We start from the raw sequence: 57,671 nt of genomic DNA, 5'->3' as shown, positions 1-57,671 counted from the left end.
GCCAGTGCGTCGTAGACCTCGGCGAACGCGTCGCGGTCGCCGCCGGCCACGCGGGACATGGCCGCGGCCAGCGGGTCGCCGCTGCGTCCGGGTCCTGCGTCGACACCGGTCCCCCCCTCCTGGCTCACGGGTCCTCCTCCGTGCTCCTGGCAGCAGTTCGGTGCTGCACGCCCCGCGGATGGGGGCCGAACGGGTGGTGCTCCCCTGCGAGCACCCCGTGCCTCACGCCGACGACCGCGTCAGCCGGCGCGTCAGCGCTTGGAGGCCGTCGAGCGCGACGCCCCCCCGCGGGAGCCGCCGCGGGCACCGCCTCCGGAGGCCTTCGCACCCTTCGCTCCCCTGGCGCCCTTGGCGGGGCCCTTGGCCCGCTTCTCGGAGAGCAGCTCGGCGGCCCGCTCCAGGGTGATCGCCTCGACGGTGTCGGCGGTGCGCAGCGTGGCGTTGGTGGTGCCGTCGGTGACGTAGGGGCCGAAGCGGCCCTCCTTCACCACCACGGGCGCGCCGCTGGCCGGGTCGGCGCCCAGCTCGCGCAGCGGCGCGGCGGCGGCCCGGCCGCCCCGTCCGCGCTTCGGCTCCGCGTACAGCGCCAGGGCCTCCTCGAGGGTCACCTCGAAGAGCTGGTCCTCGCTGGTCAGCGACCGCGAGTCGGTGCCCTTCTTCAGGTAGGGCCCGTACCGGCCGTTCTGCGCGGTGATCTCCTCACCGGTGGCGGGGTCGGTGCCCACGAGGCGCGGCAGCGAGAGCAGCTTCAGGGCGTCGTCGAGCCCGACGGTCTGGAGCTGCATGCTCTTGAAGAGCGACGCGGTCCGGGGCTTGGCGCTCTTGGGCGCCCCCTCCTCCAGGACCTCGGTGACGTAGGGGCCGAACCTGCCGGCGCGGGCCACCACGGTGCGGCCCGTGGCCGGGTCGGTGCCCAGCTCGCGGTCGCCGTCGCCGGCGGTCTCCAGCAGCTCGCGGGCCTTGGCGGGGGTGAGCTCGTCGGGGGCGAGGTCGTCCGGGACCGAGGCGCGCTGGGGCTCGGCGCCCTCGGGGGCGCCCTCCGCCGGCGGGATCTCGAGGTAGGGGCCGTAGCGGCCCACGCGCAGGGTGATGCCCTCGCCGACGTCCAGGGAGTTCACGCCGCGCGCGTCGATGTCGCCCAGGTGCTCCACGAGCGGCTTGAGGCCGGTGCGCCCGGCCGGGGACGGCGCCCCGCCGCCCGCGCCGGCCGGCACCGCGCCGCCGTCGGTCCCGCCGTCGCCGCCGGGGCCGAAGTAGAACCGGCTCAGCCAGGCGCGGCGGTCCTCGGAGCCGCTCGCGATCCGGTCGAGGTCGTCCTCCATCTCAGCGGTGAAGTCGTAGTCGACGAGGTGGTCGAAGTGCTCCTCGAGCAGCCTCACCACCGCGAACGCCAGCCAACTGGGCACCAGAGCGGTGCCGCGGCGCCACACGTAGCCGCGGTCGGAGATGGTGGCGATGGTCGCGGCGTAGGTGGAGGGACGGCCGATGCCGCGCTCCTCCAGCGCCTTGACCAGGCTCGCCTCGGTGTAGCGCGGGGGCGGGGAGGTCTCGTGGCCGTCGGCGGAGGCGCCGAGCACGTCCACGCGCTGGCCCTCCTCCAGCTGCGGCAGGCGCCGCTCAGCCTCGCCCGAGCCGTGGCGCTCCTCGTCGCGGCCCTCCTCGTAGGCGGCGAGGAAGCCGCGGAAGGTGATGACGGTGCCGGACGCGGACAGCTCCACCTGGTGCGAGCCCGGCTGGAGGGTGCCGGTGGACGCCTCCTGGACACCGGCGGGCGGGCGCACGTCCACCGCGCCGCCCAGGCGCACCGTGGCGGTGGAGCCGCGCGCGTCGGCCATCTGGCTGGCGACGGTGCGCTGCCAGATCATCTCGTAGAGGCGGAACTCCTCGCCGCGCAGCTGGCCGGCCACCTGCGCCGGGGTGCGGAAGACGTCGCCCGCGGGACGGATGGCCTCGTGGGCCTCCTGCGCGTTCTTGGCCTTGGAGGCGTAGGTGCGGGGCTGGGCGGCCACGTACTCGGCGCCGTACAGCTCCGCGGCCTGCGACCGGGCGGCGCTCACCGCCTGCTGGGACAGGTTGGTGGAGTCGGTGCGCATGTAGGTGATCCAGCCGTTCTCGTACAGCGACTGGGCGGTGCGCATCGTCTGGCGGGCCGAGGAGCCGAGCTTGCGGCTGGCCTCCTGCTGCAGCGTGGAGGTGGTGAACGGCGCGGCGGGCTTGCGGGAGTACGGCTTGGTCTCCACGGAGGTGACCGACAGCCCGGCGGAGCCCGCGGCGTGCAGGCCCTCGGCGACGGCGGTGGCGGCGGCCTCGTCGAGGCGGACCAGCCCGGCGCCGAGCGCTGCGGCGCGCTCGGTGAGCCGGCCGGTGTCGGCGAAGTCGCGGCCGGTGGCGACGCGGGCGCCGTCCACGCCCACCAGGCGGGTGGTGAAGCGCTGGGCGCCCCCGGACCCGGCCGGCGAGGTGTCGGCCTGGACGTCCCAGTACGACGCCGAGCGGAACGCCATCCGCTCGCGCTCGCGCTCGACCACCATGCGGGTGGCCACGGACTGCACCCGGCCCGCCGACAGGCCGGCGCGGACCTTGCGCCACAGCACCGGGGAGACCTCGTAGCCGTACAGCCGGTCGAGGATGCGGCGGGTCTCCTGCGCGTCGACCATGTGCGCGTCGATGTCGCGGGTGGCCTCCAGCGCGCGCTGGATGGCCTCGCGGGTGATCTCGTGGAAGACCATCCGCTTGACCGGCACGGTGGGCTGCAGCGTCTGCAGCAGGTGCCACGCGATGGCCTCGCCCTCGCGGTCCTCGTCGGTGGCGAGGTAGAGCTCGTCGGCCTCCTTGAGGGCCCGCTTGAGCTCGGTGACCTTCTTCTTCTTGTCCGCGTCGACCACGTAGTAGGGCTCGAAGCCGTTGTCGACGTCCACGGCGAACTTGCCGAAGGGACCCTTCTTCATCTCCGCGGGCAGCTCGGAGGGCTGCGGCAGGTCGCGGATGTGGCCGACGCTGGCCTCGACCTCGTACCCGTCGCCGAGGTAGCCGGCGATGGTGCGCGCCTTGGCGGGCGACTCGACGATGACGAGCCGGCGCACGGGCGCTGCGGAGGTGGAGCTTCGGGCCACGGACGGGCCTGCCTTCCTGGCGGTCGGGCTGGCGCGCGGCCAGCGGGTGCGTGTCACGATCAGCGGGCCGTCGGCGGTGCGCCCTCCCCGGGGGCGTCCCCGCGGGGCGGCTCAGCCGGTGGACCCCGGCCTCGCCGACGGCTGCGGCGCGGTCACCGTACCTCCCGCCGCACCGCCCCCGCCCCCGGCGCGCGGCGCGGCGGTCCCCCCACCGCCCGGCGGAGCCACCCGAGCGGCTGCTCGGTCGGCAGCTCGGTCGGCTGCTCGGCCGGCTGCTCGGTCGGCTGCTCGGTCGGCGGAGCGCTGCAGGAGCAGGAGCGCGAGCAGCGCGGCGCAGGCCGCCCCGCCGACGCCGAGCGCCCCGCCCCCGCCGGCCACCAGCTGGCCCAGCCGCCCGGCCGGCTCCGGGGGCACCGACGCCCACGTCGTGGCCAGCGCGGCCGCCGCTGCGCCCAGGCCCACCACCGCTCCGGTCACCAGGACGACGACGGCGGCGGCCCTCCCCGCCGAACCGGCCCCCGCCGTCGGCCGGCCCCCCGCCAGCGGGGCGAGCAGGGCGCCCCAGGCGAGCACCACGAGCATGGCCGCCACGGCGTCGCTGGGCCGGTGCCAGCCGGCCGCGAGCGTCCCCACCCCGATGGCGGAGGTGTAGGCGGCCCCCAGGACGGCGACGAGCGGGCGCAGGCGCACCGGGGCCACGAGCAGGGCGGCTGCGGAGACGGCGCCGGCGAAGGTGGTGTGGCCGCTGGGCAGGGAGTTGGCGAGGACGTAGGTGACGTCGAGGTCCGGCCGGTGCAGCAGCAGGTGCTTGGCCACCTGCGTGGTCGCCAGCGACCCGCCCACCAGCGCCACCGCGGCCAGGGCCAGGCGCACGCGGCGCTGGGCCAGCGCGACCACCGCCACCGCGGCCAGCGCGGCGAGCACCGCCACCGCGGAGACGCTGTCCAGCACGAGGTTGGCGCTGTCCTCCAGGCGCCACAGGCGGGTGCGGGCGCCGACGAGCGCCGCCTCGTCCACGGCCTGCCCGTGGGCGGTGAGCACGAAGACCCGGTGCAGCGCCCAGACGCCCACCGCGGAGGCCGCCGCCAGCAGCACGCCGGCGGCCACCACCACGGGGCTGCGCGTGCCGGTGGCACCGGCGCGGCCCGCTCCCGCGCTGCCGCGCTCGAGCTCCCGCTCGGCGCTCACGGCGTCACGTCCACTCCAGCAGCCCGTCCTCGAGCAGACCGCGCACCTGCGGCAGCAGCTCCGCGCGCAGCGCCCCGGCGTCCACCTCGAGCAGCGCGGCGAGCGCCGCCACCACCTGGCCGACCTCGAGCTCGCCGTCGCAGGCCCCGACCAGCCCGGCCAGCGCCGTGCCGACGGACGCGACGCGCCCGAGCCCGCCACCGGCGCGCAGGAGCACCGCGCGCGGGCCGCCCTCACCGGGCCGGGCGTGCCGCTCCTCGGTGACGTCGTCGGCCACCCGCAGGCGGGAGGCCAGCAGCGCGTCGTCGCCGGTGGTCGCCAGCCGGTCGCGGGCGGCCAGCACGGCGGCCACGTGCTCGCCGAGCGGGCGCTCCAGCGGGGAGGTGACCTCCTCCACGCGCGACCACCGGGTCCGGCCGGCAGCGTCGGCGGGCGGCGCGTGCAGGACGACGAAGCCGAGGCCCACGGCCTCCACGCCGCGGGCCGCGAAGTCGTCCAGCCAGGCCTCCAGCAGCGCGTCGGCCTCCGGACCGGGTCGCTGGCCGCCGTCGCGGATCCACGTCTCGGCGTAGTGCGCCGGGTCCATCACCTCGCGCTGGACCACCCAGCCGTCCAGGCCCGAGGCGTCGAGCCACCCCTGCACGCGCGTCTGCCAGCCCTCGCCGGCGCGGTGCTCCCAGTTGCCGAGCAGCTGGGCGCTGCCGCCGGGGGCCAGCACGCCGCCGAGGCCCGTGACCAGCTGCTCCACCACGGCGTCACCGACCAGGCCGCCGTCGCGGTACTCCCAGCCGGGCACGCCCGCGGCGCGCGGGGTGACGACGAAGGGCGGGTTGGAGACCACCTGGTCGAAGCGCTCCCCGGCCACCGGCTCCAGGAGGCTCCCGCGCCGCAGGTCCAGCTGGACGCCGGCGAGGGCGGCGTTGAAGGCGGCGAAGCCGAGGGCCCGGGCCGAGGTGTCGGTGGCGGTCACGGACCGGGCGTGGCGGGAGGCGTGGAGCGCCTGCACCCCGCTGCCCGTCCCGATGTCGAGCACGCGGCCCACCGGAGTGCGCACCGCCAGCCGCGCCAGCGAGGCCGACGCCCCGCCGATGCCGAGGACGTGCTCCGGCGGCAGCGGCCGCCCGGCCCCCAGGGCGTGCTCGCCGAGGTCGGAGGCCACCCACCAGGCGACCTCCCCGAGGGCGTCGACGGCGGCGTGCGGGCGCAGGTCCACCACGGCGCGCACCGCGTCGTCCGGGGCGCTCCCGGCGGCCTCGACCAGGCCGTGGGCCACCGCCCCGGCGGTGCCCGTGCGGGGCAGCGCAGCGTCGAGCGCTGCCCGCGGCACCGGGTGCGCGAGCAGGAACAGCCGGGTCAGCACGCCCACCGGGTCGCCGTCGCCCGCGGCGCGCGCGGCCCGCGCGGCCGGCACCAGGGAGTCGCGGCGCAACGCGGCCTCCGCCACCGGCCCCAGCAGGCCCTCGACGCCCTCCACCGTCCACCCGGAGCGCTCGAGGTCGGAGCGCAGAGCGGCCGCCGAGGCCCCCTCGAGCTGAGGGGGCCTCGGCGGCCGGGCCGCGTCGGCCGGGGCTGGCTGGGCACTCAGTGGCACGCCCCGACGGTACGTCAGCGGGTGGGCTCTCCCGCCGGCTCGCGCTCGGCGCCCGCCGGGCGGTCCGCGGCGTGCGCCCCGTCGGCGGGCTCGTCGCGGTCGAGGTCGTGGGCGTCCTCGCCGCGCGGGCCGTCGGCGGCCGAGCCGTCGCCGTCGTCGTCGAGGTCGTCCTCGAGGTCCTCGTCCTCCTCGCCCGCGTCCAGCGCGCTGGTGCGCCGCGCCGAGAGGTACACGGCCACCACGAGCACCAGCAGCGCCGCGGCGGCGATGGCCAGGCGGATCGGGGTGCTGGCGCTCTCGCCGACCGTCAGGGCGACCACCGCCGGCACGATGAGGATCGCGACGAGGTTCATCACCTTGAGCAGCGGGTTGATGGCCGGGCCGGCGGTGTCCTTGAAGGGGTCGCCGACGGTGTCGCCGATGACCGTGGCCGCGTGGGCGTCGGAGCCCTTGCCGCCGTAGCGGCCGTCCTCCACGAGCTTCTTGGCGTTGTCCCAGGCGCCGCCGGAGTTGGCGAGGAACACCGCCATGAGGCACCCGGTGCCGATGGCGCCGGCCAGGAAGCCCGCCAGCGACGCCACGCCCAGGCCGAAGCCGACCACCACCGGCGCGAGCACCGCGAGCAGGCCGGGGGTCGCCAGCTCGCGCAGGGAGTCGCGGGTGCAGATGTCCACCACGCGGCCGTACTCCGGCTTCTCGGTGCCGTCCATGATCCCGGGCTTCTCCCGGAACTGGCGGCGCACCTCGAAGACGATGGCGCCGGCGGCGCGGGTCACCGCGTCGATGGCGAGGCCGGAGAAGAGGAAGACGACGGCGGCGCCGGCCAGCAGGCCCACGAGCACCGAGGGCACCGTGATCTGGCCGATCGCGATGACGAAGCCGCCCTGGTTGAGCTGCAGGCCCAGGGACTGCAGCACGAACTGGCTGGGCACCTGCTGCACGCTCGCGAACGCCGACTGGGCGGCGGTCAGGAAGGTGTCGGTGAGGGACCCGAACAGCGCCGTCGCCGCGAGCACGGCGGTGGCGATGGCGATGCCCTTGGTGATCGCCTTGGTAGTGTTGCCCACGGCGTCGAGGTCGGTGAGGGTGCGCGCGGCCTCCTCGTCGACGTCGCCGGACATCTCGGCGATGCCCTGGGCGTTGTCGCTGACCGGGCCGAAGGTGTCCATGGCCACGATGACGCCGACCGTGGTGAGCAGGCCGGTGCCCGCCAGGGCCACGAGGAACAGCGCGAGCGTGGTGTTGCCGGCGGCCAGCAGGAAGCACAGCAGCACCGCGCCGCTGATGATCAGCGTGGTGTAGACGGCCGAGGTCAGGCCCAGGCCGATGCCGGACAGGACCACGGTGGCCGGGCCCGTCAGCGACGTGCGCGCCACGCCCTGGGTGGGCTTGGACTCGGTGCCGGTGTAGTAGCCGGTGATCCACAGGATGACGACGGCCAGCAGGATGCCGACGATGACGGCGGCCGAGGCCAGGAAGCGCGGGTCGCTGTCGATCTGGGCGATCGCCGGGCTGGTCAAGCCCCCGAGGCCGCTGAAGCTGGAGGGCAGGTAGAGGAAGGCCACCGCGGTGCTGCCGACGGCGGAGACCACCGCCGAGAGGTAGAAGCCGCGCTGGATGGCGCCCAGGCCGCTCTCGGAGCCGCGGGTGCGGATGAGCATGATGCCGAGCACCGCGGTGATCGCGCCGACGGCGGGCACGAGCAGCGGGAAGACCAGCCCCTCGTCGCCGAAGGCGGCGCGCCCGAGGATCAGGGCCGCCACGAGGGTCACCGCGTAGGACTCGAAGAGGTCGGCGGCCATGCCGGCGCAGTCGCCCACGTTGTCGCCCACGTTGTCGGCGATGGTGGCGGCGTTGCGCGGGTCGTCCTCGGGGATGCCCTGCTCGACCTTGCCGACCAGGTCGGCGCCGACGTCGGCGGCCTTGGTGAAGATGCCGCCGCCGACGCGCATGAACATGGCGACCAGGGCGGCCCCGAAGCCGAAGCCCTCGAGCATCGTCGGGGCGTCGGACTTGAAGAAGAGCACCACCAGGGAGGAGCCGAGCAGGCCCAGGCCCACGGTGGCCATGCCGACCGTTCCGCCGGTGCGGATGGCCAGGCGGAAGCCCTCGGCGCGCCCCTCGGGCTCGCGCGAGGCCGCGGCCACGCGGACGTTGGCGCGCACCGCGAGCGACATGCCCAGGTAGCCGATCGCCGCAGAGAACAGCGCGCCCACGAGGAAGAGCACCGCCCGGCCGACCCTCACCTCCCAGTCGCCCGGGAGCACGAACAGCAGGGCCACCACCGGCAGCGCGAAGATGCCCAGCGTGCGCAGCTGGCGGCGCAGGTAGGCGCTCGCGCCCTCCTGCACGCCGGCGGCGATCTCCTGCATCCGCTCGGTGCCCTCGCCGGCGGCGAGCACCTGCCGGCGGAACACGAAGGCCATCACCAGGCCGAGCGCGGCGATGACCGCGACGGCGATGACGATGATCTGGTCTCGGCCGGTCACGGCCGTGCTGGCAGTCGTGGACGCACCAGCCGCGGTCTGCACCCCGGCCAGCACGGCAGAGCTCGTCAGCCCGAGCATCCGTCCTCCTCGACGAGGCTGGGCGAACCCCCCAGGTGGCCTCGCGGCACCCGACGGGGGGTGGAACAGGTCGTCGCGAGACTACAGACGCCCCGGCCCGGCGCACCGCAGCGGGGCCGCGGCGCTCAGGCGCCGGTCGTCGTCGTCCCCGCCGCCGTGGGAGCCGTCGCAGCCACCGGAGGGCGCCACGTGAGGCGGGTGGTGCCGCCGGGCCCCCCGGGGCCCGCCGTCACGGCGACCTCGTCGGCCAGGCCCTCCATGAGCAGCATGGCGACCTCCTCGGTCTCGACGCCGTCGTCACCGGCGTGGTCGACCACCTCGACCACCAGCTCCCCGCCGCGGCAGGTGGCGGTGAGCTCGACCAGCTCCGCCGCCCCCGCGGACTCGCTGCGCTGCACGGCCCTGCCGCACGCCTCCCCCACGGCCAGCCGCACGCCCTCGACGTCACCGCCGGCCAGGCCGGCCCGCCGGGCCAGCGAGGTGGCGACCAGGCGGGCGATGCGCACGTGCTCGGGGAGGGCGGAGAAGCGCAGCACGACGGGCCCCAGCGGCGCGGGAGCGCCGCTGGGGCCAGCACCGGGCACGGGCGCTGCCAACGGCCCGCCAGACCTCGTCGGTCGCCGGCTCAGGACGTGGCGTCTCCGCTGGACGCCGCGACCGCGTCGTCCACGGTGCTGTGGATGGGGAAGACCTTGGTCAGGCCGGTGATGCGGAAGACCTTGAGGATCTTCTCCTGGGTGCACACCAGGTGCAGCGAGCCGTCGTGGGAGCGGACCCGCTTCAGGCCGCCCACGAGGACTCCGAGACCGGTGGAGTCGAGGAAGTCGACCTTCTCCATGTCGACGACGAGGTGGTGGCGGCCCTCCCCGACCAGGTCGTTCAGGCGCTCGCGCAGCACGGGGGCGGTGTACACGTCGATCTCGCCGCCGACCTCGACGACGGTCCGGCCGCCCTGCTCGCGGCTCGTGACGGACAGGTCCACGGTGGCTCCTCGGGGTCGGTGCTGGTCACTCGCGGGTGACCCGGTGGGCGATCAGGCTCGGGTGGCAGTCAACCACCCGGTCCCCCGGTCGGCCACGCGCGGTTCCCCGACCGGCACCCGGTGCGACCATCGGAGGGTGCAGGACGAGGCGGGCGACGGCCCGGGGGGCGGCGCGCCCGCCGCCGCGCAGCACCTGCTGCGCGCTCCCGGCCGCCGCGAGCGCGTGCTGCACGAGCACACCGTCCCCGCCCGCCGCGGCACCACCGCCCCGTGGCCCGCCTGGGTGCACCCGGAGCTGCGCTCGGCCCTGGAGCGGTCCGGGGTGGCGTCGCTGTGGCTCCACCAGGTGCAGGCGGCCGAGGCCGCGCGCGCCGGGCGGCACGTGGTGGTGTCCACCGGCACCGCGTCGGGCAAGTCGCTGGCGTACCTGCTCCCGGCGCTGACCGCCGTCGCCGAGGGGGCCGCCGAGCCGGGCGGCCGCGGCGCCACCTCCCTGTACCTGTCCCCCACCAAGGCCCTCGCGGCGGACCAGCTGCAGGTGGTGCGGTCGCTGGCGGTGCCGGGCGTGCGCGCGGCCACCTACGACGGCGACGTGCCGCCGGAGGAGCGCCGGTGGGTGCGCGAGCACGCCAACCACGTGCTCACCAACCCGGACATGCTCCACCGGTCCCTGCTGCCCGGGCACGCCCGCTGGCACCGCTTCCTCCGGGCGCTGCGGGTGGTGGTGGTGGACGAGTGCCACCACTACCGGGGGCTGTTCGGGTCGCACGTCGCCGACGTGCTGCGGCGCCTGCGGCGCCTGGCGCGGGCCGCGGGAGCGGACCCCGTGTTCGTGCTGGCCTCGGCCACGGCGGCCGCGCCGGCCCTCACCGCCTCCCGCCTGGTGGGCGTCCCGGTGGAGGAGGTCGTGGCCGTCACGGACGACACCGCGCGCCGCGGCGCCACCCGGTTCTGGATGTGGGAGCCGCCGCTGCTGCCGGGCACCGGGAAGAACGGCGCCCCCACCCGCCGCTCGGCGACCTCGGAGGCGGCCGACCTGCTGACCGACCTCGTGTCCGGCGGGGTGCGCACGGTGGCCTTCGTGAGGTCCCGCCGCGGCGCCGAGGCGGTCGCCTCCGCCGCGCGGCGCTCCCTCGCCGAGGTCGACCCGGCGCTGCCCGGCCGGGTGGCCGCCTACCGGTCGGGCTTCCTGCCCGAGGAGCGGCGCGAGCTGGAGCGGCGCCTGCGGGACGGCGACCTGCTGGGCGTGGCGTCCACCAGCGCGCTGGAGCTGGGGGTGGACGTCTCCGGCCTGGACGCGGTGGTGGTGGCCGGGTGGCCCGGCACCCGCTCGGCGCTGTGGCAGCGCGCGGGGCGCGCGGGCCGGGCCGGCCAGGACGCCCTCGCCGTGCTGGTCGCCGAGGACGACCCCCTCGACACCTACGTGGTGCACCACCCGGAGGTGGTGCTCGGGGCCCCCGTGGAGAGCACGGTGCTGGACCCGGGCAACCCGTACGTCCTGGGGCCGCACCTGTGCGCCGCCGCCGCCGAGCGGCCGCTGACCCCCGAGGACCTCCCGCTGTTCGGCCCCTCCGCGGAGCCGGTGCTGCGCCACCTCGTCGCGGGCGGGCTGCTGCGGCGCCGGCCCGGGGGCTGGTTCTGGACCCGCCGCGAGCGCGCCACCGACCTGGCCGACCTGCGCGGCACGGGCGGCGAGCCGGTGCGGCTGGTGGAGGCCGCGACGGGGCGCGTGCTGGGCAGCGTGGACGCGGGCTCCGCGCACCACGCGGTGCACCCGGGCGCGGTGTACGTGCACCAGGGGGAGACGCACGTGGTGGAGGCGCTCGACGAGGAGGGCTCCGTGGCGCTGGTGCGCCGGGAGGACGTGGAGCACTCCACCTCGGCGCGGACCACCACCGACGTCCGCATCCTGTCCGAGGACCGGCGCCGCACCTGGGGGCCGGTGGCGGTCTGCACGGGTGCCGTCGAGGTGACCACGCAGGTGACGTCGTACCTGCGGCGGCGCGCGGTCACCGGGGAGGTGCTGGGCGAGGAGCCGCTCGACCTGCCCGCCCGCACCCTGCGCACCGCCGCGGTGTGGTGGACGGTGCCGCCGGACCTGCTCGAGGGGGCCGGCGTCGCCCCGGCGGACCTGCCGGGGGCGGCGCACGCCGCCGAGCACGCGGCGATCGGGCTGCTGCCGCTGGTGGCCACCTGCGACCGGTGGGACGTCGGCGGGGTCTCCACGGCGCTGCACCCCGACACGGGCCTGCCCACCGTGGTGGTGCACGACGCCGCCGCCGGGGGTGCGGGCTTCGCCGAGCGGGGGTTCACCGCCGCGGCGACCTGGCTGCGGGCCACCGCCGACCTGGTGGCGGAGTGCGAGTGCCCGGCGGGGTGCCCCTCGTGCGTGCAGTCCCCCAAGTGCGGCAACGGCAACTCCCCGCTCGACAAGGCGGGGGCGCTGCGCATGCTGCGCCTGGTGCTGGCCGGTGCGGACGAGGACGGCGGCCGCGACGTCGTCGACCTGCGCGACGCGCCGCGCGCTGCTCCGGACGCGCTGGGCCAGCGCGCCGGCGGCGCCCGGCGGGTCTAGCGTCCGGGAGACCTGGCCGGCGCAAGGGTGCCGGCCCGTCCAGCAGGGGGTCCCCCGTGATCGTCCTCGCCGTGCTGCTGCTCCTGGCCGTGGCCCTGGTGGTGCTCTTCGTGGTGGTCACGGGCATCACGCCGACCGTCCAGCTGGAGTGGTCTCAGATCAGCGCCTCCGTCACGCTGACGGCCCTGGCCGTGTTCCTCCTCGGTGCCGCGTGCCTGCTCGTGGCCGAGGCCGGCCTCGCGCTGCTCCTGCGCGGCAACCGGAAGAGCTGGGAGCGCCGCCGCGAGCTGAAGCGGCTGCGCCGCGTGGAGGCCGAGCGGGCCCGCCACGCCGGTCCGTCCGGCGCCCCGGCGGGCGCCCCCGCCGGCCGCGCCGACAGCCCCGCGGCGACGGGGACGACGACCGGAGCGGACGCCCCGGCGGCCGCGGCTCCGGGCTCGGGCTCCCCGGACGGGGCGCGCGGCGGCTCCTCGCGCAGCTGAGGCGCCCGGCCCGGCCCGTCGCTGACCCACCGGAGACGAGCACGGCCTGCGGGACGGGCGGGAGGAGCTCCCGGCGTCAGGGCGCCTGCCCGGCCCTGGCCCGAGAGGTGACCGGGCCCAGCGCGCCCGCGAGGCCGGGGGGCCGCACCGCCACCTCGACGTCGACCAGCGGGCCACCGCCCTGGCCCCCTGCCCCCGGCAGGGCCCCGGAGGCAGCGCCGGCCGACGGGCCGGTGACCTCAGCGCAGGCCACCAGCTCACCGCCCCCGGCGCGGGCCACCCGTCCCGCGCGCCCGCACCCGCTCTCCCCGACCGCGGACGCCGCGGCCGCGGCCAGGGCTGCGGCGTCGGCGACGGACCCCGCACGCGCCGCGGCCGCGCCCACCTGACCGGCGGCCGCCGCCGCGGCCGCGAGGACGAGCGCCCCCGCGGCCGCGGCGAGGACCAGCACCGACCCCGAGCCCCGGTCAGCGCCCTCGCGTCGCACCGGTGCGCCGCCGCGCCTCACGGGCCGTCCGCCTCGACCAGCTCGACGGGGGCCACGGCGCTGCCGGTGAGCGACCCGACGCGACCGACCACGGGCGCCTCCAGCGGCACGCGCACCTCGACGCGGACCACGTCACCGGTGCGGCGGACGCCCACCACCCCACCCGCGGTGGCGTCCGCGACGCGGCCGGCGACCTCAGCGACCGCCTCCCCGCGCGCCAGGGCTCGCGCCGCCGCCCCCGCCGCCAGCTCCACCCGCACCTGCGCCGCACCGGCCGCCGCCAGCCAGGCGGCCAGGAGCAGCACCACCGCCAGGGGGACGAGGCCGACAGCGAGCTCCGCCGTCACCGCGCCGTCCTGCCGGCCGCGGGTGCGCCGGCAGCGGGGGCAGGGGGTCACACCAGGCTCAGCGCGCGCTGCACCAGGGCGAGGAGCATGCCCCGCACCTCGCCGCTGGACAGGACCGCCAGCAGCAGCGCGGCGAAGCCGCAGGCGGCGAGCGTGGCGATGGCGTACTCCGCGGTCGCCATGCCCGCGTCGGCGCGGGGGCGGCGGGCGGAGCGGGCGGAGCGGGCGGAGCGGGCGCTGTCGGCCGCTCCGGGGGTCTCGGCGGTGCCGGCGGGGGCGGGGTGGGTCACGTCGTCCTCCTCGTGGTGGGTCCGGACCGGCGGACGCCGGCCCGGACCCACGCTGGCCGCCGTGGGGGCTCGTCCGCTGGCGTCAGCCCGGGCCTGTGGACGGGCCGGGCGCGCAGGACGCCTGTGGGCGCAGCACGCGCTCAGCAGGGGCACCACCGCCGCCCGGACGACCGTGGTCCGCTCAGCCGAGCAGGCCCCGACCCAGCGACAGCAGCACGGGCACCACGGCCAGGAGGCCGAAGGCCGGCAGCGTGCACAGCCCGAGCGGCGCCACGACCCGCACCCCGAGCCTGGCCGCCGCCAGCGCAGCGGCCCGGCGCCGCCGCCGGCGCAGCTCGGCGGCGGCGGAGCCCAGCAGGGCCGCCACCGGAGCCCCCGTCTGCTCGGCGATCCACAGGCAGCGCTGGAGCGCGGTCACCGCCTCGGCCAGCGCCGCACCCGTCCGCGTGTCGGGCGGGCCGCCGGGACCCCGGGCGGACGGGCCGCCACGGGCGGGCGCACCGCCGGCCACCGCCTCGAGCGCCGCCGCGACCGCAGCGGCCCCCGGGCCCCCGGCCTCTCGCAGGACCCCCGCCACGGACCTCACCGCCGCGGCCGGTGGCGCCCCCGCCGAGACGACGGCGGCGACGAGGTCGAGGACCAGCGGCGGGTCCACCTCGGCAGCGGCCCCGTGGCCGCTGGTCCGGCGCGGGCCGGCCCGCCCGGACGACCACGCCCGTGGGCGCCCGGGCAGGACTAGGACGGCCAGGCCCACCATGACGCCGGCGGCCCACGCGCAGGACGCGTCCGGCGCGAGGAGACCCGTCACCGGACCCGCGCCGCCGAGCGCACCAGCGCTGACGTCCACGCCCAGCCGGCCACGGCGAAGGCCCCGCCCAGCGCGGCGCACCAGCGGCCGGCGGGCGTGCCCACGAGCACGGCGAGCGGGTCGGCGCCCAGTGCGGTGGAGGCCGCCAGGCCCAGGGGCGGCAGGGCCAGCAGGAGTCGCGCGGTGGCCCGCGGCCCCGCGAGCGCGGCGTCGCGGACGTCGGTGGCGGCGGCCTCGTCCCGCAGGGCCGCGGCCAGGCCCTCGAGCACGGCCGCCGCCGGCGCGCCGGTGGTCTCACTGGTCCGCCAGGCCAGCGCCAGGGACTGCAGGGCCGGGCCGGCGGACCCGCCCGCCCCGGGGTGGTGGCGCAGCGCCGCGGCCGGGTCCTCCCCCGCAGCAGCGGCACGCGCGGCGGCGTCCAGGGCGGCGGCCACCCCGTCCGAAGCGTCCCCGACCGCGTCCGAGCGCGACCGCTGCGGCGCCCAGGCCGCGCCGGGGACGGCGCCGGCCCGCAGCAGCGCCGCCACCTCGGCGGCGGCGCGCGCCACCCCCACCGCGGGCGGATCCGCCGCGGGGCCGGGCAGCAGGCGCCCCAGCACCCGCCGTGCGCCCGCCGACGCGCCGCGGCGGCCGACCGGGCTGCCGACCGGGCTGCCGACCGGGCTGTCGGGGCGGGTGGCCCCCGCGGGGCCGGGCACGAGCATCCAGCCGGCAGCCCCGACGAGGAGCGCGGCGAGCAGGGCGGCCGCGGGTGCTGCGGCCGGGCTCACGACCGGCGCCGCGAGCCCTGCACCGGCACCGCCGCCACCCGCAGCAGCTCCGCCAGGCGCCCCCAGCCCTCCTCGCGGGTGCCGGGGTGGTCGGGCGCCGCCCCCGCCCGCAGCGCCGGCAGCACGACGAGCCCCGCCTGACCACCCCGGCCGGCGGCCCCGGCCGCGAGGGAGACCACGCCGACCTCGACGACGCGGCGCAGCCCGCCGTCGCGGCGCAGGTGCACCACCACCTGCAGCCCGGCGGCGGCCTGCGCGGCGAGCACCTCCGGGCCCATGCCCGCGAGGGCGGCCAGCGCGGTCAGCCGCGCCGGCACGGACGACGCCGAGTTGGCGTGCACGGTGCAGCTGCCGCCCTCGTGGCCCGAGTTCAGCGCCATGAGCAGGTCGGCCACCTCGGCCCCGCGCACCTCCCCCACCACGAGGCGGTCGGGGCGCATCCGCAGGGCCTGGCGGACCAGCTCCCGCTGCCCGACGGCGCCGGCGCCCTCGACGTTGCCGTGGCGGGCCTGCAGGCGGACCACGTGCGGGTGCGCCGGGGACAGCTCGCCGGAGTCCTCCACGAGCACCATCCGCTCGCGGGGATCCACCAGGCCGAGCAGGGCCCCGAGCAGGGTGGTCTTCCCGCTCCCGGTGCCTCCTGAGACCAGCGTGGAGCAGCGGTGCCGCACCACGGCGCGCAGCACGTCGGCCCACCCGGGCGGCAGCGAACCGGCGGCGTCCAGGTCGGCCAGGGACAGCGGCGCTCGGCGGGGCACCCGCAGCGACAGGAGGGTCCCGCTGCCGGAGACCGGCGGCAGCACCGCGTGCAGGCGGGTGCCGTCGGCCAGGACGGCGTCGACGCAGGGGCTCGCGTCGTCCAGGCGCCTCCCGGCCCCGGCGGCCAGGCGGACGGCGAGCGCCCGCACCTGCGGTTCGGGCCCGAGGTCGAGGTCGACCCGCACCAGGCCGTCACCGCGGTCGGCCCACACCGCACCGGGTCCGTTGACCAGGACGTCGGTGGTGCCGGGCAGGTCGAGGAGCTCCTGCAGGGGCCCGGCGCTCACGGCCTGCTGCCGGGACGGTCGTCGGGGGCGGCGAGGGCGTGCAGGACCTGCCGCGCGCACCGGGCGAGCGGGCCGCGGGGGCGCGGCAGCGGGTCTCCCCGGCCGAGCGCCGAGCGCACGTCGCGGTCGGGGGGCAGGCGCGCCAGCAGCGGGAGCGCGAGCGCGTCGGACACGTCAGCGGGGGCGAGCGCGGCGCCGGGCGGCGTCGACACCACCAGGCGCACGTCGCCGGCGTGGCCCAGCAGGACCGGCAGCTGCGCGCTGGCCGCGGCGACCGCGCGCTGGTGCGCCGGGACCAGGAGCACGAGCAGGTCGAGGCGCCACAGCAGCGAGGCGCCGCTGTGGCGGGGCAGGTCGACCACCACGAGGCCGCTGGCGCGCGCGGCGCTCTCGAGCACCGCCTCGACGGCCGCGGGAGGTGCCGTCCGGTGCTCCGGCCACGGCGACCAGGAGAGCACCGCGAGCCCGTCGCGCCCGCGGGGCAGCCCGTCCGCGAGGGCGGCGGAGCGCAGCGGCGCTGCGGCGTCGAGCACGTCGTGCCAGCGCAGGCCCGGCTCCTCGTGGGCGCCCACGACCGCGTCGAGGCCGCCGCCGAGGGGGTCGGCGTCCACGAGGAGCACCGGTCGGGCGCGGTCGGCGGCTGCGGCGGTGCGGGCGACCGCTGCTGCGAGCACGGAGGCACCGGCGCCGCCGCAGCCGCCGACCACGCCGACGACCAGCCCGCTGGCGCCCGGCCCCTCGGCGGCGCCGGCCAGCAGGGCGGCCACCGCCGGGGCGTCGTCCGGGAGCAGCGCGACGCCCTCGGCACCGACCTCCACGGCGCTGCGCCACAGGGGCGCGGCGTCCTGGCCCGGTGACGCCGGTGCCACGAGCAGCACCCCGGGCCGCCGCTGCGGCACGCCGAGGGCGGCGGCGTCGTCGCCCAGCAGCACGGCGGGGGCCGTGCGCCAGGCGGCCCCGGCCGCCGCGGCGTCCCCGACCACCCGCAGCGCGGCACCTCCCGCGGCGGCCAGGCGCCGCGCCTGCTCCACCACCACGGACCGCCCGGTCACCAGCAGCACCTCGTCCACAGCGCGACCCTGGCGGGAGCGGCGCGGGTCGCGCCCCTCCCGTCGAGCGACTGTGGACGGCGGGGTCCGCCAGAGCTCCCGCGGGGCCCCTGTGGGCTCACGACGCAGCGGCCGGTGCTGCCGCCGAGGGAGGCGGCGGGCCTCTCCTCGACCCGCCCACCACCGCCCTCCACCTCCGCTTGACGAACGTCCCCCGAGTGGGTCGGATGGTGCGCCTGGTCGGCGGCGACGGTGCCCCGACCCGCACCAGGAGGCGCTGTGAGCACCGAGCACAGGACCACCGGCCCCGGCGGCGCCGCCCGCACAGGGAGCACGACGAGCACGACGAGCACGACAGGCGGAGCGGGCGGACCGGCGGCCGCCCACCTCGAGGACGTGCGCCGCAGCGCCGAGTTCGAAGCGCTGCGGCGCTCGTTCCGGAGGGTGGTGTTCCCCACCACGGCGGCGTTCCTGGCCTGGTACGCCCTCTACGTGCTCCTCGCCGCGTACGCGCCGGAGTTCATGGGCACGCGGGTCGGGGGCAGCACCATCACCATCGGGCTGCTGCTCGGCCTGGGGCAGTTCGTGACCACCTTCGCCATCACCATGGCCTACCGCCGCTGGGCCGACCGCCGCTTCGACGCCCGCGCCGAGGCGCTGCGCGCGCAGATCACGGGGGGTGCCCGGTGAACCTCGGCAACCCGCTCGTCAACATCGCGATCTTCGGCGCCTTCGTGGCGGTGACCATGGTCATCGTCCTGAGGGCCTCGCGGAACAACAAGACCGCCGCGGACTACTACGCCGCCGGCCGCTCGTTCTCCGGCCCGCAGAACGGCACCGCCATCGCCGGCGACTACCTGTCCGCGGCCAGCTTCCTGGGCATCGCCGGCGCCATCGCCATCTACGGCTACGACGGCTTCCTCTACTCCATCGGCTTCCTGGTGGCGTGGCTCGTGGCGCTGCTGCTCGTGGCGGAGCTGCTGCGCAACACCGGCAAGTTCACGATGGCCGACGTCCTGAGCTTCCGGCTGCGCCAGCGCCCGGTGCGCATGGCCGCGGCGCTGGCCACCCTGGCGGTCTGCTTCTTCTACCTGCTGGCGCAGATGGCGGGGGCGGGCGGCCTGGTGGCGCTGCTGCTGGGCATCACGGCTCCCGCCGGGCAGTACGTGGTGGTCGCCGTCGTCGGCGTCCTGATGATCGTCTACGTGCTGGTGGGCGGCATGAAGGGCACCACCTGGGTGCAGATCGTCAAGGCCGTGCTGCTCATCGCCGGCGCCGCCTGCATGACGGTCTGGGTGCTCGCCACCTACGGCTTCAACGTCTCGTCGCTGATGCAGGCCGCGATCGACACGGCCGCGTCGCAGGGCGTGGAGGACCCGGAGGGCCTCATCGAGCCGATGAACCAGTACGGCGCCTCGGCCCTCACCAAGCTCAACTTCCTGTCGCTGGCGCTGGCGCTGGTGCTCGGCACCGCGGGCCTGCCCCACGTGCTCATGCGCTTCTACACGGTGCCGGACGCCAAGCAGGCCCGCCGCAGCGTGGTGTGGGCGATCTGGCTGATCGGCCTGTTCTACCTGTTCACGCTGGTGCTGGGGTACGGCGCCGGGGCCCTCGTCGGGCCGGAGGCGATCATGTCGGCGCCGGGCGGGGTCAACTCCGCCGCACCGCTGCTCGCCTACGAGCTGGGCGGCACCCTGCTGCTCGGGTTCATCGCGGCGGTCGCCTTCGCGACCATCCTCGCCGTGGTCGCGGGGCTCGCGATCACGGCCGCGGCATCCTTCGCGCACGACGTGTACGCCAGCGTGGTCAAGGACGGCAGGCCGGACCCGGGGGCCGAGGTGAGGATCGCCCGGCGCACCGTCATCGTCATCGGCGCGGTGGCCATCCTCGGCGGCATGTTCGCGGTCGGGCAGAACGTGGCCTTCCTCGTGGCGCTGGCGTTCGCCGTGGCCGCGAGCGCCAACCTGCCGACGCTCGTGTACTCGCTGTTCTGGCGCCGGTTCAACACCCGCGGGGCGCTGTGGTCGATCTACGGCGGGCTCATCAGCTGCCTGACCCTGATCGTCTTCTCCCCCGTGGTCTCGGGCAAGCCCAACCCCGCGGACCCCGAGAACAACCTCTCGCTGGTCAAGGACCCCTCGATCGACTTCTCGCTGTTCCCGCTGGAGAACCCCGGCATCGTCTCCATCCCGCTGGCCTTCCTCCTGGGGTGGCTGGGCACGGTGACGTCCAAGCCGGAGCCCGACCACGAGGCGAAGGCCACCGAGATGGAGGTGCGCGCCCTCACCGGCGCCGGCGCCGAGGGCGCCGTCGACCACTGACCGCGGCCACGACGACGACGGTCGCCGGCCGGTCGGGTCCCCGCTGCGCGCGGGTGCCCACCGGCCGGCGCCCGACCGGCCCCCACCACCCTCGGCGCCACCAGACCCGCTGGCTAGGGTCGGCCCTGGCCGCCCCCTGCCGACCTGAAGCACCACGACGCGTGCACGACCCGGAGGACGCGATGACGCAGACCGCCACCGACTCCCACCAGCAGCCCCAGACCTACCCGCCGCCGGCAGACCTCGCCGCGGGCGCGGTGGCCACCGCCGCGCTCTACGAGGAGGCCGCCGCCGACCGGCTCGCCTTCTGGGGCCGCCAGGCCAGCGAGCTGCTGACCTGGGACACCGCGCCGACGCAGGTGCTCGACTGGTCGGACGCGCCGTTCGCGAGGTGGTTCGCCGACGGGAGGCTCAACGCGGCCGCCAACTGCGTCGACCGGCACGTGGCGGCCGGGAACGGCGACCGGGTCGCCCTGCACTGGGTCGGCGAGCCCGGCGACACCCTCACCGTCACCTACGCCGACCTGCACGAGCAGGTGCAGCGCGCGGCGAACGCCCTCACCGACCTCGGGGTGCGCACCGGTGACCGGGTGGCGATCTACCTGCCGATGGTCCCCGAGGCCGTCGTGGCGATGCTGGCGTGCGCGCGCATCGGCGCTCCGCACAGCGTGGTCTTCTCCGGCTTCAGCGCGCAGGCGCTGCGCGACCGCACCGACGACGCCCAGGCCGTCGCCGTCATCACCGCGGACGGCGGGTACCGCCGCGGCGAGCCGGCCCCGCTGAAGCCCGCCGTCGATGCGGCCCTGGAGCCGAAGGACGGCGCGGAGAGCACGGTGAAGGCCGTCCTCGTCGTCCAGCGGACGAAGGGCGAGGTCGCCTGGGTGGAGGGGCGCGACCACTGGTGGCACGAAGCGCTGGCCGCCGCCGCCCCGGCGCACGAGCCCGTCAGCGTGGAGGCCGAGCACCCGCTGTTCGTGCTCTACACCTCCGGGTCCACGGGCAAGCCCAAGGGCATCCTGCACACCACCGGCGGCTACCTCACCCAGGCCGCCTACACCCACAGGAACGTCTTCGACCTGCACCCCGAGACCGACGTCTACTGGTGCGGCGCGGACATCGGCTGGGTGACCGGCCACACCTACATCGTCTACGGGCCGCTGCTCAACGGGGCGACGTCGGTCATGTACGAGGGCACCCCCAACACGCCCACCCAGGACCGCTGGTGGCAGATCGTCGAGCAGTACGGGGTCACCAAGCTCTACACGGCGCCCACCACCATCCGGACCTTCATGAAGTGGGGCGAGGAGCTCGTCACCGGGCACGACCTGACCACCCTGCAGGTGCTCGGCAGCGTCGGTGAGCCCATCAACCCCGAGGCGTGGACCTGGTACCGCCGGGTCATCGGCGGCGACCGCACGCCCGTGGTCGACACGTGGTGGCAGACCGAGACCGGCGGCATCATGATCAGCGCCCTGCCGGGCGTCACGAGCCTCAAGCCGGGCTCGGCCCAGGTGCCCCTGCCGGGCATCAGCGTGGAGGTCGTCGACGACGAGGGCCGCGTGCTCCCCGCGGGTCACGAGGGCGCGGGCTACCTGGTGCTCACCGAGCCGTGGCCGGGGATGCTGCGCGGCATCTGGGGCGACGACGAGCGCTACCGCGACACCTACTGGTCCCGCTTCCGCGAGCAGGGCTGGTACTTCGCCGGGGACGGCGCGCGCCGCGACGCCGACGGTGACGTGTGGCTGCTGGGCCGCGTCGACGACGTCATGAACGTCTCGGGCCACCGCATCTCCACCACCGAGGTGGAGTCGGCGCTGGTGAGCCACCCGAGCGTGGCCGAGGCCGCGGTGGTCGGCGCGTCCGACCCGACCACCGGGCAGGGCATCGTGGCGTTCGTCATCCTGCGCGAGTCCGCTGGCAGCACCGACCCCGCAGCGGTCGGCAAGGAGCTGCGCGACCACGTGGCCCGCGAGATCAGCCCCATCGCCAAGCCGCGCCAGGTGCTCGTGGTCTCCGAGCTCCCCAAGACCCGCTCAGGCAAGATCATGCGCCGCCTGCTGCGCGACGTCGCCGAGGACCGCCAGGTCGGCGACGTGACCACTCTGGCCGACTCCAGCGTCATGGCCTCCATCCAGGCCGGCATGCAGTCAGGGAAGGGCTCGGAGGACTGACCGGCTGACCGAGCTGCCGCCGGGCGCCCCTGCTGGGACGCACCCGGCGGCAGCTCGGGGCGCGCGGGAGACCCCGCGTGGGCGAAGATGGACGGCGGTGTGCCGGGAAGCCTGGTCGGCAGCAGCTTCCGCCTGCCCTGAGGAGACTCCGTGGTCGACGCCCGGTCCCAGCCCACCCGTGTCCGCCGAGTGCTCGCGGCCCCCGCAGACCCGCACTACGTGGTCGCGCTGCTGCGCACCGAGACCGTCGGCGGCCTGCTGCTGCTGGGCGCCGCCCTCGTGGCCGTGGCGTGGGCCAGCTCCCCCTGGGGCGACTCCTACGAGGCGCTGCGGGGGGTGACCTTCGGCCCGGAGGCGCTGCACCTGCGCCTCGACCTGGCCACGTGGGCCGCCGACGGCCTGCTGGCGGTGTTCTTCTTCGTGGTGGGGATGGAGCTCAAGCGCGAGTTCGTCGTGGGCGACCTGCGCCAGCCCTCGCGCGCCGCGATCCCGATGCTGGCGGCCGTCGGCGGCATGGCCGTGCCCGCCCTCATCTACACGGCCGTCAACGTCGTCGGGGACGGACCGCTGAGCGGATGGGCGGTCCCCACGGCCACCGACATCGCCTTCGCGCTCGGCGTGCTGGCGGTGGTGGGCTCCCACCTCCCGCTGGCGCTGCGCAGCTTCCTGCTGACCCTGGCCGTGGTCGACGACCTCCTGGCCATCACGGTCATCGCGGTCTTCTACACCTCCGACCTCGCCTGGCTCCACCTCGTGCTGGCGCTCGTGCCCATCGCCCTGTTCCGCCTGGTGGTGGGTCGCCGGCGGACCACCTGGTGGCTGCTGTGGCCGCTGGGGATCGCCGCCTGGGCGCTCGTCCACGCCTCCGGGGTCCACGCGACCGTCGCCGGCGTCGTCCTCGGCCTCCTCGTGCCGGTGCTGCGGCCCGGTCAGCGGGGCCGCAAGCTCACGCAGGACCTCGAGCACCGCTTCCGCCCGCTGTCCGCCGGGTTCTGCGTGCCCGTCTTCGCGCTCATGGCCGCCGGTGTGGCCGTCAACGGCGAGACGGCCCGCGCGGCGGCGGCCGACCCGGTGGCGATCGGCATCGTGGCCGGCCTCGTGGTGGGCAAGGTGGTCGGCGTGCTGGGCACCACCTGGCTCGTGGCCCGCTTCACCAAGGCCGAGCTCGACCCGGGCCTGCGCTGGGTGGACCTGTTCGGCATGTCGCTGCTGGCCGGCATCGGCTTCACCGTGTCGCTCCTCATCGGTGAGCTGGCCTTCGGCGCGGGCTCGGAGGTGGACGACCACGTCCGCATCGCCGTCCTCACCGCCTCGGTGGTGGCCGCGCTGCTGGCCGCGGGAGTGCTCGCCACCCGCAACCGCGCCTACCGGCTGGCCGCCGAGGCCGCCGGCGACCACGACCACGACGGCATCCCCGACCACGAGCAGCGGGACGCGCCCGACCGGGTGGTGGGCGGCCACGACCCGGCCCCCTCCACCGCGCGGGAGCCCTGAGCCCCCCCTAGGCTCGCCGACCAGGGACCACGCCGCAGCGCCCCACCGACCGGGTGGACGGCGCGCGGGTGAGAGAGCTTGAGGAGGCACCCGCCGTGAGCCAGAGCGCCGGCGCCAGCGAGCGCACCATCGGCCAGCTCGTGGCCGACGCCAGCCGCGACCTGTCGGCGCTGGTGCGCGCCGAGATCGCGCTGGCCAAGGCCGAGATCACCACCGAGGTCAAGCAGGGCGCCATCGGCGCGGGGCTGTTCATCGGAGCCGCGGTCTTCGGCGGCATCGGCGCCCTCTTCGTCCTGCTGGCCATCGCCTGGCTGCTGACGCTGTGGATGCCGTACTGGGTGGCGTTCCTCATCGTGGCCGTGGTGCTGCTCGTCATCGCCGCGGTCCTGGCGCTCATCGGCAAGGGCCGCATCAGCAAGGTGGGCAAGCCCGAGCGCACCATCGCCACGTCCAAGCAGTCGATCGAGGCCCTGAAGGGCCACCACTGACCACCTCCGGCTGCCGGCCCCGCACGGGCCCGCAGCCGGTGCAGGCCGAGGGGGAGGGTCCGTGAGGGCCCTCCCCCGCGGTCTGCGCGCGGGGCCGCCGGTCGACGCCGCCGACCTGCTCGACCCGGGCCCGTGGCGCCACCGCTACGTCACCGCCAACGGCTGCCGCTTCCACGTGGCGCAGACGGGCCCCGACGACGGGTCCGCACCGCTGGTGCTGCTGCTGCACGGCTTCCCGCAGTCGTGGCGGGCGTGGAAGCACCACCTCGTCGCCCTCGCAGCGGCCGGCTACCGCGCCGCCGCCCTCGACCTGCGGGGCAGCGGAGCCTCCGACAAGCCGCCCCGCGGCTACGACACCCCCACCCTCGCCGCCGACGCCACGGGCGTCGTGCGCGCCCTGGGCGCCCAGCGCGCGGTGCTCGTGGGCAGCGGGTGGGGCGCCTGGGCGGCGTGGGCGTCGACCTCGTTGCAGCCGGCCACCACCGCCGCCGTGGCCAGCTTCGGCGAGCCGCACCCCCTGCTGGTGCTGCGCGAGCCCTGGCGGGTGCTCACGGCGTCCTCCGCACGGCACCTGGCCCGGGTGCAGGTGCCCACCTTCCCCGAGTGGGCGGTGCGCGACGGCTCGATGGTCGAGCAAGTGCTGCGCGAGTGGGCAGCGCCCGGATGGGCCGATGACGCCGTGGTCGCCGAGCACGCGGCGGCGCTGCGCGTGCCGTTCGCGGCGCACGCGGCGCTGGAGTGCTACCGCTGGGTGGCGCGCTCGCGGGTGCGCCCCGACGGCCTCGCCTTCGCCCGGGCCGTCTCCCGGCCCGCCCAGGTGCCGGTGCTCACCGCGCAGGGTGCGCTGGACGGCGCCGTGGTCCCCGGCTCGTGCCGGCGCAGCGCGGCGTGGGCGGGCAGCAGCCACCGCTGGGCCGAGGTGCCGGGGGCGGGCCACTTCCTCGGCGAGGAGGCCCCGGAGACCACCGCCGAGCTGCTGCTCGACTGGCTCTCCGCGCTCGAGCTCGGCTGACCGCTCCGGCGCGGTCCCGCCGCGCTCAGCCCCCGGTGGTGCAGGGACCGGTGTCGACGGGCCGGGTGGCCTCCTCGGCCTGCTGCAGCACCGGGCGGGCCTCGTCGAGGGTGAGCGCGTAGCCCGTGCCGCGGTCGGTGAGCGACCTCGCGAAGACCACGCCCACCACGTTGCCGCCCGGGTCGAGCAGCGGGCCGCCGGAGTTGCCCGGCTCGACGTCCGCGGCCAGGGAGTACACCTCGCGGACCACGGTGGCACCGCCGTAGATGTCCTTGCCCTCGGCGCGCAGCACCTCGCGCACCCGGGCCGGCACGGCCGTGAACGGTCCGTCCTGCGGGAAGCCGGCCACCACGGCGTCGGCGCTGGTGCCGAGCTGGCGGCCGGTGCCGAGCGGCTCGGCGCGCAGCCCGGGCACGGCCAGCACGGCGAGGTCCTCGGCGGCGTCGAACAGCACCACCTGCGCGTCGAGCCGCTCGCCCACGCCCCCCACCTGGACCTGGGGCTCGGTGACGCCGGCGACCACGTGCGCGTTGGTGACCACCCGCTGCGGCGCCACCACGAAGCCGCTGCCCTCGCTGCCCTTCCGGCAGGCCTCGGCGGTCCCGGTGACCTTGACGATCCCGCTCTGCGCGATGGACGCGGCCCCGCCGACCACCGCGTCGTTCGGCGCCGCCACCTCCCGCACCGGCTCCTCACCGGTGCCGCTGAAGACGCGGGGGAAGTCGTTGGCCTCCACCACGGACCTGAACCCGGCGAAGAGCGTCTCGGCCTGCGGCGGCACGAGGGTGCCGATGGTGGAGATGACCTGCGAGGACGCCACGGCCCGCGCGAGCGAGGGCATCGGCCCCGCGCGCACGGCGCCGGCGACGAACCAGGAGACGAGGGCGACGGCGACGACGGCGGCCACCGCCCCCAGCGCGGAGTCGACCACCTGCGCGGGCTGCCAGGTGATGACGTCCCGCAGGCGCCGCCCGACCAGCGACCCCAGCAGCTGGCAGCCCCAGGCGACCAGGAGCACGCCGGCGACCACCACCACGGTGCGGGTCCGCCCGGGCTCCATCGAGCCCACCAGCAGCGGCAGCAGCCACATCCCCAGCCCGGCACCGGCGATGAAGGCGCCCACGGACAGCAGCCCGACCACGAGCCCCTGCCGCAGCCCCGACAGCCCGTAGACGATGAGCAGCAGGAGCAGGACGACGTCGAGGGTGCTCACCGCCCGGCCTCCGGCAGGCCGCCGGTGACGGCGGACAGCGGCAGCGCGCGGGAGCCGTCCCACGGGCGCTCCAGGCCCGCCACGCGCAGCAGCACGTCGAGGACGGCGGCGGTGAAGCCCCACGCGACGAGCCGGCCGTCCTCACCGGCCGGCCCCCCGAGGGCGAAGGTCGGCCCCGTCCACCCCGAGCGCGTCCTGACGACGGCGCGGGAGGCGGGGTCGGTGAGCACGGCCAGCGGCACCCGCAGGACGCGCGCCACCTCCACGGGGTCGCCCACGCCCAGGGGGGACGGTTCCGGCTCCCACGCGAGCACCGGCACCACCGAGGTCCCCGTCGGCGGCACCACCAGCGCCGGGGCGACCCCCAGCACCTCCACGCCGGCGGGGTCCAGGCGGACCTCCTCGTGCGCCTCGCGCAGCGCCGCGCGCACGGGGTCGCCGCCGTCGGCGTCCTCGACACCGCCGCCGGGGAAGGCGATCTGCCCGGAGTGCGAGCGCAGGCCCGCGGCCCGCTCCAGCAGGACGACGTCACCGCTCCCGTCGGCGCCGGGGCCGAAGAGCACGAGCACCGCGGCCCGGCGGCCGCTGCGGGCCCCCAGGTCCACGCCCTCGGCGCGGGCGGCGCGGGTGCGGTCGGAGAGGTGCTCGGCGACGGCTGCGCCGACCTGCGGCAGCGAGTCGGCGAGCCGCTCCAGCCAGCCGGGCCGGCTCACCCCTGCCCCGCCAGGACCTGTCCCGGCTTCACGAGGGTCGCCGCCTTGACCGGGTCGGTCTCGCCGGCGCCGTAGGAGGGGCAGTCGCGGGCGAGTGGGCAGGCGCCGCACGCGGGGCGCCGGGCGTGGCAGGTGCGGCGCCCGTGGAAGATCACGCGGTGGCTCAGCGGCGTCCAGTCGCTCTTCGGGAACAGCGCGGCGAGGTCGTCCTCGACGTCCACCGGGTCCTCGTGGGTGGTCCAGCCGAAGCGGCGTGACAGGCGGCCGACGTGCGTGTCGACCGTGATGCCGGGCAGCCCGAACGCGTCCCCGCGGACCACGTTGGCGGTCTTGCGACCCACCCCGGGGAGGGTGACGAGGTCCTCCAGGCGCCGCGGGACCTGCCCGCGGTAGACCTCCACGAGGCGCGCGGCCAGCCCCTGGACCGACGCGGCCTTGGCCCGGTAGAAGCCCACCGGGCGCAGCACCTCCTCCAGCGCCGTGCGGTCCGCGCCGGCGAGGTCGGCGGGCTCCGGCCAGGTGGCGAAGAGTTCCGGCGTGACGCTGTTGACGCGCACGTCCGTGGTCTGCGCGGACAGCACCGTGGCCACGAGCAGCTGGAACGGGGAGGTGAAGTCCAGCTCGCACTTCGCGTCGGGGTAGCGCTCGGCCAGCACCCGGTGCATGCGGCGCGCCCGGCGCACGCGTCCGAGGGGCGTCTCGCGCTCCACGTCAGCAGGCCTCACCAGCGAAGGGTAAGGGTGCGGGCCGACGGGCCCGCGGATGTCAGCGTGCGCGGCGGCGCAGCCGCTCCACGTCGAGGAGGTTGACCGAGCGTGCCTCCAGGCGGACCCAGCCGCGGGCGGCGAAGTCCGCCAGGGCCTTGTTGACCGTCTCGCGGGAGGCCCCGACCAGCTGGGCCAGCTCCTCCTGGGTGAGGTCGTGCTGGACGAGCAGGCCGGACTCGGTGGTGCGCCCGAAGCGCAGCGCCAGGTCGAGCAGGGTCCCGGCCACCCGGCCCGGGACGTCGGTGAAGACCAGGTCGGCCAGGGCGGTGTTGGCGCGCCGCAGCCGCCGCGCCAGGGCGCGCAGCAACTGCTGGGCGACCTCCGGCCGCGGGGCCATCCACGCGTACAGCTGCTCGTAGTCGAGCGCGACCAGCTGCGCCGCACCCACCGCCACGGCGCTGGAGGTGCGGGGCCCCGGGTCGAACCAGCTGAGCTCCCCGAACATCTCCCCCGGGCCGAGCACGGCGAGGAGGTTCTCGCGGCCGTCGGCCGACGTGCGCCCCAGCTTGATCTTGCCGGTCTGGATGACGAACAGGTCGGCCGGCTCGTCGCCCTGGGCGAAGAGGACCTGCCCGCGCTTGAGCTCCACCACCCGTGCCAGCGACAGCAGGACCTCGGAGGCCTCGTCGTCGACCCCCACGAACAAGGGGGCGCGTCGCAGAACGTCCTGATCCACGCTGGCAGTCTGCCGCACGCGGCGTCCGGGGGCCTGCGCCGGACCACCCGTGCGGCCGAGGGACCCCGCGGACCGTCAGCCGACCTCGGCGACGACCTCCACCTCGACGGGGGCGCCGAGCGGCAGCTGGGCCACCCCCACCGCGGAGCGCGCGTGGCGCCCGGCCTCGCCGAAGACCTCCGCGAGCAGGTCGCTGGCGCCGTTGGCCACGGCGGGCTGGCCGGTGAAGCCGTCAGCGCTGGCCACGAAGACGACCACCTTCACGACCCGGGCGACGGACTCCAGGCCCACCTCGGCGTCGAGGGCGGCGACCGCGTTGAGCGCGGCGGTGCGCGCCTGCTCCTTCGCGGTGGCCGGGTCGACGAGGCCGTCACCCTCCCCCACGAGCCCGGTCACCGGCAGGGCGCCGTCGACGAACGGCAGCTGGCCGGACGTGAAGACGAGCGAGCCGGTCCGCGCCGTCGGCACGTAGGAGGCCACGGGAGCCGCCACCGGCGGCAGCTGCAGGCCGAGCGAGGCGAGGTTCTCGCGCGCGCCCACGGCTCAGCCCTCCGTGCCTGCGCGCGGGCGCTTGAGGTAGGCCACCAGGCCGTTGCCGCCGGGGCCCGGCACCACCTGCACCAGCTCCCAGCCCTCCTCGCCGAAGTTGTCGAGGATCGCCTTGGTGCTGTGCACGATGAGCGGCGCTGTCAGGTACTCCCACTGGGTCACGCCTGGCGAGCCTAGTCCGCGGGCGCCCCCGGGGCCTCGTCCGTACTGTCGCCTGGTGAGCGCACGGACGGGGGCGGGACCCGGTGCAGACCGCGCGGCGGCGCCTCGGCTGCACGTGGTGACCGGCAAGGGAGGCACCGGCAAGACCACGGTGGCCGTGGCGCTGGCGCTGTCCCTCGCCGACGAGGGGCGGCGGGTGCTGGTGTGCGAGGTGGAGGGCCGCCAGGGGGTCTCCCGGCTGCTCGGCACCGAGGCGCTCCCCTACGAGGAGGTCGAGCTGGCCGAGGGCGCCGGGGGCGGACAGGTGGTGGGCCTCGCCGTGGAGCCGCGCGCCGCGCTCGTCGACTACCTCGACACCTTCCACGGCGGCGTGCTCGGCGGCCGGGGCGGACGCGTCTCCACCGTGCTCGACCGCGCCGGGGCCGTCGAGTTCATCGCCGACGTGGCCCCGGGCCTGCGCGACGTGCTGCTGGTCGGCAAGGTCTACGAGGCGGTGCGCCGCACCACCACGGGCCGCTCCGACGGCGGGGACCCCGTCTACGACGCCGTGGTGCTCGACGCCCCGCCGACGGGCCGCATCACCCGCTTCCTCGGCATCGGCGACGAGCTGGCCCAGCTGGCCGCCGGCGGCCCGATCGCGGCGCGGGCGGCCTCGGTGGCGGCGCTGCTGCGCTCGGAGCAGACGGCGGTCCACCTGGTCTGCCTGCCCGAGGAGCTGCCCGTGACCGAGACGCTGGAGGCCGCGGCGGAGCTGCGCGCGGCCGACCTGCCGCTGGGCGCCGTCGTCGCCAACCGCGTGCTGGCCGCCCCGGCCGCGGGCGGGGGCGGCGAGGCCCGGGTGCGCACCGCGCTGCGCCGGGCCCTCGAGGGCACCCACGGCGACGACGACGGCGACGGCGGGCGCGACGTCGACGCGCTGGTGGCGGCGCTGGAGACCCAGAACCGGGTGCGCGCGGGGCGGGTGGCCGAGCAGCGCCGGTGGCTCGAGGCGGCCGGCGGCACCGGGCGGCCGGTGCGCGAGCTGCCGGACCTGCCCGGCGGCGTGGACCTCGAGGGGCTGTACCGGCTCGCCGACGACCTCGCGGCCTCACCGCTGCCCACGCCGCGCGACAGGCCCGCGGCGGCGGCCCCGACCGGGGGCGCGGCGTGAGCGCCGAGCGCGCGGTGGAGCGCGGCTGGGACGTCGACGCCCTCCTGGACGACCCCGGTGTGGAGGTGGTCGTGTGCGCGGGCTCCGGCGGGGTCGGCAAGACCACCACGGCCGCGGCGATCGCCCTGCGCGCCGCCGAGCGGGGCCGCCGCGTGGCGGTACTCACGGTGGACCCGGCCCGTCGCCTCGCCCAGGCGCTCGGCACGGAGGACCCGGCCGCGCCCCCCGGTGCCGGCTCCGACGGCGGCGGGGGCGGCGCTGACGCACCGGCGCCCGACGAGCCGCGCCGGGTGCCCGGCGTCGACAGCAGCCGCGGGGGCAGCCTCGACGCGCTGGTGCTGGACGCCCGCCGCACCCTCGACGGCCTCGTCGACTCGGCACTGCCGCCCGCGCGCGCCGCGGCCGTGAAGGCCAACCCGGTCTACGCCTCGCTCGCGACCTCGTTCTCGGGCACGCAGGAGTACATGGCCATGGAGCGGCTGGGGCAGCTGCGCGCGGGGCGCGGGACCCCCGCGGGGTGGGACCTCGTCGTCGTCGACACCCCGCCGAGCCGGTCGGCGCTGGACTTCCTCGACGCGCCGACGCGGCTGGCCTCGTTCCTGGACGGCAGGTTCGCGCGGCTGCTCATGGCTCCGGTGAGGTTCGCGGGCTCGGCGCGCACCGGCGGCGGCCTGCGCGCCGCCGGCGGCCGCGTGGTCGGGGCCCTGGCGGGCGGTGCCGCCGCGGCGATGGACCGCGTGCTCGGCGGCCGGCTGCTGCGCGACGTCCAGGCGCTGGTCGAGGGGCTGGACGAGGTCTTCGGCGGGTTCCGGGACCGGGCCGAGGCGACGTCTGCGGCGCTGCGCGACTCCCGGACGGCCTTCGTGGTGGTCACCGCGCCGGAGACCGAGCCGCTCGCGGAGGCGGTCTTCCTGGTCGACCGGCTGCGTTCGGCCCGGCTGTCGCCGGCGGCGGTGGTGGTCAACCGGGCCGCGCGGGCGGCCGAGGGGCTGGACGCCGCTGCGGCGCAGCGCGCCGCGGCCTCGCTGCGGGGCGGCACCGCCGTGCAGCGGCAGGCGGCGCAGGTGCTGGACCTGCAGGTGGAGCTGCTGGAGCGGGTGGAGCGCGAGCGGCGCCTCGTCACCGAGCACCTGGGGGCCTCGGGGACGGCCACCGCACTGGTCCCGTCGCTGGACGGCGACGTCGCCGACCTCGCGGGGCTGCGGGCGGTGGGGGCCGCTCTGGCCGGTGCGGCCCCGCGACCGGGGGCGCCGGCCTGACGGTCCGTCAGGCGGTGCGAGCGGCGGCTGCGGCCTCGGCGCGGGCGTGCTCGGCCTTGGCGGCCTGCAGCAGGCGGCTCCAGGACTGCACGTTCGGGCGGCGCTTGAGGATGGCGCGGCGCTCGCGCTCGGTCATCCCGCCCCAGACGCCGAACTCGATGCGGTTGTCGAGGGAGTCGGCGAGGCACTCGGTGCGCACCGGGCACGCCTGGCAGACGACCTTGGCGCGGTTCTGCTCGGCGCCCTGGACGAAGAGCGCGTCCGGGTCGCTCGTGCGGCACGCGGCCTGGGTGGTCCACTCGGCGGGCTCGAGGTAGAGGGTCTCGCTCATGGTGGTGCCTTCCGGTCGGTGGAGCGGCGGGGAAGCGCCGATCGGGGTTCTCACCCGCCAGGAGGACCAGGACTTCTCGCCCGTTCCACCCGGCCGGGTGAGTGACACGGATGAAGTTACGAACTGGTCACGCTGGTTCCCACCCCTCGTGCGGGCCATTTCCAGGACCACCGGTGACTAGTCACCGTGGCCCGAGCCCACGCACATCACGGTCTGGTAAGGGGCCCTCGTCGTGGCCGGTCCCGGCGCACCGGCCACGTACGCTGGAGGCATGCCGGCCCGCGCCCCCCGCACCCGTCCCGACGACGGCGACGCGGGCGGCCGGCAGCAGCGGCGCCCGGGCTCCTTCGGCCGGGCGACCAAGCTGCTCGCGGGGTTCCTCGCGGCGAGCGTCGGCGCGGGCGTGCTCGTGGCGGGCCTCGCCGCCCCGGCGGTCATCGCCGCAGGCCAGACCAGCAACGACACGGTGGAGGCGTTCAACAGCCTGCCCGCCTCGCTCGAGCAGCCGCCGCTGAGCCAGCAGTCGCGGATCCTCTACTCCGACGGCACACCGATGGCCACCTTCTACTACGAGAACCGCATCCTGGTGCCCCTCGACAAGGTGGCGCCGGTCATGAAGCAGGCCATCGTCGACATCGAGGACAACCGCTTCTACGAGCACGGCGGGGTCGACCCGCGGGGCCTGGCGCGCGCCTTCGTGCAGAACTCCCAGGGCGGTGACGTCCAGGGCGCCTCCACCCTCACCCAGCAGTGGATCAAGAACGTGCAGGTGGAGGAGGCGCTCTCGGCGCTGCCCACCAACGCCTCCGCCGAAGAGCGCCAGAAGGCCTTCAACGAGGTGACGGTCAGGTCCGGCGTCGACGGCTACGTGCGCAAGCTGCGCGAGATGAAGCTGGCCATCGCGGCGGAGAAGAAGTTCTCCAAGGACCAGATCCTCGAGAACTACCTCAACATCGCCAACTTCGGCGGCGGCCAGTACGGCGTCCAGGCCGCCAGCGAGCACTGGTTCAACCGGTCCGCGGCCGACCTCGACCTGCCGCAGGCGGCGCTGCTGGCCGGCATCGTGCAGAACCCGGTCGGCTACGACCCGGTGAACAACCCCCAGGACGCGCAGCAGCGCCGCGACACCGTGCTGAACCGCATGCTGCAGCTGGGCACCATCTCCCAGGCCGACCACGACGCCGCCGTCGCCCTCCCCCTCGACCAGATGCTCGACGTGCAGGAGACCGCCAACGGCTGCGAGCAGGCCGGCCAGGCCGGCTTCTTCTGCGACTACGTGGTGAAGCAGTTCCGCGACGACGACGCCTTCGGCGGCACCAAGGAGGAGCGGCTGCGCCAGCTCTACCGCGGCGGCCTGACCATCACCACCACCCTCGACAGCGGCAAGCAGCAGGCCGCGTTCGAGGAGGTGGCCAACGGCGTGCCCGCGCAGGACTCCACGGTCCGGACCAACCACATCGCGGACGGCGAGATCGTCCGTGACGACGGCACGTCCAACCTCGGCGCCTCGATCGTCTCGGTGCAGCCCGGCACCGGCAACATCATCGCGATGGCGCAGAACCGCACCTACGACACGTCCCCGGACGCGCCCCTGGGTGCCACGGCCATCAACTACAACACCGACTACCTCCAGGGCGGCTCGTCGGGCTTCCAGCCGGGGTCCAACTTCAAGCCCTTCGTGCTGGCCCAGTGGCTCGCGTCCGGGCGCACGCTGAACGCCACGGTGAACGGCACCCGGCGCGACTACCCGAACAACAGCTGGAAGTACGGCAGCTGCTACTCCGGCCCCGGTTACCGGGGAGACGAGTACGGACCCGGCAACGCCGGTGACGGCGAGGAGAGCGGGACCATGCCGGTCATCGAGGCGACGTTCAAGTCCATCAACACCGGCTACGCCGCCATGGAGAACCAGCTCAACCTCTGCGACGTCGGGGCCATGGCCCAGGCTCTCGGGGTGCACAAGGCGAAGGCCGACACGCGCAACATCACCGGTGAGGTCAGCACCGACATCAACGTGACGCCGGCCATGATGCTCGGCGTCGACGAGGTGGCCCCGCTGTCCATCGCCACCGCCTACGCGGCCTTCGCAGCGCAGGGCAACTACTGCGCGCCGCGGGCCATCGAGAAGATCACGGACGCCGACGGCAAGGACCTCGCGGTGCCCGGCCCGCAGTGCAACCAGGCCATCTCGCAGGACGTCGCCAACGGGGTCAACTACGCCCTGCAGCGCACCATCACCGAGGGCACGGCCAGGGGGAACGGGCTGGCCGGTGGCCGCGAGGCCGCGGGCAAGACGGGGACGACGAACTACTCGGTGGCCACCTGGTTCACCGGGTACACCCCGCAGCTGGCCACCTCGGTCTGGATCGGGGTGCCGGAGCGGAGCATGTCCATCAACGGCGCCACGATCGGCGGGCGCCGCTACGGGAGCATGTACGGCGCCACGGTCTCCGCGCCGATCTGGAAGGCGTACATGAACCGCGCGCTCGAGGGGGCTCCCGAGGAGGACTTCGTCGACCCGCCGCAGAGCATCATCGGCCGCGCACCGGCCCCCCCGCGCCCGACCTACACGCCCGGCCCCCGTGGCGGTGGCGGCGGTGGCGAGACGGCCACCCAGGGCCCCACGGGTGACCAGGGCGGTGACCAGGGCGGTGACCAGGGCGACGGTGGGAACGGCGGCGGCCAGGGCGGCGACGGCGGCCAGGGCGGCGGCGGTGACCAGGGCGGCCAGCCCGGTGACGACGGCCAGGGCGGCGGTGGCCAGGGCGGCGGTGGCAACCAGGGCGCCACGGTCGAGCCCGTCCCGAGCGACGGCGGCGGTGACGGCGGTGACGGCGGTGACGGCGACCAGGGCTGACGCCCTCGCCCCCGACCGCTGACGAGGCTGCGCCACCCCCGGGTGGCGCGGCGTGCGGTCCTCGGTGCGCCGGCGGCGCGTCCCGGGCCGGCGGTCGGCACAGCCTGCGCACCGCCGCCTCAAGACGGCCCCGGCGAGGACCGATGACCACCCGGTGAGCCACGCCTGCGACGCTGCGTCGCCCGCAGACACCGACCCGCCCACCCCGCCCGGCGACGCGGCGCCCGTGGCGGGGCGCCGCACGCTCCCGTCGTGGGCCGGTGGGCGCCGGCTGGGTCAGCTGGCCGTCCTGGTGTTCCTCGCGGCGGCCGTGCTGGTCCTGCAGGAGCGGCTCGGCGACCACCCGTGGCACCGCCTCGGCGACGACCTCGCCGCCCTCGGCGCCCGGCCCGTGGTGCTCGCCCTCGCGGCCACCGCAGCGTCCTACGGGCTGATGGTGGCCTACGACGCGCTGGCCCTGGCCTACGTCGAGCACCGCACGCCGCTGCGCCGGTACGCCGCCGCCTCCTTCGTGGCCACCGCCCTCGGCAACTCCCTGGGCGCGTCGGCGCTGGTGGGGGCGGCGCTGCGCGCCCGCGCGTACTCCGCCTGGGGCCTGCCCGCCTTCGCCATCACCCGGCTCACCGCCTTCAACCTCGTCACCCTCAGCCTGGGCAGCGCCCTGCTGGTGGCCGCGGGCCTGGTCTGGGGGCCGGCGGCGGTGGTGGGCTCGCTGCCGCTGGGCGGCCCGGCCCGCCTGGTGCTCGCGGGTCTCCTCGTGGGGTCGGTGGCTGCCTACCTGCTGTGGTGCGGCCGCGGCGCCCCGCTCGTGGTGCGCGACTGGCGCATCGACAGGCCGTCGCGGCGCACCGCGCTCACCCAGCTGACCCTGTCGGTCTCGGAGTGGCTGGTCATGGCCGCGGTGCTCTACGTGCTGCTGCCCCCCGGGCACGACCTCGGCTTCCCCGCGTTCGCCGCGGTCTTCGTCCTGGCCACCACGCTGGGCCTGCTGAGCAACGTCCCCGGCGGCCTGGGTGTCGTGGAAGCGGTGCTGGTGCTCGCGCTGGCCGGCTCGGTGCCCGCGCAGTCCCTGGTGACCGCGCTGGTGGCCTACCGCCTCGTCTACTTCCTCGTGCCGCTGGCCCTCGCGACGGTGGTGCTGGCCGGGCTGGAGGCGAGGCGCCGCCCCGACCGCGGCGCCGGTCTGGTCCGCGTGGCCGGCGTCCTGACCCCCTCCGCGCTGGCGCTGGTGGTCGCGGTGCTCGGGGGCGTGCTGGTGGCCACCGGCCAGGCTCCCGCCGGTGACGCGGCCCACGGCGTCCTCGGCGGTCTCGGCGCGCTCGGCCCGTTCGCCACGAGCCTCGCCGGCGTGGGCCTGCTGGTGCTCGCCCGCGGCCTCCACCGGCGGCTGCGGGGCGCCTGGGCCCTCGCGCTGGCCGTGCTGGTGGTGGTCTGTGCGACCCACCCGACGCTGCTCGGCGCCGGCGCGGCGGCGCTGGCGGTGCTGCTCGTGGTGGCCCGCGGCACGTTCCACCGCCGCACGGGCCGGCGCGCCTGGTCGCTGCCGCTCGCGGTGGCGGCCGCCGCGCTGCTGCTGTGGTGGCACGCCGCCCAGCTGGCGCCCCTGTGGGGCGACCGCCCCGTGCTCAGCGCGGTGGCGGGCGGTCCGCACTGGCCCACCAGCGCCGCGCTCGCGCTGGCCGTCGTCGTCCTCGTGGGCGCCGGGCTCGCGCTCCAGCGGCCCGCCGCCCACCGCTCGACGGCCTCGCACGAGGAGCTGCGGCGCGCCGCGACGGTCCTGGCGAGCACCACGCCCGGCAACGCGTCGCTGCTGTGGACCGGCGACAAGCAGGTCCACTTCTCCCGCGGCGGCGGCGCGTTCCTCATGTACCGCGTGGAGGGGCGCAGCTGGGTGGTCATGGGCGACCCGCTCGGCGACGAGCGGGAGTTCGACGACCTGCTGCGCAGCTTCCTCGAGCTGTGCGCCAGCCGGTGCGGGCGCCCGGCCCTCTACTGCGTGCGCCGGGACCTCGTGGACCTCTACCGCGAGCACGGGCTGTCCACCGTCAAGCTCGGTGAGGAGGCGGTCGTCCCGCTGGTGGGCTTCTCGATGGAGGGCCGCCGCCGCGCCAAGCTGCGCGCGGAGCACCGCGCCAGCGTCCGCGCGGGGGTGGAGGTCGAGGTGGTGACCGGTGAGCGCCTCCAGGAGGCGATGCCGGAGCTGCGCGAGGTCAGCGACGAGTGGCTGGTCGAGCGCGGTACGCAGGAGAAGTCGTTCTCCCTGGGCCGCTTCGAGGAGGACTACGTCTCCCGCTTCCCGGTGGTCGTCGCCCGCGCCGGCGGCCGCGTGGTCGCCTTCGCCTCGCTGTGGGTGGGGGGCTCGGGGCACGAGGTCCACGTCGACCTCATGCGCCGCAGGACCGACGCCCCCCGGACGGTCATGACCCACCTGTTCGTCGAGGCGATGCTGTGGGCCCAGGAGCGCGGGTGCACCTCGTTCAGCCTCGGGATGGCTCCGCTGTCCGGGCTGGACGTCGACGGCAACGGCACGTTCTGGCACCGGATCGGGCACCTGGTCTGGACCCACGGCGAGCACTTCTACGGCTTCCGGGGGCTGCGCCAGTTCAAGGAGCGCTTCGACCCGACCTGGGAGCCGCGCTACGTCGCATCGGCCGGCGGCCCGTCGCTGCCGGTGGTCGTCTTCGACGTCGCCAAGCTCGTCGGCGGCGGCGTGCGCGGGATGGTCCCGCAGCTGCACGCGGCCCCCTGGCCGTCGCGCCGCAAGTCCCCCGTGCCCGTCGGCACCGCGACCGTCCCCCTCCCCCGCAGCGAGGCCGACCGGGTCACCTCGGCCAGCCTGTCCGGGTGAGGCACCCGCTGGAAGCGCTCGCGCGCGCGGTGGTCCGCCGGGACGGCCTCACGGTCTCCCGGCCGGTCGGGGCGAAGCCGGGGGGCGCGACGTTCCCCCTCGCCGTCGTGCGCACGCGGCCCCGGCGCAGCGCGCCGCCCGGACGCCTCCCCGTGCTCGCCATCCCCGGGGGCCCCGGCATGGCCTCCGTCGTGCCCTACGCGGGGCTGCGGCGGCTCGCGGCGGCGGAGGGGCTGGACCTGGTGATGGTCGAGCACCGCGGCGTGGGGCTGTCGCGGCGCGACCAGCTCGGGGCCGACCTGCCGGTGGCCTCCGTCACCGCAGAGGCCGCCGCGGACGACCTCGCCGCTGCCCTCGACGCCGCACGGGTCGAGCGCGCCGTCGTCTACGGCAGCTCCTACGGCAGCTTCCTGGCGCAGGTGCTCACCGCCCGCCACCCGGGCCGGGTCGCGGCGCTGGTGCTCGACTCCCCCCTGCTGTCCCCCCGGGAGGACCTCGCCGCGGTGCGGGCGCACCGCCGGCGCCTGCTGTGGGACGGCGAGGACCCGGCACTGGCCCCCGTGGCGGCCGCGGTGCGGGAGGCGGCGCGCGCCGGGGTGCCGATGGCGGAGCTCACCGCGGTGGTCCAGGAGGTGCACGACCGCGCCGGGCCGGCGGTGCTGCTGAGCCTGCTGCGGTCGCGCCGCGAAGGCCGGCGGCTGCGGACCTGGCGGTGGGTCGCCCGCCTGGGCACCGGAGACCCGGAGACCGGCGACCGGCGGTGCGTCGTGGAGCGGGACCTCGTCGCGGGCATCGCCCACGGGCAGATCGGCTTCGGCCTGCCCCCGGACGGGGGTCCGCTCGACCCGCAGCTGCTCACCGCCGGCGACCGGTCGGCGCTGACGAGCCGACCGACCGCGACCGCAGAGCCCTTCGACGCGCCGGCGCGCCTCGCCGAGCTGGCCGGCTCGGGCACCCCGCTCGTCGTCGTCAGCGCGGACCGCGACCTGTGCACGCCCCCTCCCGTCGCCGAGCGGGCCGCGGGCCTGGTGCCGGGCTCAGCGCTCGTGCGGCTGGGGAGCACAGGCCACAGCGCCCTGGACGGCCACCAGCTGGCGGCCGTGCGCATCGCCGCCGCGGTGGCCGACGGAGCCGCCCACCACCTCCCCGGCCTCGCGGACCACCTCACGGCCCTGCCGCGGCGCGGCCACGGGCACCTGCGCGGGCTCGCCCTGCGAGAGGTGGTCGGCGTCGACAGCGCCTCAGCGAGGAGCTGAGGAGGCGAGGGCGCTCTTCACGGCCGCGGCCAGACGGCCGCCGTCCACGGTGGAGCCGACCTGCGGCCGCAGCACGCCCATGACGGCTCCCATGGCGGAGGGGCCGGTCTTCCCGGCCGCGGCCACCTGGGCCACGGCGGCGTCGACGGCGGCGGACAGCGCCTCGTCGTCGAGCTGGGCGGGCAGGTAGGCGGCCAGCACGGCCTCCTCGGCGCGCTCGCGCTCGGCGGACTCGGCGCGGCCGGCGCCGGCGAAGGCCTCGGCGGCCTCCTTGCGCTTCTTGACCTCGGTGCGGAGGACGGCGAGGACCTCGTCGTCGGAGAGCTCGCGGGCCTCGGTCCCGGCCACCGACGCGGTCTTCACGGACGTCAGCGCCATCCGCAGCGTGGCGGTGCGCACCTCGTCGCGGGCGCGCATGGAGGTGTTGAGGTCGGCGCGCAGGCGCTCGGCCAGGGAGGGGGCGCCGGAGGTGCTCGCAGGGGTGCTGGACGTGCTCACCCGCCCGAGTCTGGCAGGGTGGCCCGGCGTGGGTCGCCTCGGTTTCCTCCGCACCGCCGCACTCAGGTCCGCAGCACTGGGCGCGGGACTGGTGACGGCCGCGGGCGCCGGGGCCGTGGCCTGGGGCGCGGGGTACGAGGTGCGGTCCTTCCGGCTGCGCCGGTTCCAGGTGCCCGTGCTGCCGGCGGGGCAGGCCCCGCTGAAGCTGCTGCACGTCTCGGACATCCACATGATCGCCGGGCAGCGGGCCAAGCAGGAGTGGGTGCGCCAGCTGGCGCGCCTGCAGCCCGACCTCGTCATCGACACCGGCGACAACATCACCTCGCCGCAGGCGGTGCCCGAGGTCCTGCACGCGCTGGCGCCGCTGCTGGAGCTGCCCGGCGCGTACGTCCTCGGCTCCAACGACTACTTCGCCCCGAAGCCCAAGAACCCGGCCGCGTACCTGTGGCGGCCCTCGCGGGCGCACGCCAAGCCCACCCCGCTGCCGACGGACCGGCTCACCGACGCGTTCGGCGCCGCGGGCTGGCTGGACCTCACCAACGCGAAGGGCCGCCTGCAGGTGGGCGGGCGCCGGCTCGACCTCGTGGGCGTGGACGACCCCCACCTGCAGCGCGACAGGTACCTCGACGTCGCCGGTGCCGCCGACCCCGCCGCCGACCTGTCGATCGGGGTCAGCCACGCCCCCTACCGCCGCGTGCTGGACGCCATGACCACCGACGGCCACCAGCTGCTGGTCGCCGGCCACACCCACGGCGGTCAGCTGTGCGTGCCGTTCTTCGGGGCGCTGACCACCAACTGCGACCTGCCGCGCAGCATGGCCAAGGGCCTGCACCGCTGGGAGCGGGGACGCCGCTCGTCCTGGCTGCACGTCAGCGCCGGCCTGGGCACCAGCCCGTACGCGCCGGTGCGCTTCGCCTGCGCCCCGGAGGCCACCCTGCTCGAGCTCGTCGCTGCCTGACCCGACCCTGGTCCGGCCCCGCCCGGGGCGGCTCGGCCCGCGCGGCGGAACCGCGTCGAGGAACGGTCCAGACCTCGGCTAGAGTGGTCCGCGCTGCTCCGGGGTGTGGCGCAGCTTGGTAGCGCGCTTCGTTCGGGACGAAGAGGCCGCAGGTTCAAATCCTGTCACCCCGACCACCACCACGAGGGCCCCCGCTGAGCGGGGGCCCTCACCCGTTCGCCACCCGCCCTGGCACCACACCGGTGCAGTTCATGCGCACGACACACGACCGGTGGCACTCTCCCCCTCGCACCCGGTGCCGAAGGCAACGCATCGGGCGCAACTCATCGGGACGGGACCAGGACGACGGGTCGGGTGGCGGTCATGGCAGTGGCAGACCTGAGGACGGGCGAGGGCGACGGCGCCCTCGCGGCGCAGGCGGAGAAGAGCAAGCTCCAGAAGCACTTCGGCAGGGCCGACATCTTCTTCTTCCTCGTGTGCACGCTCGTCGGCATCGACGGCCTGGGGACGCTGGCCACCCAGGGCGGGCAGGGCTTCACGTGGCTGGTCGTCTGCGTCCTCCTCTTCGCCGCGCCCTCCGCGGCGCTGCTGGCGGAGCTGGGCGCGGCGTTCCCCGACGAGGGCGGTCCCTACGTCTGGGTGCGGATGGCCTTCGGGCGGCTCGTCGGCGCCATCAACAACGTCTTCTACTGGGTCACCAACCCGGTCTGGATGGGCGGCACCCTCGTGGGCACCGCCCTGGGCGGCCTCATGACGTTCTTCCACGGCGGCGAGGAGTTCTCGCGGACGTTCCAGTACGTCTTCGCGTTCGCGTTCATCTGGGCGGGCGTGCTCTTCGCCGTCCTGAGCTTCCGGGTGGGCAAGTGGGTGGCCACCGTCGGGGCCCTGGCCCGCTTCGCGCTGCTGGGGCTGTTCAGCGTGCTGGTCGTCGCCTACGGCTTCGTGCACGGCTTCCACGGGCCCTCGGCGGGCAGCTACGCGCCCAGCTTCTCGGGCTTCGTGGTGCTCGTGCCGCTCATCCTCTTCAGCCTCGTGGGCTTCGAGCTGCCCAGCGCCGCCGGCGAGGAGATGGAGGACGCCACCCGCGACGTGCCGTCCGGCATCGCCAAGTCCGTCATCGCCACCGGGCTGCTCTACGGCCTGCCCGTGCTGGGCATCCTCCTGGTGCTCCCCGAGCAGCAGGCGAGCGGCCTGGCGGGGTTCCCGGACGCCGTGCGCCAGGCCCTGACGGTCTTCGGCGGCACCGTCACCACCGCCGCCGACGGCACCACGGCGGTGACGCTCACGGCCTTCTCCACCGCGGTGGGGTGGGTGATGGGCCTGCTCGTGGTGCTCGTGGCGTTCACCTCGGGCCTGACCTGGATCATGGGCTCGGACCGCACCCTGGCCGTCTCCTGCTACGACGGCGCGGGGCCGCGCTGGCTGGGCCGCTTCTCCGAGCGCTTCGGCACCCCCCTGCGCGTCAACGTGCTGTCCGGGGTCATCTCCACGCTGGTGTTCGTGGCGGCCAACACCATCACGTCCGGTGACGCGGGGAAGTTCTTCGCCGTGGCGCTCGCGCTCGCGGTCTCCACGACGCTCATCAGCTACCTGGGCATCTTCCCCGCTGCCTGGGTGCTGCGCCGGCGCCTGCCGGACGCACCCCGGCCCTACCGGGCGCCCGCGATCGGCCTGCTGACCGTGGTGTCCACGGTGTGGATCGTCTTCTGCACCGTGCAGATCCTCTTCCCGGGCCTGGGCGCCGGCTGGTTCACCGCGGACTTCCGCGCCGACGGCTGGGCCTTCTCCGAGCGCTGGACCTACCTGCTCGTCGAGCTGGTGCCGCTGCTCGTCTTCACGGCTCTCGCGGTGGTGTTCTGGGCGGTCGGGCGACGGGAGCTGCGCACGGCCGTGGAGGCGCCGTCACGCTGAGCGGCTGGTCGTGCAGGAGACCCGCACCCGGGGGTCCCTCGGGTGCGGGTCTCCTGCACGACTGCCGACGGGACCGCCGGCGGCTCAGCGGCCGGTGAGCTCCGCGGCCACGAGCTCGGCGATCTGCGCGGTGTTCAGCGCGGCGCCCTTGCGGAGGTTGTCGCCGCACACGAACAGGTCGAGCGTGTGCGGGAAGTCCAGCGCCTGGCGGATGCGCCCCACCCACGTCGGGTCGGAGCCGACCACGTCCGCCGGGGTGGGGAACTCGCCGTTCGCCGGGTCGTCGAGGACGACGACGCTGGGCGCCTCGACGAGCGCCTGGCGGGCCGCCTCCACCTTGATGGGCTTCTGGAAGGTCGCGTGGACCGCGAGCGAGTGGGTGGTCACCACGGGCACGCGCACGCAGGTGGCGGACACCTTGAGGTCCGGGATGCCGAGGATCTTGCGGCTCTCGGCGCGGACCTTGAGCTCCTCGCTGGACCAGCCGTCGTCCTTCAGCGAGCCCGCCCACGGCACCACGTTGAGCGCCAGCGGCGCCGGGAACGGCGAGGGCTCGTCGCCCAGGCGCTCGGCGACCGCCGCGCGCACGTCCCCGGAGCGGGTGCCGAGGGCCGGGTCGCCGGAGACGGCCTCGAGCTCGGCGTGGAGCCTGTCGATGCCGGGCTGGCCGGCGCCGGAGGCGGCCTGGTAGGAGGCGACCACCAGCTCGGTGAGGCCCCACTGGCGGTGCAGGGCGCCGAGGGCGTCCATCATCGTCAGGGTCGTGCAGTTGGGGTTGGAGATGATCCCCCGGGGCCGGTTGCGGATCGCGGCCGGGTTGACCTCGGGGACGACGAGCGGCACGTCCGGGTCCATGCGGAACGCGCCGGAGTTGTCCACGACCACGGCGCCGCGAGCGGCGGCCACGGGGCCCCACTCGGCGCTGACCTCGTCGGGGACGTCGAACATGGCCACGTCGACGCCGTCGAAGACCTCCGGCGCCAGGGCCTGGACCTCGACGTCCTCGCCGCGCACGCGCAGCTTCTTCCCCGCGGAGCGCGCCGAGGCGACCAGGCGGATCTCGCCCCAGACGTCCTCGCGGGTGGACAGGATGCCGAGCATCACCGTGCCGACGGCGCCGGTGGCGCCGACCACGGCGAGGACGGGCTTGCGCCCCGTCACCGGCGCGCTGGTGGGGGTGCTCTCGCTCATCGTCCGGTCCCTCCGTAGACGGTGGCCTGGCCCTCGTCGTCGCCGGCGTCCAGCCCGAAGGCGGTGTGGACGGCGCGCACGGCGTCGTCCAGGGCGCTGTCGCGGGTGACCACCGAGATCCGGATCTCCGAGGTGGAGATCATCTCGATGTTGATGCCGCTGTCCGCCAGGGCCTTGAAGAACCTCGCCGAGACCCCGGGGTTGCTGCGCATGCCCGCGCCGATGAGCGAGAGCTTGCCGACCTGGTCGTCGAAGCGCAGGGAGCCGAAGCCCACCGAGGGCTGCACCTGCGACAGCGCCGTCATCGCGGCCTGGCCGTCGGCCTTGGGCAGCGTGAAGGACACGTCGGTGAGGCCCGTCGCGGCGGCCGAGACGTTCTGGACGATCATGTCGATGTTGATGCCCGCGGCGGCGACGTGCTCGAAGAGCTCGGCGGCCGTGCCCGGCTTGTCCGGCACCCCCACCACGGTGATCTTCGCCTCGCTGCGGTCGTGCGCGACGCCGGTGATGATCGCGTGCTCCACGGGAAGGTCCTCCATCGATCCGGCCACGAGCGTCCCGGGCCTGGGGCTGAACGAGCTGCGCACGTGCACGGGCACGCCGTAGCGGCGGGCGTACTCCACGCACCGGAGCACCAGCACCTTGGCGCCGCTGGCCGCCAGCTCGAGCATCTCCTCGTAGGTGACGGTCTCGAGGCGCCGGGCGCTGGGCACGATGCGGGGGTCGGCGGTGAAGACGCCGTCGACGTCGGTGTAGATCTCGCAGACGTCGGCGCCCAGGGCCGCGGCGAGGGCCACCGCCGTGGTGTCGGAGCCGCCGCGGCCGAGCGTGGTGATGTCCTTCGTCTCCGTCGAGACGCCCTGGAACCCCGCGACGACGGCGACGTCGCCCGCGTCGAGCGCGTCGCGGATGCGGCCCGGGGTGACGTCGATGATGCGCGCGCGGCCGTGGGCGGAGTCGGTGATGACGCCCGCCTGGCTGCCGGTGAAGGAGCGCGCCCGGATGCCGAGGTTGGCGGTGGCCATGGCCAGCAGCGCCATGGAGATGCGCTCGCCGGACGTGAGCAGCATGTCCAGCTCGCGGGCCGGCGGCAGCGGGCTGACCTGCTCGGCGAGGTCCAGCAGCTCGTCGGTGGTGTCGCCCATGGCGGAGACCACCACGACCACGTCGTGGCCGGCGCGGCGCGTCTCGGCGATGCGCGCGGCCACCCGCTTGATGCCTGCGGCGTCGGCGACGGACGAACCGCCGTACTTCTGGACGACCAGGCCCACCGGGGGCACCTCCTGCACGTTCCTCCGCGCGGTCTCCGCGCAGGGGCGCGGGCACGGACCGGCACAGGACTCTACCGGCGGCAGCAGACGCGCCGGACCGGCCGACCAGCGCCGTCGTCGTGCGGGAGGATCGGGGGATGGCGCCGCCGCTGCAGATCACCGCCCTCACCGCCGAGCGGTCCGCCCTGGCCCTGCCGGACCTCCCCTGGGACGCGCCCCTGAGCCGGTGGCCGGCGGAGACGCTGGCCGCGCTGCCGCGCGGCATCTCCCGCCACGTGGTGCGCTTCGTGCGCCTGGCCGACGCGGTGGTGGCGGTCAAGGAGAACACCGAGGAGCTCGTGCGCCGCGAGTACGGCCTGCTGCGCGTGCTGCGCCGCCTCGACGTGCCCTGCGTCGTGCCCGTGGCGGTGGTCACGGGTCGCACCGCCCCCGACGGCGAGCCGCTCGACCCGGCGCTGGTCACCCAGCACCTGCAGTTCTCGCTGCCCTACCGCGCGCTGTTCAGCCAGTCGCTGCGCCCCGACACCGCCACGCGCCTCGTCGACGCCCTGGCGGTGCTGCTGGTGCGCCTGCACCTCGCCGGCTTCTACTGGGGCGACGTCTCGCTGTCCAACACCCTGTTCCGCCGCGACGCCGGCGAGTTCGCCGCCTACCTCGTGGACGCCGAGACCGGCGAGCTGCACAACGAGCTGTCCGACGGGCAGCGGAGCAACGACGTCGAGGTGGCCCGGATCAACATCGCCGGCGAGCTCATGGACCTCGAGGCGGCGGAGTACCTCGACGAGTCCGTCGACCCGGTCGAGGTGGCCAACAGCATCGTGGAGCGCTACCACTCCCTGTGGGAGGAGCTCACGGGCCTGGAGTCCTTCGAGCAGGGCGAGCGCTGGCGCGTGCAGGCCCGCATCGAGCGCCTGAACGAGCTGGGCTTCGACGTGGGCGAGCTGGCCATCTCCACCGACGTCGGCGGCTCGGTGGTGCAGATCCAGCCCAAGGTGGTCGACGCCGGGCACCACTCGCGGCGGCTGCTGCGCCTGACCGGCATCGACGCCGAGAACAACCAGGCTCGGCGGCTGCTCAACGACATGGACGGCTACATCGCCGCCACCGACCGCCAGAACGACGACGAGGAGATCGCCGCCCACGACTGGCTGGCGCAGGTCTTCGACCCGGTGGTCCGGGCGGTGCCGCGCCGGATGCGCCGCAAGCTGGAGCCGGCGGAGATCTTCCACGAGGTGCTGGAGCACCGGTGGTACCGCTCGCAGGAGGCCCAGCGCGACATCCCGCTGCTCGAGGCGGCGCAGGCCTACGTCGACGAGGTGCTCTCCCAGCGCCCGGACGAGCAGGCGGTGATCCTCCAGACGGGCCTCATGGACACCGGTCAGATGGCGGCGGTGGGCATGGACCCCGACGAGGCCCCGCTGCTGGGGGCCTCCGGCCCGGACGACCCCGACGACCCCGAGTCGGACCGCATCGACGGCTGGCTGTCCAGCCACGGCTGACCCGGGGCGTCCGCCGGGGACCACACCCGCGTGCGGCCGCGGCCGGCCCGCTTGGCCGCGTAGAGGGCCTGGTCGGCACGCCCGAGCGCGGCGTCGAGGTGGTCGGCGCCGGCCAGCCCCGTGACGCCCGCGGTGCAGCTGCGTCCCGGGGGCAGCGCCGCGCGCAGACCGTCGACGAGAGCGGCCGTCCGGTGCGGGTCGAGGGGCGCGAGCAGCACGAACTCGTCCCCGCCCCACCGCCCCAGCAGCGCTGCGGGCGGCAGCAGCGCCGTCCACGAGGTGGCGGCGCGGCAGAGCAGGTCGTCCCCGGCGGCGTGGCCCAGCTCGTCGTTGACCTGCTTGAAGTGGTCGAGGTCGACGATGGCGAGCGAGAGCGCTCCAGCCGCGCGGGGGGTGGGCAGTGCCTCGAGCAGGCGCCGCTGCGTCCCGCGCCGGTTGGGCAGGCCGGTGAGCGCGTCCAGCTCCGCGGCCAGGACCGCGGTCGTGGTCAGCCGGGAGAGCGTCCCCACGAGCAGCCCGGCGGTGACCGCGCTGCCCACCAGGGCCACCACGTCCCCGGGGCCGACGCCCGGCACGGACTGCAGCGCCAGGACCATCAGGGCCGTGTTGACCAGGACGTGCACGCCCGCGGTGGTCCACGGGAAGAAGAACGACGCCAGCGCCGCCAGCACCACGCAGAGGCTGGCGTCGGCGGCGCTGGCAGCACCCCCGCCGTCGAGGTGGAGGCCGAGCGCCACGGCGAGGCCCGTGCAGGGCTGCAGCAGGTGGTAGTGCCACGTGCGGTACCAGCGGCGCCCGAGGGCGATGAGCGCTCCGGCGACCACGGCGGCCACAGCCACCCAGAAGGCGCCTCCCGGGGGCGAGGCGCCGCCGCGCACCAGCGCGGCCGTCGCGGTGTAGGCGCCGCAGACCACCATCGTCAGCGAGGTGGTCCAGACCATGACCCGCAGGCTGGCCACCGGCTGCGCACGGGAGAGCTCCAGCAGGAGGGCCCGTCGCCGCGACCGCGCGCGCGCCGGTCGCGCGGTCATGCGCTGGCCGCCAGCCGGTGGGCGCCGTCGCCGAGCCGCTCGGAGAAGGCGCTGCTGGTCAGGGCGGGCGCCCACAACCAGCCCTGCCCCTCCTCGCAGCCCAGGGCGGCGAGCCAGGCGGCCTGGTGCTCGGTCTCGACGCCCTCGGCCACGATGGCCAGGTCCAGGGCGTGGGCCAGCGCGACGACACCGGCGCACAGGAGGGCCTCCTTGCCCGGCTCGACGTCCGCGACGAAGCTGCGGTCCACCTTCAGCAGGTCGAGCGGGAGCCGGCCGAGCCGGGCGAGGCTCGACCACCCGGTGCCGAAGTCGTCCACGGCGATGCGGACGCCGGCGGCGCGCAGGGCGTGCAGGTTCGCCACCACCGCGTCGGACTGCTCGTCGAGCAGCCCCTCCACCACCTCCACCACCAGGCGCTCACCGGGCAGGCCGGACCGGTGCAGCGCGGAGACGACCCAGGCGGCGTAGTCGTCCTCGGCGAGCTCGGGGCCGGAGGCGTTCACCGCCACGGTGAGGGGGGCCGCGCCCGGCGGCTGCGGCCAGGAGGCCGCGTCCCGGCAGGCGCGCTCGAGCACGTAGCGGCCCAGCTGGACCACGGCGCCGCTGGCCTCGGCCTGCGGGAGGAAGTCGGCGGGCGGCACGAAGCCGTCGCCCCGGCGCCAGCGCACCAGGGCCTCGGCGCCGGTCGTGACGCCGTCGGACAGGCGCACCACCGGCTGGTAGTGCACCTCGACGGACCCGTCGGCCAGCGCCTCGTACAGGCCGCGGACGGTCGGCAGGCCCGGTGTCCACAGGTGGCTGGAGCCTCGCCGCTGCCGCTTGGCCGCGGCCAGCGCGCCCTCGGCGCGGTCGATGACGTCCTGCAGCTCGTCCCCGAGCTCGGCGAGCACCACCCCGGCGCTGGCCGTGCGCGGCTCGGGGACGGCGGCGTGGAGTCCCTCCACGACCTCCCAGGCGGCGTCGACGTCGGCGTGCAGCACCAGCGCGAACTGGTCACCGCCCCACCGCCCGAGCACGCCGACGCGGCCCAGCCGGGCCCTCCAGGCGGCCGCGGTGGCCCGCAGCAGCGCGTCTCCGGCCGCGTGCCCCTCGCGCTGGTTGGTGGTCTGCAGGTGGTCCATGCCGAGCAGCACCAGCACGACGGGTGCGCCGGTGTGCTGGATCGAGGCCAGCGCCCGCTCGAGGTGCCCGGTGGTGGCGGTCCGGTCCGGCAGGCGCGTGAGCGGGTCGATCCCGGCGGTCTCGGTGGCCCGGGCCAGGGCGCGCACCGTGCCGGACAGCGCGGCGAGCACGCAGCCGACCACCACGAGGTCGCCGAGGGCGGCTCCGCCGGCGGCTCCCAGCGCCAGCAGCACACCGGCCAGCACGGTCACGAGGTGGACCGCGGCGGCAGCAGCGGGGAAGAAGAAGACCGACTCCGCGGCGACGACGGCGAACAGCCACGCGTCAGCCCACCCGTGCGTCCCGCCGACCAGCACCACCCCGGTGGTGATCATGCCGATGGCCAGCAGCTGCGTCAGGTGGAAGTGCCACACCCGCGCCTGCCGCCGCGCGGCGTGGAGCGCGGCGCCGGTGGCGCAGCCCGCTGCCGCGAAGCCGACGAGGAGCTCGCGGTGCGGGAGGTCGGGCCGCACGAGCGCACCGACGAGCACCACCGCCGCGCCCACCACGAAGAGCACCGCGCTGGTGCGGTTGATGACCTCCGCGGTGACACCGGGACGACTGGTCGTGAAGACGTCGCGCGCCTCCAGCGCGGCGCCGCGCAGGAGGTCGGCTGGGACTCGTCGCACACGGCAGTCGTCGGTCCCCGGCAGGCGGACCTTGAGGTCGGGTCACCCGCCGGGCCCCGGTGCGTCACAGCCGGGCGCGCGCTCCCGCGGCCTCGCGGGCCCGGGCGACCTCGTACAGCGCGATGCTGCACGCCACGCCCGCGTTGAGGGACTCCACCTGCCCGGCCATGGGGATCGAGGCGACCAGGTCGCACGTCTCCCGGACCAGGCGCGACAGCCCCCGGCCCTCGGAGCCGACCACCACGGCCACCGGCCCCTCGGCGATGCGGGCGACGTCGGCGGAGCCGATCGGGGCGTCGGCGTCGGCGTCGAGCCCGATGACGAAGCAGCCGGCCGCCTTGGCGGCCTCCAGCGCCCGGGTCAGGTTGGTCTCGCGGGCCACCGGCAGGCGCGCCGCGGCGCCCGCGGAGGTCTTCCAGGCGCTCGCCGTCATGCCCGCCGAGCGCCGCTCGGGCACGAGGACGCACGAGGCGCCGAAGGCGGCCGCCGTGCGGACCACGGCGCCGAGGTTGCGGGGGTCGGTGACGCCGTCGAGGGCGACGACGAGCGGAACCCGCCCGGCCGTCGTGTCGGCCTCGAGGACGTCGGCCAGCGAGGCGTACTGGTAGGGCGGCACGGTGAGCACGAGGCCCTGGTGCACCGCCCCGCCCGCCATCCGGTCGAGCTCGGGGCGGGCCACCTCCAGCACGGGCAGCCCGCGGTCGGCGGCGGTGCGCAGCGCCTCGCGCACGCGGTCGTCGGTCTCGATGCGGGTGGCCACGTGCAGCGCGGTGGCGGGCACGCCGGTGCGCAGCGCCTCGACCACAGGGTTGCGCCCGGCCACGGCCTCGTTGCCGGCCCGGCTCGTCGTGGTGCGGCCGGTCGGGCGCTGCGCGCGCAGGCCGTCGTCGGCGGGGCGGGCGGTGCCCTCACCGGCGCGGCGCGCAGCGGCGGCGGCGCGACGCGCCGCGGGGTGCCCGGTGCGCTCCTCCGCGGGCGGTGTGGGACCGCGGCCCTCGAGGCCGCGGCGGTTCTTGCCGCCGGTCCCGGTGGTGGGGGTCTTCTTGGAGCCGGCCTTGCGCACGGCGCCGCGCCGGGACGAGTTGCCGGCCATGGGTGCTCCTGTCGGGTCTGCTGGGTGGTGCGGGACGCGGGTCGGGCGGGGCTGTCTCAGCCGAGCGACCAGCGGGCGCCGTCGGGTGAGTCCTGGACCACGACGCCGGCCTGCGACAGCAGGTCGCGGATGGCGTCGGCGGCGGCGAAGTCCTTCTGGGCGCGGGCCCGGGCGCGCGCCTCGAGCTGGGCGCGGACCAGCACGTCGAGCGCCGACTCCTGGGCGCTGGCGGCGGCGCTCGCCGCGCCGGTCCAGTGCGGGTCGAGGGGGTCGATGCCGAGGGTGCGCACGATCGCCGTGACGTCGTTGGCCGCCGCCACGGCGAACTGCTCGCGGCCGGCGTCGAGCGCGACGTTGCCGGCGCGCACGGTGTCGTGGAGGACCGCCAGGGCGCCGGGGACGTTGAGGTCGTCGTCCATCGCGGCCGCGAAGGCCGGCGGGATCCGCAGCGCCGGGGAGGCCGCGCGACCGGCGCCGTAGGCCTCGACCACGGGCTGCACGCGGCGCAGGAACGTCTCCACGCGCCCGACCGCCGCCTCGGCCTCGGCCAGCGAGGTCGGCGAGTGCTCCAGCGCCGACCGGTAGTGCGCCGAGCCGAGGTAGTAGCGCAGCGCCAGGGGCGTGGTGTGCTCGAGCACGGTCGACACCTGCAGGGAGTTGCCGAGCGACTTGCTCATCTTCTCCCCGCCCTGAGTGACCCAGCCGTTGTGCAGCCAGTACGAGGCGAAGCCGAGGCCGGCGGCGCGGCTCTGCGCCTGCTCGTTCTCGTGGTGGGGGAAGCGCAGGTCCAGACCGCCGGCGTGGATGTCGAAGGCGTCGCCCAGGTAGCGCCGGGCCATGGCCGAGCACTCCAGGTGCCACCCGGGGCGCCCCCTCCCGAACGGCGTGGGCCAGCTGGCGGTGGCGGGCTCGGAGGGCTTCGTGCCCTTCCACAGCGCGAAGTCCCGCGGGTCCCGCTTGCCGCGCGGGTCGGCGTCCTCGGCGGGCGCGACGTCGTCGAGGGAGACGTGCGTCAGCGCCCCGTACTCGGGGAAGGACCTGACGTCGAAGTAGACGTCGCCCGAGCCGTCCGCGGCCGCGTAGGCGTGGCCCCGGTCGACCAGCAGCTCCATGAGCTCGACCATCTCGGGCACGTGGCCGGTGGCGCGGGGCTCGTAGGTGGGGCGGCGCACGCCGACGGCGTCGTAGGCGGCGGTGAACGCCTGCTCGTGGGTGTACGCCCAGGCCCACCACGGCCGCCCCGCCTCGGCGGCCTTGGTGAGGATCTTGTCGTCGATGTCGGTGACGTTGCGCACGAAGGTGACGTCGAGGCCGTGGCCGACCTCGAGCCAGCGGGCCAGCACGTCGAAGGCGACGCCGGAGCGCAGGTGCCCGATGTGCGGCGGCGCCTGCACCGTGGCGCCGCAGAGGTAGATGGACGCCGCTCCGGGGACCAGGGGCGCGAAGTCGCGCACGGCGGCGGCCTCGGTGTCGTACAGGCGGAGTGGCACCCCTCCAGGCTATCGGCGCCGCAGCCCGCCTCCCGCCGTCGCACGCCCCCGGGCGTGATCATGGGCGGTCAGCCACCCGGAGGTGGCCGACCGCCCATGATCACGGCGGGGTGGTCAGCGGGCGGCGTGCTCCGGGGCCACCTCGATGCCGCGCCGGCCGCGGGCCCGCTGGACGAGCAGGACGACGACGCCGACCGCGAGCCAGCACAGGCCGCCGACCTGCGCCTGGGTGCCGGCGTTCACCAGCACGTACCCGATCACCACGAACCCGACGACCGGCACGACGACGTGCAGGAGCACGTTGCCGCTCCGCTTCCGCACCGCGTGGTACGAGACCACGGAGACGTGCAGCAGCATGAACGCCGTCAGGGCGCCGAAGTTCACCAGCGAGGCGATGACGGTCAGGCCGAGCTGGTTGAAGACCAGCCCGAGCACCAGGGTCAGCCCGCCGATCAGCAGGATGGCGCGGTCGGGCACCTGGTTCCTGGGGTTGACGTGCGCGAGGAAGCCCGGCAGGCGCCGGTCGCGCGCCATGGAGAACAGCAGGCGCGAGGTGGCCGACTGCGCCGCGACGGCGTTGGCGATGCCCACGGCGAGCACGTTCATCACGAGGAAGGCGACCTGCCAGCCGCGGCCCGCGGCGCCCTGGACGATGTTGAAGAAGGCGTTGTCGGTCTCCAGCCCCTCGGGGAAGGACGTGGTGTCGGGCACCAGCATCCCAGCGAGCCAGGTCTGGGTGATGAAGAGGAGCGCCACGACCACGAGCCCGAGGACCATGGCCTTCCCCGCCGAAGACCGGCCGCCCCGGCTCTCCTCGGACAGCGTCGCGATGCCGTCGAACCCGAGGAAGCTGAGGACGGCGATCGACAGTGCCGTGGCGAGCAGCGCCGGGCTGAACTCCGCCGCGTTGAACAGAGGCGTCGTCGTGAAGCGCGCGCCACCGGTGCCGTTGCTGATGGCCAGCACCGCGATGACCACGAAGGCGGCGATGAAGAGCAGCTCCGCCGCGAGGAAGATCCGGTTCACCACGGCCGTGAAGGAGATGCCGACGTAGTTGACCGTCGTGTTGATCGCGAGGAAGACCACGATCCAGACCCAGCCCGGGACGCCGGGGACGACCGCCTGCATGGACAGCGCCGCGATGACGTAGAGCAGGGTCGGCACCAGCAGGTAGTCGAGCAGGATCGTCCAGCCGGCCAGGAAGCCGAGGTTGGGGTGCACCCCGCGCCCGACGTAGGCGTAGACGGAGCCGGCCACGGGGAACGCCTTGGACATCTGGGCGTAGGCGAGCGCCGTGAAGATCATGGCGAACAGGCCGATGGCGTAGACGAGCGGCACCATGCCGGCGGCGGAGTTGTAGACGCCACCGAAGATCGCCCAGGGGGCGATCGGCACCATGAAGACCAGCCCGTAGACGAGCAGGTCGGTGGTGGTGAGGGAGCGGCGCAGCTCCTGCTTGTAGCCGAGGTCGGCGAGGACGGACTCGCCCTCGCCGCCGGTGCTCGGCGGGGTCGCGCTGGTGGTGCTCACTGCTGGTCTCCTCGGGGGTCGTGCTCGGCGATGAAGCCACCGACCACCTCGAGGAAGCTCTCGTGCTCCTCGACGTGCGGCATGTGGCTGGACTCGGGGAAGACGTGGCTGCGCACGTCGGGGATGCGCTCCGCGAACGGCGTCCAGCAGGCCGGGGTGGCCTCGTCGTGGGCGCCGGCGAGCACGAGGGTCGGGGCGGTGATGCCGGGCAGGCGGTCCTCGACGGTCCAGGTGAGGTTGGAACCGGTGATCGTGAACTCGCTGGGCCCGTTCATCGCGTGGTAGACGGTCGGCTCGGCCTCGATCTGCGCGAAGGTGGCCGCCACCTCGGCCGGCAGCGGCTGCACGCGGCAGACGTGGCGGGCGTAGAAGGCGTCGGTGGCGGTCTTGTACGCCGGGTCGTCGTAGGCCTCGGCGGCCTCCAGCCGCAGCAGGTCCGAGCGGTGCGGCTCCGGCATCGCGTCGATGAGCCCCTCGGCCGCCTCGCGCCAGGTGGCCATGGAGGCCGGGGAGTCGCAGATCGTCAGCGACTGCACCCGCTCGGGGTGGGCGAGGGCGAACTCGGGGCCGAGCATGCCGCCCCAGGACTGCCCGACCACGTGGACGCGGTCCAGCCCCAGGTGGTCGAGCAGCGAGACCAGCTCGTCGACGAACAGCTGCACCGTCCAGCTGGCGGGGTCGGCCTCGGGCAGGTGGGTGCTGCGGCCGCACCCGAGCTGGTCGTAGTGGACGACGGCGCGCCCGCCCGCGGCGAGGTTCGCCATGGAGAGCGTGTAGTCGTGGGCGGCGCCGGGGCCGCCGTGCAGGACCACGACCGGCAGCGGGACGATCGGCCCACCGGGGCCGGCGAGCTGGCCGGTCACCCGGTACCAGGTCTCGTGACCGCGGAAGGGCGCCCGCCCTTCGCGGTCGGCGGGCGGGATGGCGTAGGGCACAGGTGCTCCCCGTGGTGGTCGCAGGGACCGCGGACGCGAGTCGTCGATGCGGATGCGCGGACAGTAGGGCGCCGCTGACCTGCGCGGACCGCGGACGACGGAGATCGCGACCGCGGAGCGCCTTCCTTTACCAGCGCATTGCCCGCCTTGACCTCCCCTTGACCTCGCAGGGCGCGGCCCATGACCTCAGGACTGATGCATCAGAGCCTCCGCGCGGGGCCGTCCGGTGGTGACGCGGCGTGCGCGGCTCGCTAGCGTCGACCCATGCCGCACACCGTCAAGGGCGTCGTCGCGCTCAGCAAGGGAGCTCCGGTCGAGCTCGTCGACATCGTGGTCCCGGACCCCGGTCCCTTCGAGGCCGTGGTCGACGTGCAGGCCTGCGGCGTCTGCCACACCGACCTGCACTACCGCGAGGGCGGCATCTCCGACGACTACCCCTTCCTGCTCGGCCACGAGGCCGCCGGCGTGGTCTCCGCGGTCGGCGAGGCCGTCACGGACGTCGCCGTCGGTGACTACGTGGTCCTCAACTGGCGCGCCGTGTGCGGCGCCTGCCGCGCCTGCCGCCGCGGGCGGCCGTGGTACTGCTTCAACACCCACAACGCCGAGCAGAAGATGACCCTGGCCGACGGGACGCCCCTGTCCCCCGCCCTCGGCATCGGCGCCTTCGCGGAGAAGACGCTCGTGCACGCCGGGCAGTGCACCAAGGTCGACCCGGCCCTGCCGGCCACCGCGGCGGGCCTCCTCGGGTGCGGGATCATGGCCGGGTTCGGCGCCGCCGTGAACACCGGCGCCGTGACCCGCGGGGACTCCGTGGCCGTCATCGGCTGCGGCGGGGTCGGGGACGCCGCCATCGCCGGCGCGGTGCTCGCCGGCGCCACCACCGTCATCGCCGTCGACGTCGACGACCGCAAGCTCGAGGTCGCCAAGCGCTTCGGCGCCACGCACACCATCAACAGCCGCCAGACCGACCCGGTCGAGGGCGTCCAGGCCCTGACCGGCGGGAACGGCGCCGACGTGGTCGTCGAGGCCGTCGGGCGCCCCGAGACCTACAAGCAGGCGTTCTACGCGCGCGACCTCGCCGGCACGGTGGTCCTGGTGGGCGTGCCGACCCCGCAGATGACCCTCGAGCTGCCCCTGCTCGACGTCTTCGGCCGCGGCGGTGCGCTGAAGTCGAGCTGGTACGGCGACTGCCTGCCCGAGCGCGACTTCCCGGTGCTCGCGGCGCTCGCGCTGCAGGGTCGCTTCCCCCTGCAGGACTTCGTCTCCGAGACGATCGGCCTGGGCGACGTCGAGGAGGCCTTCGCCGCCATGGGACGCGGCGACGTGCTGCGGTCGGTGGTGGTCCTGTGAGCGGCGCGACGGGCGCCCTGCGCCTCGACAGGAGCACCTCCGAAGGCACCTTCAGCCTCGACGGGCAGACCTTCGACGTCGAGAACAACGTGCTGGTGCTCGGGGACGACGCCGAGTGCCTCGTCGTCGACGCCCCGCACGACCTCGGCGCCATCGCCGAGGTGGTCGGGGACCGCCGCGTGGTGGCCGTGGTGTGCACCCACGCCCACGACGACCACGTGCGCCTGGCGCCCGCCGCCGGCGAGCGCTTCGCCGCGCCGGTGCTGCTGCACCGCGACGACCTCGGCCTGTGGACGCTGACCCACCCCGCCGCCGCGCCCACCGAGCTCCTCGAGGACGGCCAGGTGCTCACCGTGGCGGGCACCGAGGTGCACGTGCTGCACACCCCGGGGCACTCTCCCGGGTCCGTCTGCCTCTACGTGCCCGCGCTGGAGACCGTGCTCACCGGAGACACGCTGTTCGCCGGGGGCCCGGGTGCCACCGGGCGCTCCTTCAGCGACTTCCCGACGATCATCACCTCCATCCGGGAGCGGGTCCTCGCGCTGCCGCCGGGCACCACCGTGGTCCCGGGCCACGGCGGGACGACCACGGTCGGCGACGAGGCCCCGCACCTGCAGGAGTGGATCGACAGGGGTCACTGAGGTGGCGGCGGGGTCCTCGGCGGACCACCTGGTCGTGCACCTCGACCGCTCCGCCGGGGCCCCGGCGCCGTGGCAGCAGGTGCATGACCAGGTGGCCGCCGCCGTCGACGGCGGGCGCCTGGTGCCCGGTGACCGGCTGCCCACGGTGCGGGCGCTGGCTGAGCGGCTGGGCGTGGCCGCCGGGACGGTGGCGCGGGCGTACCGGGCGCTGGAGGCCTCGGACGTGGTGAGCACCGCCAGCCGTGCGGGCACGGTGGTGCGCGACCCCTCCGCCCAGCGGGGCGACGCCGCGGCCCGAGCGGCCGCGGCGTCGCTGGCGCGGGAGGCCGTCGCCGCGGGCCTCGACGACGACGCCGCGCTCTCCCTGCTGCGCGGTGCGCTGGCGGCCGCCCGCGGGCGCTGAGCGTCCGGGGGCGACCGCCAGGCCGGATCAGGTGGTGGTGAAGCGGGCGTCCTCGTTGTTGGTGCCGGCGGGGAAGAAGCCGCCCGAGCGCACGCCCTGCGCCGGGTTGAGGTAGGCGATGTTGTGCACCTGCTGCGGCGTGCGGCCGAAGGCGATGCCGTTGCCGTCCACGGGGGTGACGTTGATGCGGCCACCGGCCTGGGAGACGCCCTGGTCGAGGTCGGACTTCCCGTCGAGGGAGTCGCGCGCGTCGGAGATCTTGTTCGCCGCGTCGGCCAGCCCGTCGGTGTAGATGACGGTCCGGACCGCCCCCGCGTGGTACGCCTCCACGGCGAGGATCCCGGCGGCGGCGTCGAGGTAGGTCTTGCTGCTGATGAGGGGGGCGCCGCCCTTGTAGGCGGTGACGCCGACGTCCTCGAAGAGGAAGGCGCCCAGCAGGAAGCTCGTGTCGTCCGCGAAGGCGTCGAAGGTCTGGCCGTCCTTGATGAGGCCCGCCGCCTTCGCCGCCGCGGTGAAGGCGCCGGTGAAGTCGATCGCCGGGCGCGCCACGGCGGAGCCGCCGAGGGCCCCGCGCAGGAACTTCACGTGGGCGATCTCGTCGTTGGCGATCTCCTCGGCGATGCCGCGCACCAGCTTGCTCTTGAACTGCACCTTGCGGCCACCGTTGACGTCACCGCGGTTCAGCTTGCCCGTGGTGAGGCCGTCGTCGAGCCCGCGGCCGTAGAAGGCGCGCGAGTAGAACTCCGCCTCGAGGTACTCGAGGTTCAGCGCGAAGTTGAGGATGGCGACGTCGCTGATGCCGCCGCCCCCACCGCCACCGGACTTCTTCCCGTTCGCCGAGGCGGGCGCCGCCACCGCGGTGGTGCCGAGGACGCCGAGGCCGGCCACGCCGGCCGTGCGGAGGAAGGCGCGGCGGTCGGCGCCGGTCGCCGCGCTGCGCGAGATCATGTCCGTGACGAGCTGCTTGCCGAACATCTGCATCTCCTCGTGTGGTGGCGGGGGCCCCCATCGGCCCTCTCCCGCCACCCGTTCGGAGCAGTGCGGTCGCGGGATGGGTGCAGAACCGGACAGAACGCCCTCCTTCCGGCAGACCCCGGCAGACCGGACGCGCACCGGGACCCGGTCGGCGGCACCCACCCCGCTGTTGCCCGCGGGTGGGGGGCGCGGAATGCTCGGAGGGTCGGCGCGCCCGCGCCGCTGCAGGTGGACGGGCGCGACGCACTGAACGGGCCGCCCGGCGCCTCGCCGCTCCGGGCGGCGAGGAGACCCGAGGAGGAGACCCGTGGCGGAGTACACGCTGCCCGACCTGCCCTACGACTACACCGCTCTCGAGCCGCACATCAGCGGCGCGATCATGCAGCTGCACCACGACAAGCACCACGCCACCTACGTGGCCGGCGCCAACACCGCCCTGGAGCAGATGGCCGAGGCCCGCGAGAAGGACAGCTTCGGCTCCATCACCGGGCTGGAGAAGAACCTCGCCTTCAACCTCGGCGGGCACATCAACCACTCGATCTT

50 protein-coding genes, 1 tRNA gene and 1 pseudogene (1 of these 52 running past the window's edge) are annotated in these 57,671 nt (G+C 76.0%); 21 read left to right on the top strand and 31 right to left on the bottom strand.

Annotation, left to right across the window (positions count from 1 at the left end; genetic code table 11):
* The 7 genes from sigK to FHN55_RS08400 all read right to left on the bottom strand — a co-directional run.
* Window positions 1-128 carry the start of an ECF RNA polymerase sigma factor SigK gene (sigK, locus tag FHN55_RS08430; protein WP_257570809.1) on the bottom strand. It extends 565 nt beyond the left edge of the window, so 128 of the gene's 693 nt are visible here — the first part of the coding sequence; it begins with the start codon at window positions 126-128; its stop codon lies beyond the left edge, outside the window.
* Window positions 129-251: 123 nt separating this feature from the next.
* A complete protein-coding gene (gene topA / locus FHN55_RS08425) occupies window positions 252-3,113 on the bottom strand; it encodes a type I DNA topoisomerase (RefSeq protein WP_218974466.1) in 2,862 nt (953 codons plus the stop codon).
* Window positions 3,114-3,224: 111 nt separating this feature from the next.
* Window positions 3,225-4,301 (bottom strand): phosphatase PAP2 family protein, encoded by a 1,077-nt coding sequence (locus FHN55_RS08420; protein ID WP_139711865.1) that lies wholly within the window; start codon window positions 4,299-4,301, stop codon window positions 3,225-3,227.
* A 4-nt stretch (window positions 4,302-4,305) separates the two neighbouring features.
* A complete protein-coding gene (locus FHN55_RS08415) occupies window positions 4,306-5,892 on the bottom strand; it encodes a methyltransferase (protein ID WP_218974465.1) in 1,587 nt (528 codons plus the stop codon).
* A gap of 14 nt (window positions 5,893-5,906) precedes the next feature.
* On the bottom strand, window positions 5,907-8,459 hold the full coding sequence (locus FHN55_RS08410) for a sodium-translocating pyrophosphatase (RefSeq protein WP_139711864.1): 2,553 nt from the start codon (window positions 8,457-8,459) through the stop codon (window positions 5,907-5,909).
* A 125-nt stretch (window positions 8,460-8,584) separates the two neighbouring features.
* Entirely contained in the window at window positions 8,585-9,043 is a 459-nt protein-coding gene (locus FHN55_RS08405; RefSeq protein ID WP_257570808.1) for an ATP-binding protein, read from the bottom strand.
* A gap of 41 nt (window positions 9,044-9,084) precedes the next feature.
* A complete protein-coding gene (locus FHN55_RS08400; protein WP_139711863.1) occupies window positions 9,085-9,441 on the bottom strand; it encodes an STAS domain-containing protein in 357 nt (118 codons plus the stop codon).
* A gap of 136 nt (window positions 9,442-9,577) precedes the next feature.
* On the opposite strand from FHN55_RS08400, the gene FHN55_RS08395 reads away from it, so the two are divergent.
* Together FHN55_RS08395 and FHN55_RS08390 are read left to right on the top strand one after the other, a co-directional pair.
* Window positions 9,578-12,016 (top strand): DEAD/DEAH box helicase, encoded by a 2,439-nt coding sequence (locus tag FHN55_RS08395; RefSeq protein ID WP_373995712.1) that lies wholly within the window; start codon window positions 9,578-9,580, stop codon window positions 12,014-12,016.
* A 56-nt stretch (window positions 12,017-12,072) separates the two neighbouring features.
* The gene (locus FHN55_RS08390; RefSeq protein ID WP_139711861.1) at window positions 12,073-12,498 is read left to right on the top strand and encodes a hypothetical protein; all 426 of its coding nucleotides are present in this window, start codon (window positions 12,073-12,075) and stop codon (window positions 12,496-12,498) included.
* Between the two features lie 76 nt (window positions 12,499-12,574).
* Here FHN55_RS08390 and FHN55_RS08385 read toward each other — a convergent pair whose 3' ends face one another.
* The 7 genes from FHN55_RS08385 to ssd all read right to left on the bottom strand — a co-directional run bounded on the left by FHN55_RS08385 (window position 12,575) and on the right by ssd (window position 17,316).
* Window positions 12,575-13,006 carry a hypothetical protein gene (locus FHN55_RS08385; protein ID WP_139711860.1) on the bottom strand — a complete coding sequence of 144 codons (432 nt, stop codon included), beginning with the start codon at window positions 13,004-13,006 and terminating at the stop codon, window positions 12,575-12,577.
* On the bottom strand, window positions 13,003-13,332 hold the full coding sequence (locus tag FHN55_RS08380; RefSeq protein WP_139711859.1) for a TadE family type IV pilus minor pilin: 330 nt from the start codon (window positions 13,330-13,332) through the stop codon (window positions 13,003-13,005). Before FHN55_RS08380 ends, FHN55_RS08385 begins: the two co-directional genes overlap by 4 nt.
* Before the next feature lie 47 nt (window positions 13,333-13,379).
* Window positions 13,380-13,622 (bottom strand): DUF4244 domain-containing protein, encoded by a 243-nt coding sequence (locus tag FHN55_RS23685; RefSeq protein WP_257570807.1) that lies wholly within the window; start codon window positions 13,620-13,622, stop codon window positions 13,380-13,382.
* Window positions 13,623-13,803: 181 nt separating this feature from the next.
* Entirely contained in the window at window positions 13,804-14,430 is a 627-nt protein-coding gene (locus FHN55_RS08365; RefSeq protein WP_139711858.1) for a type II secretion system F family protein, read from the bottom strand.
* Entirely contained in the window at window positions 14,427-15,200 is a 774-nt protein-coding gene (locus tag FHN55_RS08360; protein WP_139711857.1) for a type II secretion system F family protein, read from the bottom strand. Before FHN55_RS08360 ends, FHN55_RS08365 begins: the two co-directional genes overlap by 4 nt.
* The gene (locus FHN55_RS08355) at window positions 15,197-16,246 is read right to left on the bottom strand and encodes a TadA family conjugal transfer-associated ATPase (RefSeq protein WP_306821794.1); all 1,050 of its coding nucleotides are present in this window, start codon (window positions 16,244-16,246) and stop codon (window positions 15,197-15,199) included. The genes FHN55_RS08360 and FHN55_RS08355 overlap by 4 nt, the downstream gene beginning before the upstream one ends.
* A complete protein-coding gene (gene ssd, locus FHN55_RS08350) occupies window positions 16,243-17,316 on the bottom strand; it encodes a septum site-determining protein Ssd (protein WP_180357716.1) in 1,074 nt (357 codons plus the stop codon). The genes FHN55_RS08355 and ssd overlap by 4 nt, the downstream gene beginning before the upstream one ends.
* A 258-nt stretch (window positions 17,317-17,574) precedes the next feature.
* Between ssd and FHN55_RS08345 the strand changes: the two genes are divergently transcribed.
* The 6 genes from FHN55_RS08345 to FHN55_RS08320 all read left to right on the top strand — a co-directional run bounded on the left by FHN55_RS08345 (window position 17,575) and on the right by FHN55_RS08320 (window position 24,781).
* The gene (locus FHN55_RS08345; protein ID WP_139711854.1) at window positions 17,575-17,985 is read left to right on the top strand and encodes a DUF485 domain-containing protein; all 411 of its coding nucleotides are present in this window, start codon (window positions 17,575-17,577) and stop codon (window positions 17,983-17,985) included.
* Window positions 17,986-18,041: 56 nt separating this feature from the next.
* Window positions 18,042-19,616 (top strand): cation acetate symporter, encoded by a 1,575-nt coding sequence (locus tag FHN55_RS08340; protein ID WP_218974470.1) that lies wholly within the window; start codon window positions 18,042-18,044, stop codon window positions 19,614-19,616.
* Between the two features lie 182 nt (window positions 19,617-19,798).
* Entirely contained in the window at window positions 19,799-21,787 is a 1,989-nt protein-coding gene (acs, locus tag FHN55_RS08335) for an acetate--CoA ligase (RefSeq protein WP_139711852.1), read from the top strand.
* 150 nt (window positions 21,788-21,937) lie between these two features.
* Window positions 21,938-23,281 (top strand): Na+/H+ antiporter NhaA, encoded by a 1,344-nt coding sequence (gene nhaA / locus FHN55_RS08330; RefSeq protein WP_139711851.1) that lies wholly within the window; start codon window positions 21,938-21,940, stop codon window positions 23,279-23,281.
* Window positions 23,282-23,376: 95 nt separating this feature from the next.
* A complete protein-coding gene (locus FHN55_RS08325) occupies window positions 23,377-23,769 on the top strand; it encodes a phage holin family protein (RefSeq protein WP_180357715.1) in 393 nt (130 codons plus the stop codon).
* Window positions 23,770-23,830: 61 nt separating this feature from the next.
* Window positions 23,831-24,781: an alpha/beta fold hydrolase gene (locus tag FHN55_RS08320; RefSeq protein WP_218974464.1), complete on the top strand. Its 951-nt coding sequence runs from the start codon at window positions 23,831-23,833 to the stop codon at window positions 24,779-24,781.
* 25 nt (window positions 24,782-24,806) lie between these two features.
* Here the strand turns inward: FHN55_RS08320 and FHN55_RS08315 are convergent, their stop codons facing one another.
* From FHN55_RS08315 to FHN55_RS22595, 6 genes are all read right to left on the bottom strand, one after another.
* A complete protein-coding gene (locus tag FHN55_RS08315; protein ID WP_180357714.1) occupies window positions 24,807-25,994 on the bottom strand; it encodes a MarP family serine protease in 1,188 nt (395 codons plus the stop codon).
* On the bottom strand, window positions 25,991-26,707 hold the full coding sequence (locus tag FHN55_RS08310) for a CoA pyrophosphatase (protein ID WP_180357713.1): 717 nt from the start codon (window positions 26,705-26,707) through the stop codon (window positions 25,991-25,993). The genes FHN55_RS08315 and FHN55_RS08310 overlap by 4 nt, the downstream gene beginning before the upstream one ends.
* On the bottom strand, window positions 26,704-27,372 hold the full coding sequence (gene nth, locus FHN55_RS08305; protein ID WP_139711880.1) for an endonuclease III: 669 nt from the start codon (window positions 27,370-27,372) through the stop codon (window positions 26,704-26,706). The genes FHN55_RS08310 and nth overlap by 4 nt, the downstream gene beginning before the upstream one ends.
* Before the next feature lie 100 nt (window positions 27,373-27,472).
* Window positions 27,473-28,150, bottom strand: a complete 678-nt coding sequence (locus FHN55_RS08300) for a Crp/Fnr family transcriptional regulator (RefSeq protein WP_139711848.1) — start codon at window positions 28,148-28,150, stop codon at window positions 27,473-27,475.
* 75 nt (window positions 28,151-28,225) lie between these two features.
* The gene (locus FHN55_RS08295; protein WP_139711847.1) at window positions 28,226-28,690 is read right to left on the bottom strand and encodes a RidA family protein; all 465 of its coding nucleotides are present in this window, start codon (window positions 28,688-28,690) and stop codon (window positions 28,226-28,228) included.
* Window positions 28,691-28,693: 3 nt separating this feature from the next.
* Entirely contained in the window at window positions 28,694-28,861 is a 168-nt protein-coding gene (locus tag FHN55_RS22595) for a hypothetical protein (protein WP_180357712.1), read from the bottom strand.
* A 55-nt stretch (window positions 28,862-28,916) separates the two neighbouring features.
* On the opposite strand from FHN55_RS22595, the gene FHN55_RS08290 reads away from it, so the two are divergent.
* Together FHN55_RS08290 and FHN55_RS08285 are read left to right on the top strand one after the other, a co-directional pair.
* The gene (locus tag FHN55_RS08290) at window positions 28,917-30,011 is read left to right on the top strand and encodes an ArsA-related P-loop ATPase (RefSeq protein WP_306821793.1); all 1,095 of its coding nucleotides are present in this window, start codon (window positions 28,917-28,919) and stop codon (window positions 30,009-30,011) included.
* Complete coding sequence (locus FHN55_RS08285; RefSeq protein ID WP_180357711.1) at window positions 30,008-31,270, top strand: ArsA family ATPase; 1,263 nt, start codon at window positions 30,008-30,010, stop codon at window positions 31,268-31,270. Before FHN55_RS08290 ends, FHN55_RS08285 begins: the two co-directional genes overlap by 4 nt.
* A 7-nt stretch (window positions 31,271-31,277) precedes the next feature.
* On the opposite strand, the gene FHN55_RS08280 is transcribed toward FHN55_RS08285, so the two are convergent.
* Window positions 31,278-31,601: a WhiB family transcriptional regulator gene (locus FHN55_RS08280; protein ID WP_139711845.1), complete on the bottom strand. Its 324-nt coding sequence runs from the start codon at window positions 31,599-31,601 to the stop codon at window positions 31,278-31,280.
* A 271-nt stretch (window positions 31,602-31,872) separates the two neighbouring features.
* Between FHN55_RS08280 and FHN55_RS08275 the strand changes: the two genes are divergently transcribed.
* From FHN55_RS08275 to FHN55_RS08265, 3 genes are all read left to right on the top strand, one after another.
* Complete coding sequence (locus tag FHN55_RS08275; RefSeq protein WP_139711844.1) at window positions 31,873-34,458, top strand: transglycosylase domain-containing protein; 2,586 nt, start codon at window positions 31,873-31,875, stop codon at window positions 34,456-34,458.
* 154 nt (window positions 34,459-34,612) lie between these two features.
* Window positions 34,613-37,306, top strand: a complete 2,694-nt coding sequence (mprF, locus tag FHN55_RS08270) for a bifunctional lysylphosphatidylglycerol flippase/synthetase MprF (protein WP_180357710.1) — start codon at window positions 34,613-34,615, stop codon at window positions 37,304-37,306.
* Window positions 37,303-38,562: an alpha/beta fold hydrolase gene (locus tag FHN55_RS08265; RefSeq protein ID WP_139711842.1), complete on the top strand. Its 1,260-nt coding sequence runs from the start codon at window positions 37,303-37,305 to the stop codon at window positions 38,560-38,562. The genes mprF and FHN55_RS08265 overlap by 4 nt, the downstream gene beginning before the upstream one ends.
* Here the strand turns inward: FHN55_RS08265 and FHN55_RS08260 are convergent.
* Window positions 38,548-39,060: a GatB/YqeY domain-containing protein gene (locus FHN55_RS08260; protein WP_306821792.1), complete on the bottom strand. Its 513-nt coding sequence runs from the start codon at window positions 39,058-39,060 to the stop codon at window positions 38,548-38,550. The two genes, FHN55_RS08265 and FHN55_RS08260, sit on opposite strands and share 15 nt — an antisense overlap.
* A 76-nt stretch (window positions 39,061-39,136) precedes the next feature.
* Between FHN55_RS08260 and FHN55_RS08255 the strand changes: the two genes are divergently transcribed.
* The 3 genes from FHN55_RS08255 to FHN55_RS08245 all read left to right on the top strand — a co-directional run bounded on the left by FHN55_RS08255 (window position 39,137) and on the right by FHN55_RS08245 (window position 41,929).
* On the top strand, window positions 39,137-40,018 hold the full coding sequence (locus tag FHN55_RS08255; RefSeq protein WP_373995714.1) for a metallophosphoesterase: 882 nt from the start codon (window positions 39,137-39,139) through the stop codon (window positions 40,016-40,018).
* Window positions 40,019-40,117: 99 nt separating this feature from the next.
* Window positions 40,118-40,194: transfer RNA gene (locus FHN55_RS08250), tRNA-Pro, on the top strand.
* 187 nt (window positions 40,195-40,381) lie between these two features.
* Window positions 40,382-41,929 (top strand): APC family permease, encoded by a 1,548-nt coding sequence (locus FHN55_RS08245; protein ID WP_139711840.1) that lies wholly within the window; start codon window positions 40,382-40,384, stop codon window positions 41,927-41,929.
* An 84-nt stretch (window positions 41,930-42,013) separates the two neighbouring features.
* On the opposite strand, the gene FHN55_RS08240 is transcribed toward FHN55_RS08245, so the two are convergent.
* On the bottom strand, window positions 42,014-43,120 hold the full coding sequence (locus tag FHN55_RS08240; protein ID WP_218974463.1) for an aspartate-semialdehyde dehydrogenase: 1,107 nt from the start codon (window positions 43,118-43,120) through the stop codon (window positions 42,014-42,016).
* Window positions 43,117-44,391, bottom strand: coding sequence for an aspartate kinase (locus FHN55_RS08235; protein WP_139711839.1), 1,275 nt, complete (start codon window positions 44,389-44,391; stop codon window positions 43,117-43,119). Before FHN55_RS08235 ends, FHN55_RS08240 begins: the two co-directional genes overlap by 4 nt.
* 137 nt (window positions 44,392-44,528) lie before the next feature.
* Between FHN55_RS08235 and FHN55_RS08230 the strand changes: the two genes are divergently transcribed.
* The gene (locus FHN55_RS08230; RefSeq protein WP_139711838.1) at window positions 44,529-45,890 is read left to right on the top strand and encodes a DUF4032 domain-containing protein; all 1,362 of its coding nucleotides are present in this window, start codon (window positions 44,529-44,531) and stop codon (window positions 45,888-45,890) included.
* Window positions 45,891-45,925: 35 nt separating this feature from the next.
* On the opposite strand, the pseudogene FHN55_RS23680 reads toward FHN55_RS08230, so the two are convergent.
* From FHN55_RS23680 to FHN55_RS08200, 6 genes and pseudogenes are all read right to left on the bottom strand, one after another.
* A pseudogene (locus FHN55_RS23680) lies at window positions 45,926-46,486 on the bottom strand (GGDEF domain-containing protein); the annotation flags it as partial.
* 431 nt (window positions 46,487-46,917) lie between these two features.
* Window positions 46,918-48,711 (bottom strand): bifunctional diguanylate cyclase/phosphodiesterase, encoded by a 1,794-nt coding sequence (locus tag FHN55_RS08220; protein WP_139711836.1) that lies wholly within the window; start codon window positions 48,709-48,711, stop codon window positions 46,918-46,920.
* A gap of 64 nt (window positions 48,712-48,775) precedes the next feature.
* The gene (rlmB, locus tag FHN55_RS08215) at window positions 48,776-49,804 is read right to left on the bottom strand and encodes a 23S rRNA (guanosine(2251)-2'-O)-methyltransferase RlmB (protein WP_139711835.1); all 1,029 of its coding nucleotides are present in this window, start codon (window positions 49,802-49,804) and stop codon (window positions 48,776-48,778) included.
* A gap of 56 nt (window positions 49,805-49,860) precedes the next feature.
* Window positions 49,861-51,294 carry a cysteine--tRNA ligase gene (gene cysS, locus FHN55_RS08210; RefSeq protein WP_139711834.1) on the bottom strand — a complete coding sequence of 478 codons (1,434 nt, stop codon included), beginning with the start codon at window positions 51,292-51,294 and terminating at the stop codon, window positions 49,861-49,863.
* 114 nt (window positions 51,295-51,408) lie between these two features.
* Window positions 51,409-52,824, bottom strand: a complete 1,416-nt coding sequence (locus tag FHN55_RS08205; RefSeq protein WP_139711833.1) for an APC family permease — start codon at window positions 52,822-52,824, stop codon at window positions 51,409-51,411.
* Window positions 52,821-53,759 (bottom strand): proline iminopeptidase-family hydrolase, encoded by a 939-nt coding sequence (locus tag FHN55_RS08200; protein WP_257570805.1) that lies wholly within the window; start codon window positions 53,757-53,759, stop codon window positions 52,821-52,823. The genes FHN55_RS08205 and FHN55_RS08200 overlap by 4 nt, the downstream gene beginning before the upstream one ends.
* Before the next feature lie 264 nt (window positions 53,760-54,023).
* Between FHN55_RS08200 and FHN55_RS08195 the strand changes: the two genes are divergently transcribed.
* From FHN55_RS08195 to FHN55_RS08185, 3 genes are read left to right on the top strand one after another with little or no spacing between them, the layout of a single operon-like run.
* The gene (locus FHN55_RS08195; protein ID WP_139711832.1) at window positions 54,024-55,109 is read left to right on the top strand and encodes an S-(hydroxymethyl)mycothiol dehydrogenase; all 1,086 of its coding nucleotides are present in this window, start codon (window positions 54,024-54,026) and stop codon (window positions 55,107-55,109) included.
* The gene (locus FHN55_RS08190) at window positions 55,106-55,750 is read left to right on the top strand and encodes an MBL fold metallo-hydrolase (protein ID WP_139711831.1); all 645 of its coding nucleotides are present in this window, start codon (window positions 55,106-55,108) and stop codon (window positions 55,748-55,750) included. The genes FHN55_RS08195 and FHN55_RS08190 overlap by 4 nt, the downstream gene beginning before the upstream one ends.
* Before the next feature lies 1 nt (window position 55,751).
* Window positions 55,752-56,153 carry a GntR family transcriptional regulator gene (locus tag FHN55_RS08185; protein WP_257570804.1) on the top strand — a complete coding sequence of 134 codons (402 nt, stop codon included), beginning with the start codon at window positions 55,752-55,754 and terminating at the stop codon, window positions 56,151-56,153.
* A gap of 27 nt (window positions 56,154-56,180) precedes the next feature.
* On the opposite strand, the gene FHN55_RS08180 is transcribed toward FHN55_RS08185, so the two are convergent.
* Window positions 56,181-57,128 carry a ferritin-like domain-containing protein gene (locus tag FHN55_RS08180; RefSeq protein WP_139711830.1) on the bottom strand — a complete coding sequence of 316 codons (948 nt, stop codon included), beginning with the start codon at window positions 57,126-57,128 and terminating at the stop codon, window positions 56,181-56,183.
* A 307-nt stretch (window positions 57,129-57,435) separates the two neighbouring features.
* Here FHN55_RS08180 and FHN55_RS08175 point away from each other — a divergent pair.
* The coding region (locus tag FHN55_RS08175) for a superoxide dismutase (protein WP_373995711.1) at window positions 57,436-57,671 on the top strand (236 nt) is incomplete at its 3' end.

It is taken from the genome of Streptomyces sp. NP160, assembly GCF_006335115.1.
Lineage (GTDB): Bacteria > Actinomycetota > Actinomycetes > Actinomycetales > Quadrisphaeraceae > Quadrisphaera.
Note: the sequence above shows the minus strand (reverse complement) of the source record. Positions and strands in the feature narration are given on the sequence as shown.

What these genes read in the sequence shown, in the direction of transcription:
- FHN55_RS08340 (WP_218974470.1), top strand. Translation starts at nt 18,042, where the DNA reads ATGGTCATCGTCCTGAGGGCCTCGCGGAACAACAAGACCGCCGCGGAC.
- FHN55_RS08230 (WP_139711838.1), top strand. Translation starts at nt 44,529, where the DNA reads ATGGCGCCGCCGCTGCAGATCACCGCCCTCACCGCCGAGCGGTCCGCC.
- FHN55_RS08275 (WP_139711844.1), top strand. Translation starts at nt 31,873, where the DNA reads ATGCCGGCCCGCGCCCCCCGCACCCGTCCCGACGACGGCGACGCGGGC.
- FHN55_RS08410 (WP_139711864.1), bottom strand. Translation starts at nt 8,459, where the DNA reads ATGCTCGGGCTGACGAGCTCTGCCGTGCTGGCCGGGGTGCAGACCGCG.
- FHN55_RS08180 (WP_139711830.1), bottom strand. Translation starts at nt 57,128, where the DNA reads ATGTTCGGCAAGCAGCTCGTCACGGACATGATCTCGCGCAGCGCGGCG.
- acs (WP_139711852.1), top strand. Translation starts at nt 19,799, where the DNA reads ATGACGCAGACCGCCACCGACTCCCACCAGCAGCCCCAGACCTACCCG.
- FHN55_RS08280 (WP_139711845.1), bottom strand. Translation starts at nt 31,601, where the DNA reads ATGAGCGAGACCCTCTACCTCGAGCCCGCCGAGTGGACCACCCAGGCC.
- FHN55_RS08245 (WP_139711840.1), top strand. Translation starts at nt 40,382, where the DNA reads ATGGCAGTGGCAGACCTGAGGACGGGCGAGGGCGACGGCGCCCTCGCG.
- FHN55_RS08195 (WP_139711832.1), top strand. Translation starts at nt 54,024, where the DNA reads ATGCCGCACACCGTCAAGGGCGTCGTCGCGCTCAGCAAGGGAGCTCCG.
- FHN55_RS08240 (WP_218974463.1), bottom strand. Translation starts at nt 43,120, where the DNA reads ATGAGCGAGAGCACCCCCACCAGCGCGCCGGTGACGGGGCGCAAGCCC.
- rlmB (WP_139711835.1), bottom strand. Translation starts at nt 49,804, where the DNA reads ATGGCCGGCAACTCGTCCCGGCGCGGCGCCGTGCGCAAGGCCGGCTCC.
- nth (WP_139711880.1), bottom strand. Translation starts at nt 27,372, where the DNA reads ATGCACCGGGTGCTGGCCGAGCGCTACCCCGACGCGAAGTGCGAGCTG.